Source organism: Thiobacillus denitrificans, from assembly GCF_001530125.1.
Classification (GTDB): domain Bacteria; phylum Pseudomonadota; class Gammaproteobacteria; order Burkholderiales; family Thiobacillaceae; genus Thiobacillus; species Thiobacillus denitrificans_C.
In genome coordinates this window covers 56,529-110,627 of record NZ_LDUG01000002.1, presented here as the reverse complement: position 1 = coordinate 110,627, position 54,099 = coordinate 56,529, and the positions used below count along the sequence as shown (strand labels likewise).

60 protein-coding genes (2 of these 60 running past the window's edge) are annotated in these 54,099 nt (G+C 64.1%); 29 read left to right on the top strand and 31 right to left on the bottom strand.

Features of this window, described 5'->3' with window-relative positions:
- Positions 1 to 13: the 3' portion of a type II toxin-antitoxin system Phd/YefM family antitoxin gene (locus tag ABW22_RS00615; protein WP_059750877.1), read on the top strand. It extends 242 nt beyond the left edge of the window; the window shows 13 of its 255 coding nt (coding positions 243-255); its start codon lies off the left edge, out of view; it ends in the stop codon at positions 11 to 13.
- Positions 13 to 429: a type II toxin-antitoxin system VapC family toxin gene (locus tag ABW22_RS00610; protein ID WP_059750875.1), complete on the top strand. Its 417-nt coding sequence runs from the start codon at positions 13 to 15 to the stop codon at positions 427 to 429. The genes ABW22_RS00615 and ABW22_RS00610 overlap by 1 nt, the downstream gene beginning before the upstream one ends.
- A 6-nt stretch (positions 430 to 435) precedes the next feature.
- Here ABW22_RS00610 and recX read toward each other — a convergent pair whose 3' ends face one another.
- On the bottom strand, positions 436 to 906 hold the full coding sequence (recX, locus tag ABW22_RS00605; protein ID WP_059750874.1) for a recombination regulator RecX: 471 nt from the start codon (positions 904 to 906) through the stop codon (positions 436 to 438).
- A complete protein-coding gene (gene recA, locus ABW22_RS00600; RefSeq protein WP_059750994.1) occupies positions 890 to 1,912 on the bottom strand; it encodes a recombinase RecA in 1,023 nt (340 codons plus the stop codon). The genes recX and recA overlap by 17 nt, the downstream gene beginning before the upstream one ends.
- A gap of 180 nt (positions 1,913 to 2,092) precedes the next feature.
- Between recA and ABW22_RS00595 the strand changes: the two genes are divergently transcribed.
- Entirely contained in the window at positions 2,093 to 2,983 is an 891-nt protein-coding gene (locus ABW22_RS00595; protein ID WP_059750992.1) for a helix-turn-helix transcriptional regulator, read from the top strand.
- 184 nt (positions 2,984 to 3,167) lie between these two features.
- Here ABW22_RS00595 and ABW22_RS00590 read toward each other — a convergent pair whose 3' ends face one another.
- The 7 genes from ABW22_RS00590 to ABW22_RS00560 all read right to left on the bottom strand — a co-directional run bounded on the left by ABW22_RS00590 (position 3,168) and on the right by ABW22_RS00560 (position 7,845).
- A complete protein-coding gene (locus ABW22_RS00590) occupies positions 3,168 to 3,665 on the bottom strand; it encodes a CinA family protein (protein WP_059750872.1) in 498 nt (165 codons plus the stop codon).
- Complete coding sequence (locus ABW22_RS00585; protein WP_059750870.1) at positions 3,653 to 4,159, bottom strand: phosphatidylglycerophosphatase A; 507 nt, start codon at positions 4,157 to 4,159, stop codon at positions 3,653 to 3,655. Before ABW22_RS00585 ends, ABW22_RS00590 begins: the two co-directional genes overlap by 13 nt.
- On the bottom strand, positions 4,140 to 5,093 hold the full coding sequence (thiL, locus tag ABW22_RS00580; protein WP_059750868.1) for a thiamine-phosphate kinase: 954 nt from the start codon (positions 5,091 to 5,093) through the stop codon (positions 4,140 to 4,142). The genes ABW22_RS00585 and thiL overlap by 20 nt, the downstream gene beginning before the upstream one ends.
- Positions 5,094 to 5,204: 111 nt before the next feature.
- The gene (nusB, locus tag ABW22_RS00575) at positions 5,205 to 5,651 is read right to left on the bottom strand and encodes a transcription antitermination factor NusB (RefSeq protein WP_059750867.1); all 447 of its coding nucleotides are present in this window, start codon (positions 5,649 to 5,651) and stop codon (positions 5,205 to 5,207) included.
- Position 5,652: 1 nt separating this feature from the next.
- Complete coding sequence (gene ribH / locus ABW22_RS00570) at positions 5,653 to 6,120, bottom strand: 6,7-dimethyl-8-ribityllumazine synthase (protein WP_059750865.1); 468 nt, start codon at positions 6,118 to 6,120, stop codon at positions 5,653 to 5,655.
- Positions 6,121 to 6,139: 19 nt separating this feature from the next.
- Complete coding sequence (gene ribBA / locus ABW22_RS00565; protein ID WP_059750864.1) at positions 6,140 to 7,240, bottom strand: bifunctional 3,4-dihydroxy-2-butanone-4-phosphate synthase/GTP cyclohydrolase II; 1,101 nt, start codon at positions 7,238 to 7,240, stop codon at positions 6,140 to 6,142.
- The gene (locus tag ABW22_RS00560) at positions 7,240 to 7,845 is read right to left on the bottom strand and encodes a riboflavin synthase (protein ID WP_059750862.1); all 606 of its coding nucleotides are present in this window, start codon (positions 7,843 to 7,845) and stop codon (positions 7,240 to 7,242) included. The genes ribBA and ABW22_RS00560 overlap by 1 nt, the downstream gene beginning before the upstream one ends.
- 173 nt (positions 7,846 to 8,018) lie before the next feature.
- Between ABW22_RS00560 and ABW22_RS00555 the strand changes: the two genes are divergently transcribed.
- Genes ABW22_RS00555 through ubiT form a run of 6 tightly spaced genes read left to right on the top strand, consistent with a single transcriptional unit; the run spans position 8,019 to position 12,980 of the window.
- Entirely contained in the window at positions 8,019 to 9,206 is a 1,188-nt protein-coding gene (locus ABW22_RS00555) for an NAD(P)H-dependent flavin oxidoreductase (RefSeq protein WP_059750860.1), read from the top strand.
- Entirely contained in the window at positions 9,203 to 10,153 is a 951-nt protein-coding gene (locus ABW22_RS00550; protein ID WP_082708330.1) for a TIGR01212 family radical SAM protein, read from the top strand. Before ABW22_RS00555 ends, ABW22_RS00550 begins: the two co-directional genes overlap by 4 nt.
- Entirely contained in the window at positions 10,143 to 11,144 is a 1,002-nt protein-coding gene (gene ubiU / locus ABW22_RS00545) for a ubiquinone anaerobic biosynthesis protein UbiU (RefSeq protein WP_059750859.1), read from the top strand. The genes ABW22_RS00550 and ubiU overlap by 11 nt, the downstream gene beginning before the upstream one ends.
- A complete protein-coding gene (locus ABW22_RS00540) occupies positions 11,141 to 12,034 on the top strand; it encodes a U32 family peptidase (protein ID WP_059750990.1) in 894 nt (297 codons plus the stop codon). Before ubiU ends, ABW22_RS00540 begins: the two co-directional genes overlap by 4 nt.
- A gap of 20 nt (positions 12,035 to 12,054) precedes the next feature.
- Complete coding sequence (gene queD, locus ABW22_RS00535) at positions 12,055 to 12,534, top strand: 6-carboxytetrahydropterin synthase QueD (RefSeq protein ID WP_059750857.1); 480 nt, start codon at positions 12,055 to 12,057, stop codon at positions 12,532 to 12,534.
- Complete coding sequence (ubiT, locus tag ABW22_RS00530; protein WP_059750855.1) at positions 12,528 to 12,980, top strand: ubiquinone anaerobic biosynthesis accessory factor UbiT; 453 nt, start codon at positions 12,528 to 12,530, stop codon at positions 12,978 to 12,980. Before queD ends, ubiT begins: the two co-directional genes overlap by 7 nt.
- 52 nt (positions 12,981 to 13,032) lie before the next feature.
- On the opposite strand, the gene ABW22_RS00525 is transcribed toward ubiT, so the two are convergent.
- Complete coding sequence (locus tag ABW22_RS00525; protein WP_059750853.1) at positions 13,033 to 13,449, bottom strand: AF1514 family protein; 417 nt, start codon at positions 13,447 to 13,449, stop codon at positions 13,033 to 13,035.
- A gap of 162 nt (positions 13,450 to 13,611) precedes the next feature.
- Positions 13,612 to 14,049 carry a MarR family winged helix-turn-helix transcriptional regulator gene (locus ABW22_RS00520; RefSeq protein ID WP_059750851.1) on the bottom strand — a complete coding sequence of 146 codons (438 nt, stop codon included), beginning with the start codon at positions 14,047 to 14,049 and terminating at the stop codon, positions 13,612 to 13,614.
- A 153-nt stretch (positions 14,050 to 14,202) separates the two neighbouring features.
- Between ABW22_RS00520 and ABW22_RS00515 the strand changes: the two genes are divergently transcribed.
- A complete protein-coding gene (locus ABW22_RS00515) occupies positions 14,203 to 14,772 on the top strand; it encodes a YIP1 family protein (RefSeq protein WP_059750849.1) in 570 nt (189 codons plus the stop codon).
- A 77-nt stretch (positions 14,773 to 14,849) separates the two neighbouring features.
- Complete coding sequence (locus ABW22_RS00510; RefSeq protein WP_059750847.1) at positions 14,850 to 15,176, top strand: TusE/DsrC/DsvC family sulfur relay protein; 327 nt, start codon at positions 14,850 to 14,852, stop codon at positions 15,174 to 15,176.
- Positions 15,177 to 15,236: 60 nt separating this feature from the next.
- On the opposite strand, the gene ABW22_RS00505 is transcribed toward ABW22_RS00510, so the two are convergent.
- From ABW22_RS00505 to ABW22_RS00495, 3 genes are read right to left on the bottom strand one after another with little or no spacing between them, the layout of a single operon-like run.
- Positions 15,237 to 15,851 carry an FmdE family protein gene (locus ABW22_RS00505; RefSeq protein WP_059750845.1) on the bottom strand — a complete coding sequence of 205 codons (615 nt, stop codon included), beginning with the start codon at positions 15,849 to 15,851 and terminating at the stop codon, positions 15,237 to 15,239.
- Positions 15,848 to 16,993, bottom strand: coding sequence for a hypothetical protein (locus tag ABW22_RS00500; RefSeq protein ID WP_059750843.1), 1,146 nt, complete (start codon positions 16,991 to 16,993; stop codon positions 15,848 to 15,850). Before ABW22_RS00500 ends, ABW22_RS00505 begins: the two co-directional genes overlap by 4 nt.
- Positions 16,994 to 17,248: a DUF2249 domain-containing protein gene (locus ABW22_RS00495; RefSeq protein WP_059750985.1), complete on the bottom strand. Its 255-nt coding sequence runs from the start codon at positions 17,246 to 17,248 to the stop codon at positions 16,994 to 16,996.
- A gap of 104 nt (positions 17,249 to 17,352) precedes the next feature.
- Here ABW22_RS00495 and ABW22_RS00490 point away from each other — a divergent pair, with 104 nt between their 5' ends.
- Entirely contained in the window at positions 17,353 to 17,760 is a 408-nt protein-coding gene (locus ABW22_RS00490; RefSeq protein WP_059750983.1) for an Rrf2 family transcriptional regulator, read from the top strand.
- Between the two features lie 45 nt (positions 17,761 to 17,805).
- Here ABW22_RS00490 and ABW22_RS00485 read toward each other — a convergent pair whose 3' ends face one another.
- A complete protein-coding gene (locus ABW22_RS00485) occupies positions 17,806 to 19,050 on the bottom strand; it encodes a nitronate monooxygenase (RefSeq protein WP_059750841.1) in 1,245 nt (414 codons plus the stop codon).
- A gap of 304 nt (positions 19,051 to 19,354) precedes the next feature.
- Between ABW22_RS00485 and ABW22_RS00480 the strand changes: the two genes are divergently transcribed.
- The 3 genes from ABW22_RS00480 (at position 19,355) to ABW22_RS00470 (ending at position 22,613) form a co-directional block, all read left to right on the top strand.
- Positions 19,355 to 20,026, top strand: a complete 672-nt coding sequence (locus ABW22_RS00480; RefSeq protein ID WP_202813884.1) for a methyltransferase domain-containing protein — start codon at positions 19,355 to 19,357, stop codon at positions 20,024 to 20,026.
- 242 nt (positions 20,027 to 20,268) lie between these two features.
- Entirely contained in the window at positions 20,269 to 21,747 is a 1,479-nt protein-coding gene (locus ABW22_RS00475; protein WP_059750839.1) for a SulP family inorganic anion transporter, read from the top strand.
- 14 nt (positions 21,748 to 21,761) lie between these two features.
- A complete protein-coding gene (locus ABW22_RS00470) occupies positions 21,762 to 22,613 on the top strand; it encodes a universal stress protein (protein ID WP_059750836.1) in 852 nt (283 codons plus the stop codon).
- A gap of 19 nt (positions 22,614 to 22,632) precedes the next feature.
- Here the strand turns inward: ABW22_RS00470 and ABW22_RS00465 are convergent, their stop codons facing one another.
- From ABW22_RS00465 to ABW22_RS00455, 3 genes are all read right to left on the bottom strand, one after another.
- Positions 22,633 to 23,913 carry a hypothetical protein gene (locus tag ABW22_RS00465; RefSeq protein WP_059750834.1) on the bottom strand — a complete coding sequence of 427 codons (1,281 nt, stop codon included), beginning with the start codon at positions 23,911 to 23,913 and terminating at the stop codon, positions 22,633 to 22,635.
- Positions 23,914 to 24,112: 199 nt separating this feature from the next.
- The gene (locus ABW22_RS00460) at positions 24,113 to 24,355 is read right to left on the bottom strand and encodes a DUF2249 domain-containing protein (RefSeq protein WP_059750833.1); all 243 of its coding nucleotides are present in this window, start codon (positions 24,353 to 24,355) and stop codon (positions 24,113 to 24,115) included.
- A 131-nt stretch (positions 24,356 to 24,486) separates the two neighbouring features.
- Positions 24,487 to 24,927 (bottom strand): hemerythrin domain-containing protein, encoded by a 441-nt coding sequence (locus ABW22_RS00455; RefSeq protein ID WP_059750831.1) that lies wholly within the window; start codon positions 24,925 to 24,927, stop codon positions 24,487 to 24,489.
- Positions 24,928 to 25,060: 133 nt separating this feature from the next.
- Between ABW22_RS00455 and ABW22_RS00450 the strand changes: the two genes are divergently transcribed.
- From ABW22_RS00450 to ABW22_RS00440, 3 genes are read left to right on the top strand one after another with little or no spacing between them, the layout of a single operon-like run.
- On the top strand, positions 25,061 to 27,106 hold the full coding sequence (locus ABW22_RS00450) for a ribonucleoside triphosphate reductase (protein ID WP_269083882.1): 2,046 nt from the start codon (positions 25,061 to 25,063) through the stop codon (positions 27,104 to 27,106).
- Between the two features lie 16 nt (positions 27,107 to 27,122).
- On the top strand, positions 27,123 to 27,311 hold the full coding sequence (gene nrdD / locus ABW22_RS18215) for an anaerobic ribonucleoside-triphosphate reductase (protein WP_082708329.1): 189 nt from the start codon (positions 27,123 to 27,125) through the stop codon (positions 27,309 to 27,311).
- A gap of 39 nt (positions 27,312 to 27,350) precedes the next feature.
- On the top strand, positions 27,351 to 28,043 hold the full coding sequence (locus ABW22_RS00440) for an anaerobic ribonucleoside-triphosphate reductase activating protein (protein WP_059750825.1): 693 nt from the start codon (positions 27,351 to 27,353) through the stop codon (positions 28,041 to 28,043).
- Between the two features lie 121 nt (positions 28,044 to 28,164).
- On the opposite strand, the gene ABW22_RS00435 is transcribed toward ABW22_RS00440, so the two are convergent.
- From ABW22_RS00435 to glyA, 4 genes are all read right to left on the bottom strand, one after another.
- A complete protein-coding gene (locus tag ABW22_RS00435; RefSeq protein ID WP_059750823.1) occupies positions 28,165 to 28,926 on the bottom strand; it encodes a class I SAM-dependent methyltransferase in 762 nt (253 codons plus the stop codon).
- On the bottom strand, positions 28,923 to 30,014 hold the full coding sequence (ribD, locus tag ABW22_RS00430) for a bifunctional diaminohydroxyphosphoribosylaminopyrimidine deaminase/5-amino-6-(5-phosphoribosylamino)uracil reductase RibD (RefSeq protein WP_059750822.1): 1,092 nt from the start codon (positions 30,012 to 30,014) through the stop codon (positions 28,923 to 28,925). Before ribD ends, ABW22_RS00435 begins: the two co-directional genes overlap by 4 nt.
- Positions 30,015 to 30,464, bottom strand: coding sequence for a transcriptional regulator NrdR (gene nrdR / locus ABW22_RS00425; RefSeq protein ID WP_059750820.1), 450 nt, complete (start codon positions 30,462 to 30,464; stop codon positions 30,015 to 30,017).
- A 117-nt stretch (positions 30,465 to 30,581) separates the two neighbouring features.
- Positions 30,582 to 31,826: a serine hydroxymethyltransferase gene (glyA, locus tag ABW22_RS00420; RefSeq protein WP_059750818.1), complete on the bottom strand. Its 1,245-nt coding sequence runs from the start codon at positions 31,824 to 31,826 to the stop codon at positions 30,582 to 30,584.
- A 90-nt stretch (positions 31,827 to 31,916) separates the two neighbouring features.
- On the opposite strand from glyA, the gene ABW22_RS00415 reads away from it, so the two are divergent.
- Together ABW22_RS00415 and coq7 are read left to right on the top strand one after the other, a co-directional pair.
- Positions 31,917 to 33,002 (top strand): TRAP transporter substrate-binding protein, encoded by a 1,086-nt coding sequence (locus ABW22_RS00415; RefSeq protein WP_059750817.1) that lies wholly within the window; start codon positions 31,917 to 31,919, stop codon positions 33,000 to 33,002.
- Positions 33,003 to 33,174: 172 nt separating this feature from the next.
- Positions 33,175 to 33,798, top strand: coding sequence for a 2-polyprenyl-3-methyl-6-methoxy-1,4-benzoquinone monooxygenase (gene coq7 / locus ABW22_RS00410; RefSeq protein WP_059750815.1), 624 nt, complete (start codon positions 33,175 to 33,177; stop codon positions 33,796 to 33,798).
- Between the two features lie 348 nt (positions 33,799 to 34,146).
- Here the strand turns inward: coq7 and ABW22_RS00405 are convergent, their stop codons facing one another.
- From ABW22_RS00405 to hflX, 3 genes are all read right to left on the bottom strand, one after another.
- The gene (locus tag ABW22_RS00405; RefSeq protein WP_059750813.1) at positions 34,147 to 34,542 is read right to left on the bottom strand and encodes a PIN domain-containing protein; all 396 of its coding nucleotides are present in this window, start codon (positions 34,540 to 34,542) and stop codon (positions 34,147 to 34,149) included.
- Positions 34,539 to 34,781 (bottom strand): AbrB/MazE/SpoVT family DNA-binding domain-containing protein, encoded by a 243-nt coding sequence (locus tag ABW22_RS00400; protein ID WP_059750812.1) that lies wholly within the window; start codon positions 34,779 to 34,781, stop codon positions 34,539 to 34,541. Before ABW22_RS00400 ends, ABW22_RS00405 begins: the two co-directional genes overlap by 4 nt.
- 298 nt (positions 34,782 to 35,079) lie before the next feature.
- Positions 35,080 to 36,471, bottom strand: coding sequence for a GTPase HflX (gene hflX / locus ABW22_RS00395; RefSeq protein WP_059750810.1), 1,392 nt, complete (start codon positions 36,469 to 36,471; stop codon positions 35,080 to 35,082).
- A gap of 312 nt (positions 36,472 to 36,783) precedes the next feature.
- Between hflX and glpK the strand changes: the two genes are divergently transcribed.
- The 6 genes from glpK (at position 36,784) to ABW22_RS00370 (ending at position 42,754) form a co-directional block, all read left to right on the top strand.
- Complete coding sequence (gene glpK / locus ABW22_RS00390) at positions 36,784 to 38,271, top strand: glycerol kinase GlpK (RefSeq protein ID WP_059750979.1); 1,488 nt, start codon at positions 36,784 to 36,786, stop codon at positions 38,269 to 38,271.
- A 577-nt stretch (positions 38,272 to 38,848) separates the two neighbouring features.
- Positions 38,849 to 40,477, top strand: coding sequence for a glycerol-3-phosphate dehydrogenase/oxidase (locus ABW22_RS00385; protein WP_082708328.1), 1,629 nt, complete (start codon positions 38,849 to 38,851; stop codon positions 40,475 to 40,477).
- 248 nt (positions 40,478 to 40,725) lie between these two features.
- Positions 40,726 to 40,854, top strand: coding sequence for a hypothetical protein (locus ABW22_RS18210; protein ID WP_269083881.1), 129 nt, complete (start codon positions 40,726 to 40,728; stop codon positions 40,852 to 40,854).
- Between the two features lie 124 nt (positions 40,855 to 40,978).
- A complete protein-coding gene (locus ABW22_RS00380) occupies positions 40,979 to 41,770 on the top strand; it encodes a Mut7-C RNAse domain-containing protein (protein ID WP_059750978.1) in 792 nt (263 codons plus the stop codon).
- A gap of 10 nt (positions 41,771 to 41,780) precedes the next feature.
- Positions 41,781 to 42,275, top strand: a complete 495-nt coding sequence (locus tag ABW22_RS00375; RefSeq protein WP_059750808.1) for a c-type cytochrome — start codon at positions 41,781 to 41,783, stop codon at positions 42,273 to 42,275.
- 83 nt (positions 42,276 to 42,358) lie between these two features.
- Positions 42,359 to 42,754, top strand: coding sequence for a DUF302 domain-containing protein (locus ABW22_RS00370; protein WP_059750807.1), 396 nt, complete (start codon positions 42,359 to 42,361; stop codon positions 42,752 to 42,754).
- 68 nt (positions 42,755 to 42,822) lie between these two features.
- Here the strand turns inward: ABW22_RS00370 and ABW22_RS17105 are convergent, their stop codons facing one another.
- Entirely contained in the window at positions 42,823 to 42,957 is a 135-nt protein-coding gene (locus tag ABW22_RS17105) for a DUF2288 family protein (RefSeq protein WP_157648485.1), read from the bottom strand.
- Between the two features lie 249 nt (positions 42,958 to 43,206).
- Between ABW22_RS17105 and ABW22_RS00365 the strand changes: the two genes are divergently transcribed.
- From ABW22_RS00365 to ABW22_RS16580, 3 genes are all read left to right on the top strand, one after another.
- Positions 43,207 to 44,787, top strand: coding sequence for an alkaline phosphatase (locus ABW22_RS00365; protein ID WP_059750805.1), 1,581 nt, complete (start codon positions 43,207 to 43,209; stop codon positions 44,785 to 44,787).
- A 152-nt stretch (positions 44,788 to 44,939) separates the two neighbouring features.
- Positions 44,940 to 45,656, top strand: a complete 717-nt coding sequence (locus ABW22_RS00360; RefSeq protein ID WP_059750803.1) for a hypothetical protein — start codon at positions 44,940 to 44,942, stop codon at positions 45,654 to 45,656.
- A 53-nt stretch (positions 45,657 to 45,709) separates the two neighbouring features.
- Positions 45,710 to 45,877: a DUF302 domain-containing protein gene (locus ABW22_RS16580; protein ID WP_330218731.1), complete on the top strand. Its 168-nt coding sequence runs from the start codon at positions 45,710 to 45,712 to the stop codon at positions 45,875 to 45,877.
- A gap of 225 nt (positions 45,878 to 46,102) precedes the next feature.
- Here the strand turns inward: ABW22_RS16580 and ABW22_RS00355 are convergent, their stop codons facing one another.
- The 5 genes from ABW22_RS00355 to pgm form a co-directional block, all read right to left on the bottom strand.
- Positions 46,103 to 48,487: a phosphoketolase gene (locus tag ABW22_RS00355; RefSeq protein WP_269083883.1), complete on the bottom strand. Its 2,385-nt coding sequence runs from the start codon at positions 48,485 to 48,487 to the stop codon at positions 46,103 to 46,105.
- A 100-nt stretch (positions 48,488 to 48,587) separates the two neighbouring features.
- Positions 48,588 to 49,256: a hypothetical protein gene (locus ABW22_RS18205; protein WP_269083880.1), complete on the bottom strand. Its 669-nt coding sequence runs from the start codon at positions 49,254 to 49,256 to the stop codon at positions 48,588 to 48,590.
- A complete protein-coding gene (locus ABW22_RS18200; RefSeq protein WP_269083879.1) occupies positions 49,204 to 49,836 on the bottom strand; it encodes a hypothetical protein in 633 nt (210 codons plus the stop codon). The genes ABW22_RS18205 and ABW22_RS18200 overlap by 53 nt, the downstream gene beginning before the upstream one ends.
- A gap of 31 nt (positions 49,837 to 49,867) precedes the next feature.
- A complete protein-coding gene (glgP, locus tag ABW22_RS00345; protein ID WP_059750802.1) occupies positions 49,868 to 52,414 on the bottom strand; it encodes an alpha-glucan family phosphorylase in 2,547 nt (848 codons plus the stop codon).
- Between the two features lie 10 nt (positions 52,415 to 52,424).
- Positions 52,425 to 54,099, bottom strand: the 3' portion of a protein-coding gene (pgm, locus tag ABW22_RS00340; protein ID WP_059750800.1) for a phosphoglucomutase (alpha-D-glucose-1,6-bisphosphate-dependent). It continues 5 nt past the right edge of the window; 1,675 of the gene's 1,680 nt are visible here — the last part of the coding sequence; its start codon lies beyond the right edge, outside the window — the gene reads right to left on this strand; its stop codon occupies positions 52,425 to 52,427.

The window sequence follows — 54,099 nt, the reverse complement described above, 5'->3', positions numbered from 1 at the left end:
TGGGCTGGACTAATGGCGTTTGTCGTCGACAATTCGGTGGTGTGCGGCTGGTTTATCGGTAACCAAACCACGGATTACACGGAGGCGGTCGCTTCGCGCTTGATGGATGAGAAGGCGCATGCGCCCGCCCTGTGGCAATTCGAATTTGCCAATGTGCTGAGATCGGCATGCAAGCGCGGCGCGCTTGACGCGCAGGGGGCGCATGAGGTCATCGAGCAGGTTGCCGCGTTGCCTATCATGGTCGACCGGGACACGCCGGGACCCGCAGCGATTCTGACCTTGGCGCTACGCTATGATTTGACGAGCTATGACGCGGTCTATCTTGAGCTTGCCCTGCGTTTGCAGCTTCCGATCGCGACGCAGGATGCGGCATTGATGGAGGCGGCGAGGGCGGCCGGGGTAGGACTATTCAAAGCGGCTGGTCACTGAGCCCCGTTACCCATTATCCCTGGCCCGTTCATCCCCGCTACTGATTGTGCGCCGGATCACCTCGGGCGTGAACCCGCGGCTTTGCAGGAAGCGCATCTGCCTGGCTTTTTCGGCCGCGTCGGCGGGCGCAGTTCCGAATTTCTTCTGCCACACTTCACGTGCGCGATCGAGTTCGCTGTCGCGGTTGTCGCCCAATACCGATTCGATGATGTTGTCGCTGACGCCGCGCTGGCGCAGGTCGTAGGCGAGCTTGACGCTGCCGGCGCGGGCACGGTGGTCGGCGACGTAGCTGTCGGCGAAGCGGCGGTCGGAGAGCCAGTTTTTCGTTTCGAAGGCGTCGAGCAGGGGGGCGATATCTTCTCGTGAAAAACCTGCGCGTTCGAGTTTGCGGACGAGTTCGGCGCGGCTGTGCTCGCGCCGCGCCAGCAGGCGCAGGGCGCGCTCACGCAGGTCGCCCGGTTCAGGCGACGGCTTCACTTTCGGCGGCCGGGTTGGGGACGCCGACGGCGTCGCGGACCTTGGCTTCGATTTCCTGCGCGATTTCCGGGTGTTCCTTCAGGTATTCGCGCGCGTTGTCCTTGCCCTGGCCGATCTTTTCGCCGTTGTAGGCGTACCAGGCGCCGGATTTGTCGATGAACTTGTGGACAACGCCGAGTTCGATGATTTCACCCTCGTGCGAGATGCCCTGGCCGTAGAGGATGTCGAAGAAGGCTTCCCTGAACGGCGGCGCGACCTTGTTCTTGACGACCTTGACCTTGGTTTCGTTGCCGATGATTTCGTCGCCTTTCTTGATCGCGCCGATGCGGCGGATGTCGAGGCGGACCGAGGCGTAGAACTTGAGCGCGTTGCCGCCGGTGGTGGTTTCGGGGCTGCCGAACATGACGCCGATTTTCATGCGGATCTGGTTGATGAAGATGACCAGGGTGTTGGTGCGCTTGATGTTGGCGGTGAGCTTGCGCAACGCCTGGCTCATCAATCGTGCCTGCAGGCCCATGTGCGAGTCGCCCATTTCGCCTTCGATTTCGGCCTTGGGCGTCAACGCGGCGACCGAGTCGATCACCACCACGTCGACCGAGCCGGAACGCACCAGCATGTCGGCGATTTCCAGCGCCTGCTCGCCGGTGTCGGGCTGCGAAACCAGCAGGTTGTCGACGTCGACGCCGAGCTTGCCGGCATAGTTGGGATCAAGCGCGTGTTCGGCGTCGATGAAGGCCGCGGTGCCACCCATTTTTTGCATTTCAGCGATCACCTGCAGGGTGAGCGTGGTTTTGCCGGACGATTCCGGGCCGTAGATTTCGACCACGCGGCCGCGCGGCAGGCCGCCGACGCCCAGCGCGATGTCGAGCCCCAGCGAACCGGTGGAAACGACCTGGATGTCGCGCGACACATCGTGGTCGCCCAGGCGCATGATCGAGCCCTTGCCGAACTGCTTGTCGATCTGGCTCAGCGCGGCGCTGAGCGCCTTCATCTTGTCTTCGGTCATGGTGCTGGGGGTGGCCATGGTGCGTCTCCTGAATGGGTTGGGATGGACGAACTTTAGGTTGTATATTTGTTTATGTCAATAAAAAATATCACCTGCATAAAATGTATGACGTAATTGTTTGTATTCAGCCAGCCCCGCCCCTATAATTTTCGCAACAACGGCCAGCCTGGAGCGAAGAATATGTTTTCAAAAGAAAAAATGCGCCTGGACGTGAAGTGGGCGACACGCCAGCGGTTGCAATATATCGAGGTCATGGCCTGGTACACCGGGGTGGTGACCCGCAGCGACGTCGCCCGTGCCTTTGGCCTGTCCGACCCGGCCGCGACCAAGGACCTCAAGCTCTACAGCGATCTGGCGCCGGGCAACCTCCTCTACAACCACAGCGTGTTCGGCTTCGTGCCGGGCGAGGGCTTCAGCGCTGTCTTTGCCGACCTCGCGCCCGCCATGGTGCTGCCGATCATCGCGGCCAATCTGGCGGTGGCGAATGGGCCGTATGGGGACGATCTGATCTATGGCCTGCCGGCCGCGTCGCTGCCGCTGCCCGCCCGCCTGCCCAGCCAGCAGACCCTGGCGCAGATCACCCGCGCGATTCACGGCCGGCGCAAACTGCGCGTTAGCTACCGTTCCCTGTCCCTGCGCGAGAGCGGCGCGGCGCGCGTGCTTGAACCGCATACCCTGGTCAATACCGGGCTGCGCTGGCACGTGCGGGCCTACAGCGAAGACACCTGCGACTTCCGCGACTTCGTGCTGTCGCGCATGACCGAGGCGCAATGCCTGGACGTGCCGGCCGAATCCGGCGAGCAATATGACGACGACTGGGTCGAGCAAGTGGGCCTGAAGCTTGCGCCGCACCGTGGCCTCGATGCGGCGAGGCGCGAAAGCTTGCTGCTGGACTATGGCGCGAGCGGGGAGACCATCGAGGTGAACGTGCGGCGCGCGCTGCTTGGCTACGTGCTGCAGCGACTGAGCGTCGACACCACGCCGGACCATACGCTGAATCCGAACGCCTTCCAATTGATGCTTTTGAACCGCGACGAGATCGAGCCGTTTGCGGCGTGGGCGTTTTATTGATGGTTGTTGTAGGAGGGCCGCCCCCGGCCCGATGCTGTGGTGATTGCATGGGCACGAAAATCGCGGCGAGGGCGCCGCTCCCACAGATCCGCGGGGGGCTGTAGGAGAACCGCCTCGGCCCGAAGCCGTAAGGAATGTACGGTGCGAAAAATCGGGGCGAGGGCGCCCCGCCTACAGGTGATATCTACCTGATCAGGTCGATCAACCCGCGTATGGCCGCGGCCACTGCGCGCGAGCGGATTTCCTCGCGGTCACCGTCGAGGCGGCAGGTGGACGACATGAGCGTGCCGTCCGCCAGCGCCCAGCCGTAGCAGACCAGGCCGACGGGCTTTTGCCGGGTGCCGCCGCCGGGGCCGGCGATGCCGGAAATGGCGAGCGTGGCCTGGGCGTGACTGTGCGCCAGCGCGCCGGCCGCCATCGCGCAGGCGGTTTCTTCGGAGACGGCGCCGTGGGCGTCCAGAATCGCTGCCGGCACGCCGAGCATCTCGATCTTGGCGGCGTTGGCATAGGTGATGAAGCCGCGTTCGTACCAATGCGAACTGCCAGGCAGCGAGGTGAGCAGTTGCCCGACCCAGCCACCGGTGCACGATTCGGCGGTGGCGAGCATCCAGCCGCGCGCACGCAACTTCTCGCCGAGTTCGGCAGCGAGTTGGTGCAGTTCTTCGTCGCTTACACGAGCCATTGCAGTCCCTTGATGATGGCGATTGCGTAGAGTGCCGCCAGCAGGTCGTCGAACATGACGCCGAAGCCATTTTTCAGGCGGGTGTCGGCGAGCCGGATCGGCCATGGTTTCAGGATATCGAACAGGCGGAATAGCGCAAATGCCAGCGCAAGCCATAGCCAGCCGACCGGGGTGAACAGCAGCGCCGGTGTAAACATGAGAACGAGCGCGAAGGCGACGATTTCGTCCCACACCATGCCGCCGTGGTCGGCGACGCCGAGCGCGCGGCCGGTGCGGCCGCAGGCCCAGACGCCGAGCAGGAAGGCGGCAATCAGCAGAATGATCTGGTTAGGCAGGTCAGGTGCGACGGCGACGATCAGCCAGTACAGCGGCAGCCCGAGCAGGGTGCCGACAGTGCCGGGCGCCTTCGGCGCAAGCCCGCTGCCGAAGCCGAACGCGATCAGGTGCGCCGGATGCGCGAACAAGAATTTGAAGTCAGGCTGCAAAGTGGTCATAGCCGGTGTGGTCGAAGGGCAAGGGCTGGCCGTCGGTGCCGATCACCGTCAGCTCGGGTTCGGCGGTGATGCGGCCGATGCGCGTCACTGCAACGCCTGCGGATTGCGCGACGGTGGCCACCGCATCACGCCGGTTGGCGGGTGCGGTGAAGCAGAGTTCGTAGTCGTCGCCGCCCGCCAGCACGCAGTCGCGCGCAACTTTTTCATGCAGATAGGCCTGCGTCACCGGCAGCGTCGGCAGTGCGGCGAATTCGAGGATGGCGCCGACCTGCGAACGCTGCAGGATGTGCCCGAGATCGCCCAGCAGTCCGTCTGAAATGTCGATCGCGCTGGCCGCAATGCCGCGCAGGGCGATACCAAGTTCGACCCGCGGGGTCGGCAGGTAAAGCGCGGGCAATACGCGGGCGGCGTCGATCTGTTCCATGAACAGGCGGCCCTGCCGATAGGCCAGCGCCAGCGCCGCCGAGCCGATCACGCCGGAGACCCAGACGTCGTCGCCGGCCTTTGCGCCGTCGCGCCGCAGCGCCTGGCCCGGCGGCACCTCGCCCATCACCGTGATGCTGATCGTCAAAGCGCCGCGCGTGGTGTCGCCGCCGACCAGCTCGATGCCGTGCATATCGGCCATGCGAAAAAAGCCGCGCGCGAAGGCGGTAAGCCAGGCATCGTCCGCTTCCGGCAGCGCGATCGACAGCGTCGCCCAGCGCGGCGTCGCCCCCATCGCGGCGAGATCGGACAGGTTCACCGCCAGCGACTTGTGGCCGATGCCGGCGGGGCTGTCTTGCGGCGAAAAATGGCGGCCTTCGAGCAGCATGTCGGACGACACCGCCAGTTGCATGCCCGGTGTGGGCGCCAGCAGCGCGCAGTCGTCGCCCACGCCCAGCACCGCGCCGGGGGTGGCGCGGGTGAAGTGGCGGGCGATGAGGTCGAATTCCATTTGGGGAGCGGAGAGTCGAGAGTGGAGAGTGGAGAGTGGAGAGTGGAGAGTGGAGAGTGGAGAGTGGAGAGTGGAGAGTGGGCGATGGCTTAGGCCGTCAGCGCTCTGCTCTTAGCTCTCGGCTCTCGGCTTTCTTGCGTGCGCGATCTCCACCGCGCGCACGTCCTGCGCCAGCTTGTCGAGCACGCCGTTGATGTATTTGTGGCCGTCGGTGCCGCCGAACTTCTTGGCGAGTTCGACGCCTTCGTTGATGGCGACGCGCCATGGCACGTCGGGGCAGTGCAGCAATTCATAGGCGCCGATGAGCAGGATGCCGCGCTCGATGGGGGAGAGCGCGGCGAGCGGGCGGTCGAGCAGGGGGCTGATTCGCGAGCTCAGCATGTCCTCTTCCTTGATCACGCCGTGGATCAGAGTGCGGAAAAAGGTTTCGTCGGCGCGCTTGAACTGCTCGTCGTCCTTGAGATTGGCGATGATCAGCGTGACATCGGCGCCGCCGACCAGCCAGGCGTACACGCCCTGCAGGGTGAATTCGCGGGCGATTTTGCGGGAGCCGGCCATTTCAGAGACGTTTCAGCAAGTTGGCCATTTCGATTGCCACGCGGGCGGCGTCGCGGCCTTTTTCGGCCATGCGCGCGTGGCCCTGCTCTTCGGTGTCGACGGTCAGGATCGCGTTGGCGATTGGCACGCCGGTTTCCAGTTGAACGTCGAGAATGCCGCGCGCAGATTCGTTCGAGACGATTTCAAAATGGTAGGTGTCGCCACGCACCACCGCACCGATGGCGATGAGCGCATCGTATTTTTCGGATTGCGCCATTTTCTGCAGCACCAGCGGATGTTCCAGCGCGCCGGGCACATCCACCAGCAGCACGTCGTCGGTGGCGACGCCGAGGCGGGCCAGTTCGATTTCGCAGGCCGACAGCAGGCCTTCGCAGATGTCCTTGTTGAAGCGGCTCATGACGATGCCGATTTTGAGCCCGGCGCCCTGATAGACGGGGTCGAGCTCGGAGATGTTGTCGGTGGTTCCCATGATGCGTTCCTTTATAGGGTCATGCTTTTTCAGAATAGCCGGTGACTTCGAGCCCGAAGCCGTCCATGGCCGGCATTTTGCGCGGGCTGGCCAGCAGCTTCATCTTGCCGACGCCGAGATCGCGCAGGATCTGCGCGCCGATGCCGTAGTCGCGCAGGTCGTATTTGCGGCTGGCACTCGCCACCGGGTTGATGCGTGCTGGATTAACACGAGCGAGCAGCGCCTCGGCGGTTTCCGGCCGATGCAATAAAACCAGCACGCCGGACTGCGATTCGGCGATGCGCTCCATCGCGCCCATGATCGGCCACGAATGGCCGCCGCCGGTGACATCGAGAAAATCCATCACCGAGAGCGGCTCGTGCACGCGCACCAGGGTTTCGTGGTCGGCATGGATATCGCCCTTGACCAGCGCCAGGTGGGTTTCGCCGGCGCACTTGTCGCGGTAGGCGATCAGGCGGAAGGCGCCGTAGACGGTCTGGATCAGGCGGTCGGCGGCGCGCTCGACCAGACTTTCGGTCTGGTTGCGGTAATGAATGAGGTCGGCGATGGCACCAATTTTCAGGCCGTGCTCCTGCGCGAACGGCACCAGGTCGGGCAGCCGCGCCATGGTGCCGTCGTCCTTGAGGATTTCGCAGATGACGGAAGCGGGCACGAGTCCTGCTAGTCCCGCCAGGTCGCAGCCCGCTTCGGTGTGCCCGGCGCGCACCAGCACGCCGCCGGGCTGCGCGCGCAGCGGAAAGATGTGGCCGGGCTGGATGATGTCGGTGGCTTTGGCGTCGCGCTTCACCGCGGCCAGAATGGTGACCGCGCGGTCGGCCGCCGAAATGCCGGTGGTCACGCCCTCGGCGGCCTCGATCGAGATGGTGAAGGCGGTGCCGTGTGGCGTCTGGTTGTCGGAGACCATCTGCTTCAAGCCAAGCTGGCGGCAGCGGTCGTCGGTCAGCGTCAGGCAGATCAGGCCGCGCCCGTACTTGGCCATGAAGTTGATCGCGTCCGGGGTGACGTGCTCGGCGGCCATCACCAGGTCGCCCTCGTTTTCGCGGTCTTCCTCGTCGACCAGCACGACCATGCGGCCGGCCTTGAGTTCTTCGATAATTTCCAGGGTGGGAGCGAGGCTCATCAGTCTTTGTCCGTTATGTTGGTGAATTGCATCATGCGCTCGACATAGCGCGCGATCATGTCGACTTCGAGGTTGACGCGGCTGCCGGCCCGCAGGTGCTTGAGCGTGGTCATGTCCAGCGTATGCGGGATGAGGTTCAAGGCGAAGCGCGCGCCATCGACCGCATTCACCGTCAGCGACACGCCATTCACCGTGATCGAGCCCTTGCGGATGATGTAGCGCGCGAGTTCGGCCGGGGCGTCGATTTCCAGCAGGTGCGATTCGCCCACCGGGACGAAGCGGTGAACCGTGCCGACGCCGTCGACATGTCCCGACACCAGATGGCCGCCGAGACGATCGGCGAGGCGCAGCGCCTTTTCCAGATTGACCTCGGCGCCCGGCGTGAAGCCTTCGGTGCAACGCAGGGTTTCGGCCGAGACGTCGACGCTGAAACTGTCCGGCGTCAGCGCCACCGCGGTGAGGCAGACGCCGTTGACCGCGATGCTGTCGCCGAGCGCGACGTCGGAAAAGTCCAGCCCGCCACCGAGGATGACCATGTGTGCGTCGGCGCCGCGGGCTTCGTATTCGTGGATGCGGCCGATGGATTGAATGATGCCGGTGAACATTGCAGATTAAAGGCCAGCCAGTCGGACCCGGCATTGTAGGCGTTTAGGCAGGGTGGGTGAACCCCGTTGACGCTCCTTTGCACTCGCAAGCAGGCATGGATCAATGCTTCCATCGGGATAAGCGGGTCTTCAAGTTGTTATAATGGTCGCTTTTCAAGGATTCCAGAACCGGCATGACAGCGCCTCCATCATTCGCCATTCGCGGCCGCCCCCTGTTGCCCATCGTGCAGGGCGGCATGGGGGTGGGCGTGTCGGCCCACCGGCTGGCCGGCGCGGTGGCGCGCGCCGGCGCGATGGGCACGATTGCGAGCATCGACCTGCGCCATCACCATGCCGATTTGACGGCGCAGGCGAAGCACTGCCGCGACCAGGACGAACTCAACCGGCTCAATCTGGTCGCGCTCGACCGCGAGATCAGGGCGGCGCTTGAGATCGCGGAAGGCCACGGGCTGGTCGCGGTCAATGTGATGAAGGCGGTGGCCACGTACCCGGACCTCGTGCGGCAAACCTGTGCCTCCGGTGCGCAGGCCATCGTGATGGGGGCGGGGTTGCCGCTCGACCTGCCGGAACTGACCGAGGGCTATCCCGATGTCGCGCTGATCCCGATCCTGTCGGATGCGCGCGGCGTCGCCATCGTGCTGAAGAAATGGGCGCGCCTGAAAAAAGATGGGAGCGGCGGGCGGTTGCCGGACGCCATCGTGATCGAGCATCCGCTGTATGCGGGCGGCCACCTTGGCGCACCGAACCCGGCCGAGCTGGCCAACACGCGCTTCGATTTCGCCGAAGTGCTGCCCGGCATTTTCAAGGTGTTTGACGACATGGACATCGCGCGCGGGCAGATTCCGGTCATCGTCGGCGGTGGCATCAACAGCCACGAGAAACTGCTGGCCGCGCTGGCGCTGGGGGCCGCCGCGGTGCAGGTCGGCACGCCGTTCGCCGTCACCGAGGAAGGCGACGCCCACCCCAACTTCAAACGCGTGCTACTTGATGCCAAGCCCGAGGACATCGTCACCTTCATGAGCGTCGCCGGGTTGCCCGCCCGCGCGGTGAACACCCCGTGGCTCGCCAACTATCTCAAACGCGAGTCCAAGCTACAATCCGTGGCCAAAGCCGACCCCAAGCGCTGCGCCATCGGCCTGCACTGTCTGACGCATTGTGGCCTCCGCGACGGCCTCAAAAAAGCGGGTCAGTTCTGCATCGACTCGCAATTGGTCGCCGCCCTCAAGGGCGACCTCAACAAGGGCCTGTTCTTCCGTGGCAGCGAGAGCCTGCCGTTCGGCCGCGCGATCCGCAGCGTGCAGGAACTGATCGATTATCTGCTCACCGGTGTGAAGCCTGATTTGGGGGGCGCGGCAGCGTGAGCATCCTCACCGACCGCATCCATACCTTTGGCCGCGCCATGCTGGAACGGCATGGCGAGCGGGTGCACAAGATCGCGCTCGATGCCGGCTTCACCTGCCCCAATCGCGATGGCAGCAAAGGCATCGGCGGCTGCACCTTCTGCAACAACAAGTCCTTTGCGCCCGGCACGCTAGATCCGGCGCCGCTGGCCGCGCAGTTCGACCGCGCGCGTGGCCGCATCGCGCGGGGCACCGGCGCGCGCCGCTTCATCGCCTATTTCCAGGCCTACACCAACACCTATGCCCACGTGGACGAGCTGCGCGCGCTGTACGACAGCGCGCTGGAAGCGCCCGACGTGATCGGGCTGTCGATCGGCACGCGGCCCGACTGTGTGCCGCCGCCGGTGCTGGACCTGCTGGCTGAATACCGCGACCGCGGCCACGAGGTGTGGCTGGAGCTCGGCCTGCAGTCGTCCTTCGACGCCACCCTGGTACGGGTCAACCGCGGCCACGGCTTCGCCGAATACCAGACCGCCACCCGGGCGGCGCGGGCGCGCGGCATTCCAGTGTGCTGCCATCTCATCGTCGGCCTGCCGGGCGAGGATGCCTCCCACAGCCATGTCAGCCTCGACCGCGTGCTCGACGTCGGCGTCGACGGCCTCAAACTGCACCCGCTGCACGTGGTGAAGCACACCCAACTGGCGATCGAATGGAAACGCGGAGAATACACGCCGCTGGCCGAGGCGGATTACGTGCGCATCGCCGCCGACCTGATCGAGCGCACGCCGTGGGAAGTGGTGTACCACCGCGTCACCGGCACCGCCTCGCCCGACATCCTCCTGGCGCCCGCATGGTGCGCGAAGAAGTGGGACGTGCTGAACGGCATCGCCGCCGAACTGACCCGGCGCGACAGCCGTCAGGGATCGCGCGCGGGCCAAATCTGGAAGGGGGAATTTCATGCCGCTTGACCTGATCTGCCCGGCGGGCAGCCTGGTGTCGTTGAAGGCCGCCATCGACCACGGCGCCGACGCCGTCTACATGGGATTCCGCGACAACACCAATGCGCGCGCCTTCCCCGGCCTCAACTTCGACGAGGCGCAGGCCGCCGAGGGGCTGCGCTATGCGCACGAGCGCGGCCGCCGCGTGCTGCTCGCGCTCAACACCTATCCGCAGCCCGACACCTGGAGCCGCTGGACCGGCGCGGTCGACCGCGCGGCCAAGCTTGGCATGGATGCGGTGATCCTCGCCGACGCCGGGCTGATGCGCTATGCGGTCAAGCAGCATCCGCAACTGCGCCTGCATCTGTCGGTGCAGGGCTCGGCCACCAGCTACGAGGCGGTGAATTTCTACCGTGAACACTTCGGCATCCAGCGCGCCGTGCTGCCGCGCGTGCTGTCGCTGCCGCAGGTGGAAAACGTGGTGCAGCACACCGACGTCGAGATCGAACTGTTCGGCTTCGGCGGCCTGTGCGTGATGGTCGAGGGTCGCTGCCTGCTGTCGTCGTACTGCACCGGCGAGTCGCCCAACACGGCGGGCGTCTGCTCGCCGGCGAAAGCGGTGCAGTGGACGGACACCCCGGCCGGGCTGGAGTCGCGCCTCAACGGCGTGCTGCTCGACCGCTACGGCCGCGACGAAAAAGCCGGCTACCCGACGCTGTGCAAGGGCCGCTTCGAGGTCGGCGGCGAAACCTATTACGCCATCGAGGAGCCGACCAGCCTCAACACGCTTGACCTGCTGCCGGAGATGCTGAAGATCGGCATTGCCGCCATCAAGATCGAAGGCCGCCAGCGCAGCCCGGCCTACGTCGCGCAGGTGACGAAAGTGTGGCGCGCCGCCATCGATTCGGTGAAGAAAAACGCCGACGGCTTCAAGCCCGCGCCCGCCTGGCAGGCCGAACTCAACAAGCTGTCGGAAGGGCAGAGCCATACGCTTGGCGCCTACCATAGGCCATGGAAATGAACCTGAGTCTGGGTCCCCTGCTGTATTACTGGTCGCGCGACGACGTCCTCGCCTTCTACGACGAAGCAAAAAACTGGGCCGTGGCGCGGGTGTATCTGGGCGAGAGCGTGTGTTCGCGCCGCCACCTGCTGCGCCTGTCCGACTGGCTGGCGCTGGCGGAACAGCTCGCCGCCGCCGGCAAGGAGGTGGTGCTCTCCAGCCAGACACTGATCGAGTCGGAATCCGACCTCAAGACGCTGCGCCGGATCGTGGGCGACGGCCGCTTCCGGGTCGAGGCCAACGAGTGGGGCGCGGTGCGGCTGCTGTCGGAGGCCGGCGTGCCCTTCGTCGCCGGCCCCACGCTCAATGTCTACAACCACGAGACCCTCGATGTTCTCGCCGGCTTAGGTGCACAACGCTGGCTGCCGCCAGTGGAAATGTCGCGCGCCACGCTGGCTGCATTGCTCGAACGCGCCCCGGCCGCAATCGAAACCGAGGTGTTCGCCTACGGAAAGCTGCCGCTGGCGTATTCGGCGCGCTGCTTCACCGCGCGCCATTACAACCTGCCCAAAGACGACTGCCAGTTCCGCTGCCTCGACCATCCGGACGGGCTGGCGCTGGCGACCCGCGAAGGCGCGCCTTTTCTCACCCTCAACGGCATCCAGACGCAGTCCGCCGGCGTCTATAGCCTGATCGGCGAACTGCCCGCCCTGCGCGAACTCGACGTTGCCAGCCTGCGCCTGTCGCCGCAGTCGCGCCACATGGTACGGGTGGTCGAGACCTTTCAGGCGGCGCTGGCGGGCGAAACAGGCGCCGCGGAAAAGCTGGTGCGCGTCATGCCCGGCCCGGCGGTCGACGGTTACTGGCACGGCCGCGCGGGTCTCGAACACAGCACGGAGAAACACGCCTGATATGCTGAGATATGCCTGATATGTTGATTACGCGCAGACTGGAATTCGACGCCGGTCACCGCATCCCCAACCACGCCAGCCAGTGCCGCCACCTGCACGGCCACCGCTATGCGCTCGAAATCACGCTGTCCGGCGAGATCATCCGCACCGAAGGCGCCGCGGAACAGGGCATGGTGATGGATTTTTCCGACGTGAAAACCATCGCCAATACGGTGCTGGTCGACCACTGGGACCATGCCTTCCTGGTGTACCAGGGCGACCGCGCTGTGGTGGAATTTCTGGCGTCCCTGCCCGAACACAAGACCGTGGTGCTGCCGCTGGTACCCACCGTGGAAAACCTGGCGGCCGAAGCATTCCGCATCCTCGACGCCGCCTATCGCGACACCTACGGCAACCAGCTTCGGCTGCAGCGGGTGCGCTTGTACGAAACCCCCAACAACTGGGCTGACGCCGTGCGCCAGGGGAGCGGCCCACCTTCAGGAATGGAGCCATCATGCTGAATCTTGCCTTCCCCCCGCAACTGGCCAACGTGGTCAGCCGGCTCCCCGCGGCACCGCCCAGCCTGGCGTTTTCAGTGATGGCCAACCGCTTGTTGTGGCCGGCCCTGAAAACGCTCGACTGGCAAGCGCTGGTCGGCCGGCGCTACGCCATCCGCGTCAAGGACCTCGGGCTCAGTCTGCGCTTCACCGTCACCCAGCGCGGCTTTGCACCGGACAGCGGTGCCCCCGACCTCACCATCAGCGCCAGCGCCCGCGACTTCCTGCTGCTGCTCAGCCGCCGCGAAGACCCCGACACCCTGTTTTTCAGCCGCCGTCTGGTGAGCGAAGGCGACACCGAACTCGGCCTCACCGTCAAAAATCTGCTTGATGCCCTTGACCCTGAACAGGTACTTGGCCGTTTACCCACACCGCTGGCGCGCGCGGCGCAGCGTTTGATGGCGACCTAATCAATCCGCATCACGCGTGGCCCCGCGATGCGGGCGTTTTTTGGGTGTGGATTCAGAACTGGTCGGCCGTCCATTCATCCAGATAGGTGCATGCTTCCGGGGTGGGGATTGTGGAAGTCTTGCCCAGAATGGGGGTGTAGCAGAGGTACTGATTGCCGGATTCATCCGACAGATTGCGCAGCGGCATCTCGCCCAGGGTTTCGTAGCCTTGCGTGTCCATCATGACGAACCCGTATTCGTCTCCCACATTGATTTCCAGCTTGCCACCGTTGCCTTCACCGTATTTTTCCCACCAGGTATCCGGGTTGGCACCCTCGTAGTTGGGGGACATGCTCTGATTGCTGCGTCTGTGCCAGGAAATGATGGTGGGTTCCTGTACCTCGTTCTGTTTGGCAATGCCTTTGGCCAGGATGCTCGCGCTCTGGAAATTGAGGGAGCCACCCGGATAATTGATCTGTAGGTTTTTCATGATGTTTCCTCCTGCAAAATGAATCACTCTGTGCGCAGAAGATTGCTGCACAGCCTAGTTTATTTGTAGGCGAATCCCTGACAAAAACAGTTAACTATTATCGATGCCGGCTTGATCCGTGATTAAACACATCTATGGCGGGCCGGACGCAGAACGGATAGATCAGCGCTCCCCCGCCTGTTTGCCGGCGTCCAGTTCATCGAGCCCCGGTACGCGGAAGATCCCCTGCAGCCGGAGCAGTTCGTCGCGGTGCTGACCCACGAGCGCATTCAGCACTTCGTTCCCCTTGGGTGTCAGATGCACTTCCACCGCCCGCCGGTCGTTACGCCCCACCTGGCGCTGCACCAGCCCCAGCTTCTCGCACCGCGAGATCAGTGAGACCACTCCGTGATGATGGGACTGAAGGCGCTCGGCCAGTTCGCTTACGGTGGCCCACTCGCGATCCGGAAACCCGCGTACGTGAAGCAGCAACTGGTACTGGAGGTGGGTGATGCCATGGCGGTGCGTTGCCGCTTCGCTGAACCGCAGGAAGCGCCGCAGCTGATAGCGGAAATCGGAAAGCGTCTCGAAATCCTTTTTGCTCAAAGGGGGTAGGGGCATTTTGATCCGTTCCTGATTGTTTTCCGCTGGCTTTTATATCATGTTGTGATATATATAAAATACGTTCGTCTGTTCAGGGGTGTTTTCGGCACTCCGGTTCAGGGGCCTGAAACCCACCCGGCCGGGCACCAACTTGATGAAAAGGAGATTCACATGAGCATCCTACAGATTCACAAATTGTTCGTTTCGTCGCATGAAGGGTGGGACGCGTTTGCGCGCATGCAAGCCTCCTCACTCAAGCTGTTCGTCTTTCTGGTGGTGCCGTTTTCACTGATCCCGCCCTTGATGCTGGAGTATGCCGGCCACCATATCGGCGCCGTCATGTTACCGGACACTTCCGCGCAGGCCTGGCGCACGGCGGCACTCTTTTTTCTCATTGCCGAACTGATCACCGTCCCGCTCATGGCCTGGGCGATCAAGTCGGTGGCCAACAGCAAGGGGGTCGCGTGTGATTACCATGATGCCTTCATGCTGGCTGCCGTAGCGCCCGTGCCCCTCTGGCTGTCGTCGCTGGCGCTCTTCTCCGGCCAGATCGCCCTGATCGTGGCCATCGCCCTATTGGGTTTGGCAGCCTCGGTCACGCTAATCTTCCGCGGGGCGGAGAGCATTCTGAAAGTCGAGGAAGGTCTGGAAGCCTTCGACATCGCCTATGTCGTCACCGCACTCGGACTCATCGCGTGGGCGCTGCTGGTCATGCTGGGACTCATCCCGGCCCTCGCCTGACCTGTCGCCCGGTTTTTGCCTCGCCTGGCCTATCGAGGGCAGGCACCATTCAGGAGGATAAACCAGGAGGATAAACAATGGATGCAAGCGTTAACCTGCCCAGCCTTGATGAGGAAGGCTATCTGATTGAGCCCGGCGAATGGAACGAAGACCTCGCCGTACACCTCGCTCGAATGGAGAACGTCAAGCTCACCGCCGCGCACTGGGATGTCATCCGTTTCATGCGCGAATACTACGAAGCGCACCAGGTCGCCCCGGATGCCCGCTACGTGATCAAGCACCTATCCCAGCATTTCGGGGCCGACGCCCGCAACGCCCTCTTCAAGATGTTCGCGTACGGTTACGTCAAGCAGGTTTGCAAGATCGCCGGGATGAAACGTCCGCGCGCCTGGAGTACCGGCTAGACGGTTCGCGCAGGGCCATGACAGTCCTGCGGCGCACGCCTGACCGCAGCCTGGAGGGGTCTACTGCGGGATTTCCCGGCACACGACCAGTTCCGAGTCGTCGAAGTGGTCGATCAGGATGCGTTTGACTCGCAACTGCCAGAGGCGGCCAAATTCCGTTTCTTCAGCAGCGTTTGCCGTGCCCGCAAGCAGTTTTGGCATCAATTCCTGCAGTTCAGGTGGGGCCGGTACGACTTCAGGATGGTAGGCGACCGCCACGCGCGCGCCCGTGTCGAGCCGGGTGAAGCAGAGTTCGGCGTCGATTGCGGTCGCAAATGCCAGCAGATTGCGGCGGCTGTAGCGCCCCCCCAATCCCTTGAAGCCGCCTTCGCCCGCGGCACCGGTGAGCAGGCCGGCCACGGCGGCGGTGACGCCGGCAACGCCGTCCGCCTGCGCGGCGCTCAGTTCGACCTGGATGCCGCCGCGCTCGGGGGGGCCATCCGGATAGAGCTTCGTGAGCGCCTTGAGGGTCATGAGGTAGGCGCCCGCGACGGTAGGACAGGAATGCCCGGCGAGCTTGACCGCGTCGGTGTAGCCGTATTCGATCAGGCCGTTTGCGGCAGCGCCAAGAAGCGCGGCCAGGGGGTCGTGCAGCGTGAGGCGGGGCACGGCGGCAAAAAATTCCGGATAACTCATGATGGATTCCTTTTTTGAATGACATAAGCCTGCAGCAGCGCGGCGCCGGCCTGCAGCAGAAACCAGATCAGCGTCGCCGCGCCCAGCAGCAGGCCCCATTTGTGGCCCATTCCGGCCGCAATCCCGCCGAGGCAGAACAGCACGGCACGGGCGCCGCCGTAGTGTCCCAGGCGGTCGCGCAGTTCGGTGTGCCAGCTGCTTTGCACGCCCGGATGCAGCCACACCGGCAACAGCTGACTGGCCGCGCCGGACACCAGGGGCAGCATGAATCCGCTGACGAAGGCCAACGCCGGTTCGGTGGCACGAAACGCGCCCGCCGCAGGAATAACGTTTATGGCGCCAAAAATCATGCTGAGGGCAAGTCCCCCCAGCGCGGCGGCGAGCAGTGGCGCCGCGCCGTGCCGCGCGAGGATCTCGGCGCGATAAAGCCGCAGCCAGCTTGCCCCCAGCCGCACCAGCGGGATCACCCACAAGGCGCCGCCGATCCAGGCAAGCGGGCCGAACCAGGCCGAGCCGACGGCGACCAGCAGGGTGCCGGCGATCGCCCACGGCAGGTCACGGCGCAGCCGCGGGCCGACTTGCGGGTCGGGCCTGCCGGCGACGGTCGGCAGCAGCACCGCGAGGGTGCTCACGGCGGTCAGCCCGACGAAGCCGAGCGTGTTGAGATGGAGATGGAGGTGGTGCAGGGCAATCGTCTGTTGCGGCCAGATCGCGCTGGCGAGAATGGCAAGCAGCGCCAGCACGAGGCAGGCCAGTGCAGCGTCGTACCAGGCCAGGCACGGGTGCGGCCGCCCCAGCATCCCGGCGCGGCGGCGCCGGCTCCAGGCCAGCAGCGCGCCGGCTGCGGTCAGCGCCAGCAGCGCGCCCGCATAACGTCCCCAGAACAGGCCGGGCAGGCTGAGTGCGCCCACCACCAGCGCGCCGCCGGCCAGGGCAAGAACGGGGATGCTGAGCAGTCCGGTGGAAGCGATGCGGGTGCGGGTGAGCACCGGAATGAAGTGGCTCATGGCGCCGAAGATCAGCGGCATGGCGCCTACCGCCAGAATCAGGTGCAGGGCGGCGGCGCGTCCGGCGTGGGGCGACCCCAGCAAGGCCGCGGCAAACGCGACCAGGGCAAGCAACACCAGCGCCGGCAACGCCATCTAGTTGCGGATGAAGTCGATCACGATTTCCCCTGCGTTGCGCTGCAGGTACTGGATTTCAACGGTGTCGGCATAGCGGGCGCGCAGCTGGTCGAGCAGCGGCAGCGGGTCGTGATCGTTGACGAAGCGCATGCGTTCGCCCGGATTCAGCGCGTCCAGCGCACCGAATATGGCCGCATGGCGAAAACGCTTGGCGATGCCGCGCGCGTCGAAGGGGTAGACATTGTCCTGGCGAAGGTGAAGGTGGGCACTCATGGCTGTCGTCCTATAGATGTAAATGTAATGCATATTATAAACACAGGATGTTGTTTCATCGAGTCTATAATTTATTTTTCAATTGCATCTAATTGCTCATCGCCATGCAGCTCACCCGCTTTACCGATTTCTCCCTGAGGATGCTGATTCACCTGGGCAGCCATCCCGACATACAAGCCACGGTGGCGGGGATGGCCGCCGAGCACGGCATTTCCCGCCACCATCTCACGCACGTGGTGCATCAGCTGGGTCTCAAGGGCTACATCGAAACGACGCGCGGCAAGGGCGGTGGTTTCCGCTTGGCGCGCCGTCCCGAACTGATCCGGGTCGGCGATGTGGTGCGCGACATGGAACCGGGGTTCGAGCTGGCCGAGTGCTTCCGGCCAGGCGAATCAGGATGCCGCCTGATGCCCGCCTGCGCGCTCAAGCCCGTCCTGGCGGAAGCCGGACGCGCCTTTCTGGCCAGTCTGGATCGCTACACCCTGGCGGATTTGCTGCCCACTCAGCCTTGACCGGGATGGCAGCGGAGCACCCGCTGCCGCGGGGGAAACGGCCGCTCAGTCCGGCAGCGCGATTTTCTGGTCGGTGCTGAACTGGTAGTCATGAAACACCTGCTCCGCGCTGAGAATCTGATAGCTGCCGTCCGGCAGGCGCCGGGTGGTGTCCTTGAGGCGGTAGGTGTAGTGGCCGCAGGTCCAGCAGTCGAAGTTGCGCATGTGCGTGCAGAGGCAGGTCTTGTCCTTGACCGAGACCTTCTTGGCGCCCGGGTGCAGTTCCACCTCGCGGTTGTAGGCGTCGATGTAGGCGCAGTTGCCCTTGGCGTCGAGCAGGTAGCCGTAGGCCTCGCAGTTGGGGCGGATGCCGGCGCCGATCGCCGGGCTGCTCTTGAGCATGCGCATCGGGTAGCCGGTTGGCGAGATGGTGTTGACCTCGATGTCGTCCTCGCTCGCCTTGAAGTATTCCTGCTTGATCTTGTCCGGCAGACCGCATTCCTTGGTGACGGTGAAGCGTGTGGCCACCTGCACCGCGGCCACCCCCTGTTCGAGGAAGGCGGCGGCATCGCTGCCGGTGAAAATGCCGCCAGCGGCGATCACCGGAATGTCGAGGTGTTCGGCTTTGAGAAACGCCAGCACTTCGGTAACGAGGGTGGCGAGGTCGTACTTCGCCCAGTCCATGCCGAAGCCGAGGTGGCCGCCTGCGAGCGGCCCTTCCACCACGACATAGTCCGGCAGGCGTTGCAGCCGCGCGCTCTTGCGCAGGAACATCGCGAGCGCGCGCGACGAGGAAACGATAATGCCGAGCTTGGCGTCGCGAAAGCGCGGATGGTCTTCCATCAGCGCGAACGAGCCGAGGTGCAGGCCGGCGGAGAGCGTGATGCCGTCGATGCCGGCGTCGAGCGCGGCACTGAGGCGCATGCGCAGCGTTTCCCGCGGCAGGTTCATGGTGAGCTTCTCCATGCAGTTGATGAAGATCATGCCGTCGCCGCGCTTGGCCTCCATGGTCCTGCCCACATGGTTGCGCGTGGCCTCTTCGAGCACGGCGAGGTTGAAGTGCACGTCGGACTTGTCGCTGCTGGCGACGTTGGCCTTGTATTTCTTCAGCTTCTCGCTGACAAATTTGGTGTCGTAGCGCCGGTCGGATACGGTCTGCACCATGGCGTCGGAAATGTGGCCGATGCCGCCGAGCCGTGCCACTTCGAGCGCCAGTTCGGCGGTCGAGATGTCCACCCCCATGCCGCCGATGACGATCGGCACCAGTTCTCGTTTGCCGAAGCGCAGGCGGAAATCATCCACTCGTTTCATACTGATCCTTGCGATTGCTGTAAGCGGTCTTGACCGGTGCGGCATGCCCTTGATGCCGTGGTGCGGCGGAACGATCTTGGATACGCGCTTCAGGCCTGCGGTGTGGCGACAAGGCTTGGAGTCACTCACCCACGCGCACCGTGTCGTAAGAACCGGATTGTACCCAATCGCCCCATGGTGTCGGTAAGATTCGGGTCGTGAGCGACCTCAGAATCAGGAGACGAATCATGCTGACAGTGAATCAGAATCAAACCTGCCGGGCGCGTGCCGCGAACAACTGCGGCCTGGCGCGTCGCCCGGCGCATTGAAGCCCGCATTCGATTCCGCGCCGTGGGTGGCCGACCACGGTGATGCCGCCGGCTTGCCGACGCCCTTGCATGAGGCACGCCTGGCCGCGATCACCCATGCCCTGCTCGCCAGCGGTGCGCGCAGCGTGCTCGACCTGGGCTGCGGCGAGGGGGTGTTGATGGCCAAACTTGCCGCTCAGGCGCAATTTGGCCGCATCGTCGGCATCGACATTTCGGTTGCTGCGCTTCACGCGGCACGCGATGCGTTGCGCCTGGACCCGCTCGCCCCAGCGGGGCGCGTCCAGGTGGTGCACGCATCATTCACCGACGTCGACCCCCAACTGCGCGGATTCGACGCGGCCGTCATGCTCGAGACGATCGAGCACGTTGACCCGGGCCGGCTCAGCCTGGTTGAACGTGCGGTGTTCGGCTGCTATCGGCCCCGCACCGTGTTGATCACGACCCCGAACCAGGAATACAACGTGGTGCACGGCATGAATCCGGGGGCATTCCGCCACCCGGATCATCGCTTCGAGTGGGACCGCCCCAAATTCCGCCGCTGGGCCTGTGGTGTTGCGGCGCGCCATGCTTATGCCGTTGCGTTCCACGATATCGGTGAGTGCCACCCGACACGCGGTGCCTCGACCCAGATGGCCAGCTTCACACTTGATGCTGATTCGATGGCCTAGCTCGGTTGGGTAGATCATTGCTGGACAGGGAATGGTTGATGACGGGATAATTGTGGGCTGTCAACGCCAATATCGAGCGACCCGGCCGTCCAATGTAATTCCCTTCACGCAGCCCCGCCTGTCGTTTTTTCGTGCCGATGCGCTGCATCGGCACGGTTCGTCGCACCCCACAACTTTCTGTATGGCCACGCCCGTCTTCTGGCTGGAGATGGCCAGCATTGCGTTTTTTGACTGGCAGCAGAATGATCAACTCAATCCGACAAAACTGGTTCTCCAACATTCGCGGCGATCTCCTGGCCGGCATCGTGGTCGCCCTCGCCCTGATCCCCGAAGCGATCGCCTTTTCGGTCATCGCCGGGGTCGACCCCAAGGTGGGGCTGTATGCCTCGTTCTGCATCGCGGTGGTGATCGCCTTCGTCGGCGGCCGCGCCGGCATGATCTCGGCCGCCACCGGCGCCATGGCGCTCTTGATGGTCACCCTGGTCAAGGACCACGGCCTGCAATACCTGCTGGCGGCCACGCTGCTGACCGGCGTGCTGCAGATCGGTGCCGGTTACCTCAAGCTGGGCTCGCTGATGCGTTTCGTCTCGCGCTCGGTGGTCACCGGTTTCGTCAACGCGCTGGCGATCCTGATCTTCATGGCACAGCTGCCCGAGCTGACCAACGTGACCTGGCACGTCTACGCCATGACCGCAGGCGGCCTAGCGATCATCTATCTGTTCCCGTATGTCACCCGGGCGATTCCCTCGCCGCTGGTGACCATCGTCGTGCTGACCGGGCTGGCGATGTTCCTGAACCTGGACATCCGCACCGTGAGCGACATGGGCGAGCTGCCGGACACCCTGCCGATCTTCCTCTGGCCCGAAGTGCCGCTCACCTTCGAGACCCTGGCGATCATCTTCCCGTACTCGCTATCGCTGGCGGTGGTGGGCCTGCTCGAGTCGATGATGACCGCCACCATCATCGACGACCTCACCGACACGACCAGCGACAAGAACCGCGAATGCAAGGGCCAGGGCATCGCCAACATCGCCTCCGGCCTGATCGGCGGCATGGCGGGATGCGCGATGATTGGCCAGTCGGTGATCAACGTGAAGTCCGGCGGCCGCACTCGCCTGTCCACCTTCGCAGCGGGCGCGTTTCTGCTGCTGATGGTGGTGTTCCTCGGCGAATGGGTCGCGCAGATCCCGATGGCGGCGCTGGTGGCGGTGATGATCATGGTCTCCATCGGCACCTTCAGCTGGGTTTCGCTGACCAACCTGAAAAAGCATCCCACCAGCACCAGTGTCGTGATGGTCACCACGGTGGTCGTGGTGGTCGCCACGCACAACCTGGCCTATGGCGTCTTCGTCGGCGTGCTGCTGGCGGCGATATTCTTCGCCAACAAGGTGGCGCAGTACAAGCACGTCAACTCGACCCTGAGCGAGGACGGCCTCAGCCGCACCTACAAGGTGGTGGGCCAGGTGTTCTTCGCCTCGGCCGACAAGTTCGTCGACTTCTTCGATTTCAGGGAAGCCATCGACAAGGTGACGATCGACCTGTGCCAGGCGCATTTCTGGGACATCACCGCCGTCGCTGGACTGGACAAGGTGGTGCTGAAGTTCCGCCGCGAAGGCACCGAGGTCGAGGTCATCGGCCTCAACGAGGCCAGCAGCACGATCGTCGACCGCTTTGCCGTGCACGATAAGCCGGGTGCTGTCGATAATCTGATGGGTCACTAAGGGAGACAACGACGATGACACACGTAATCGCATGTATTGACGGTTCCAGCATTACCCTCGCGGTGTGCGACTACGCCGCCTGGGCCAGCCGGAAAATGGACGCCCCGCTGGAGTTCCTGCACGTGCTGGGCAAATCGGAATACCCCGTCCCCGCCGACCTCAGCGGCAATATCGGGCTGGGCAGCCGCGAACACCTGCTGCAGGAGTTGGCCGAACTCGACGAAAAGCGCGGCAAGCTGGCGCTGGAACAGGGCTGGCTCATGCTCAACGAGGCCAAAGCGCGTGCCATGGCCGATGGCGTAGTCAGCCCGACCAGCCGCCAGCGTCACGGCGAACTGGTCGACACCCTGATCGAGTTCGAACACGACATCCGCCTGCTGGTGATGGGGCGCCAGGGCGAACACGGCGACAGTGCCGGCGAGCATATCGGCAGCCACCTGGAAAACGTGGTGCGCACCCTGCACCGTCCCATCCTGGTCATCCCCACCGACTACAGCGAGCCGCAGCGCATCCTGGTCGCCTTCGATGACAGCGCCACCACCCGCAAGGCGGTTGAGATGGTTGCGCGCAGCCCGCTGTTTCGCGGCCTGCCCTGCCATGTGGTGATGGTCGGCGCCGACAAGGCAGAGGCCCGCGAGCAGCTGGACTGGGCGCGAACGACGCTGGAAGAGTCCGGATTCGAGGTGACCGCAAGCATTCATGCCGGCCAGGTCGAAGAAGTGCTGTGCGGCTACCGCACCGAGCACGCCATCGACCTGATCGTGATGGGTGCCTACGGTCATTCCAAGATTCGCGAGTTTCTGGTCGGCAGCACCACCACCCAACTGATCCGCCAGGCCAAACTGCCGTTGCTGCTGTTGCGTTAAGTCGGCGCCGGAATGGCAGTCAGGAAAAGCGCCCGCCATGACGGGAAAAACGCCGCACCGCCGACAGCAGATTGACCCACAGCAGCAGTGCGGACAGCGCTAGCACACTGCCTGCCGTAATCGCCAGTTGCGGCCACAGCGTGGCGCCAGTGAGCAGCGCGCAGGCGGCGAGGTGGAGGCGGAACTGCCAGCGTGTCCAGCGTTCCGCAATCATGTCCTTCATGGTGGGGATGCTGCCCGCGCGCGCCTGCAGCTGTGCCTGCAGATGAAACCAGGCGAGGAAGGGCACGATCTTGTAGAGCATGCCGCTCACTACGCTCACCGCGAAGCCGCCGATGAACAGCACCCCCAGCAGCAAGGGATAGGCGTTGCTGCCTGCCCACGTCGACCAGAGCTGCGCCACCAGCCAGACCGCCACGCAGGCGATCAGGCTGGCCATGCCGAGGCGCCAATAATCGAGGGTGACGTCGGGCAGCTTTCTGCGGCGGCGCGCTTGCAGGCGCAGGGTGGCGAGGGCAAACAGCAGGATGCCGCCGGCGAGGCCGGCATCGACGATGGGTGCGGCGGCCGGGAACAATAGCAGCACGGCGGCGTGGAGCAGCAGCAGCGTGAACAGCGCGCCGGCCAGCCAGCGGCTCATCCGCGGCGGATAGGGCGGCGTGATCTGGAACATCGGCACCACCTGGTAGGCCACGCCGATCACCAGCAGCAGCACCCAGCCGAGCAGGCCGAAGGTGGCGTGTGCGGCGATCGCGGTCTCGACCGCGGGCGGCATCCACCAGCCGGCGCGCAGCAGCGCAAGCGCCAGGCCGAGCAGCAGGGTGACGGCCAGGCTCAACACCGCGAACCGAATGCCGTTGACCGTGACGCCGGCCACGGCGTGCGCGAGGCTGATCGATGCCGCCGCGAGAAAGACCGCGAAACCGCCACCGAGCAGGGCGATGCCGATGCCGTAAGCGGCCGGCGCGGCCGTCAGGAAACCCGCCATCAAGGCGACACTTCCCAGCGTGAGTGAAACGTGACTGAACCAAGCAACGAAGCGGGGCGCAGGCAGGGACGCACCCGCCACCACCGGCAGCATCTGCAGCAATGCACCCAGCATCACCATGGCGAGGAAGCCCAGCGTCAGCGCGTGGGTAACGGCGAGTGCCGGCGGCGTCCAGCGCGAGGCCAGCGCCTCGGGGTCCCACACGATCAGGCCCGCGGCGGCCAGCAGAAACAGCGGGGCGGTGAGAAAGAACCGCAGCGGCAGCGCAAATGGCGGCGCCTGTTCGAAGGAGAGACCGGCTTGCTGGCTCATTGCGCGGCCCGCTTTATCTTGCAACCACAGTGCATTCACCACAGAGGCACAGAGGCACAGAGGCACAGAGGCACAGAGAAACAATCGGTTGCAGGAAGGCGTGCCATCGCCAAACCGGTGCATGATGCGTACAGGACTTTCCGGGACTTTTTCCTTGCTTTTCAACTCTGTGCCTCTGTGTCTCTGTGGTTAATTGCTTTTATTGGTCTTCGCCTGACGGGCGGATCAGGATGACGTGGCTGCCGTCGGCTTCCATCCGCGTGGCGTGGCGATAGCCCCATTCGGCGAGGATGGCGTAGAGCGGAAACGGTTCGCGGTGCAGCAGCAGCCGGATCGACTGGCCGGGGCGCAGCAGGGCCAGCGTCTGCAAGACCTTTTCCATCGGCTCCGGCGGTTCCAGCCCGCGCGCGTCGACGAGGATTTCGTTAGTCGGTTTGGGCATCACGTTTGCCCCCTCTCCCGCAAGCGGGGGATAACCAGCGACTTGCCCGCTTGCGGGCTTAGTCGAATGGCTAGTAGTTCCATCAGGGTTGGGGTGGGGGAGCGAAGCCATCGGTTTGGGCATGCGAATCGCTACGGGGAAACGGCTTCCATTGCGCGGATCAGGTCGTCGCGCTCGCCGCCCAGCACCTGGTCGGACATGGGATAGAGCATGTTCTCCTCCTTCAGGTTGTGCTGCTGCATCAGCATGTTGAGCGTTTCCGACAGGCCGAGATAGCGGCCGTGATTGGCATCGGCCACGGCGTTGGCCATTTCCTGCAGCAGGCCGCGAATCTGCTCGTGCTCCATGCGCATGACCTGGGTCGGCCCCATGCTGTTGCCGGTGCGGGCTTCGAAGGCAGGGAACAGCACCTTTTCCTCCATCGCCAGGTGGTGCGCCATCGCCGCCTGAAAACGCTCGAACAGGCTGCGCGCGCTGTCCCAGTTATTTTGCGCCACGGCGTCTTCGGCGGAGGCGAACAAATCGTCGCATGCGCGGTGATCGCCGCCCAGAAAATCCACAATCGTGCTCATCGCTTTCCACCGTGTTTGCTGAGATCAGAGTGTATCAGGACAAGCGAACCTTAAAATCACCTTGATATTTTATCTACATGTTGTATGGTTGATTGGCGGTCAGCACAAAATGTAGATAAACGAGGAGATGACGATGGCAGACGTGGGGATGGGGTGTGTGGTGTCGATGTTGCCGCGCGAGGTGGTCAAGCGCGACGGCCAGCGGGCGGATTTCGATGCGGGGAAGATCCGCTCGGCGCTGTTGCGCGCGGGGCAGGCCACAGGAGAATTTGGTGAGGCCGAATTCGGCGAAGCCGAGGCGGATCGTCTGACCGTCCAGGTGACGAAGGTGCTGATCCACAGCTTCCGCGGTTCGCCCCCGGACATCGAGCGCATCCAGGATGTGGTCGAGCAGAGCCTGATCGCGGCCAACCACCTCGCCACCGCGCGCGCCTATATCGTTTATCGCGAGACGCACAAAAAGCTGCGCCAGGACCGCAAGACGGTGGTGGATGTGGAAGCGTCGATCAACGAATACCTGTCGCGCCAGGACTGGCGGGTTAACGCCAACGCCAACCAGGGCTATTCGCTGGGCGGGCTGATTCTCAACGTCTCGGGCAAGGTGGTGGCCAACTACTGGCTCAACCACGTCTATGCGCCCGAACTGGGCGAAGCGCATCGCGAGGGCGCGCTCCACGTCCACGATCTCGACATGCTGGCGGGCTACTGCGCCGGCTGGTCGCTGCGCACCCTGCTGCACGAAGGCTTGAACGGCGTGCCGGGCAAGGTCGAGGCGGGCCCGCCCAAGCACATGTCCTCCGCGGTCGGCCAGATCGTCAACTTCCTCGGCACGCTGCAGAACGAATGGGCCGGCGCGCAGGCCTTCTCCTCGTTCGACACCTACATGGCGCCTTTCATCCGCAACGACGGCATGCGCTACGAAGAGGTGCGCCAGTGCATCCAGGAACTGATCTACAACCTCAACGTGCCGTCGCGCTGGGGCACCCAGACGCCGTTCACCAACCTCACCTTCGACTGGACCTGTCCGGAAGACCTGCGCGAACAGGTGCCGGTGATCGGCGGCAAGGAAATGCCCTTCACCTACAGCGATCTGCAGGTCGAGATGGACATGATCAACCGCGCCTACATCGAGGTGATGACCGCCGGCGACGCCAAGGGACGGGTGTTCACTTTCCCCATCCCCACCTACAACATGACGCCGGATTTCCCCTGGGAATCGGAAAACGCCGAGCGGCTATTCGCCATGACCGCGCGCTACGGGTTGCCGTACTTCCAGAACTTCATCAATTCCGAGATGAAGCCGAACCACATCCGCTCGATGTGCTGCCGCCTGCAGCTCGATCTGCGCGAATTGCTGAAGCGCGGCAACGGCCTGTTCGGCTCGGCCGAGCAGACCGGTTCGGTCGGCGTGGTGACGGTCAATTGCGCGCGCCTGGGCTATGAGTACGAGGGCGACGAAGCCGGCCTGCTGCGCCGCCTCGATGCGCTGCTCGACATGGCGAAGAACGGCCTCGAGATCAAGCGCAAGGAAATCCAGCGGCTGATGGATAACGGCCTGTTCCCCTACACCAAGCGCTATCTCGGCACGCTGCGCAATCACTTCTCGACCATCGGCGTCAACGGCGTCAACGAGATGATCCGCAACTTCACCGATGACGAGCACGACATCACCTCCGAGTGGGGCCACGCCTTCGCGGTGCGGCTGCTCGACCACATCCGCGGCCGCATCGCCGCGTTCCAGGAAGAAACGGGCCACATGTACAACCTGGAAGCCACCCCGGCCGAGGGCACCACCTACCGCTTCGCCAAGGAGGACGTCAAGCGCTACCCGGACATCCTGCAGGCGGGCACCGAGGACGCGCCGTACTACACCAACTCGACACAGCTGCCGGTGGGCTTTACCGACGACGCCTTTGAAGCGCTGGAGTTGCAGGACGACCTGCAGCGCAAGTACACCGGCGGCACCGTGCTGCACCTCTACATGTCGGAGAATATTTCCTCGACCGAGGCCTGCCGCAATCTGGTGCGCCGCGCGCTGGAACGTTTCCACCTGCCCTACATCACCATCACGCCGACCTTTTCAATTTGCCCCAAACACGGCTACCTCGCCGGCGAGCACGAATTCTGCCCCACGTGCGACGAGGAAGCCCTGTCCCGTAAACGCGCTGTTAACGCCTGACCCCAAGGAGACTGAAATGAATGACATGACTGTTCCGACCCAAGCCCTGACCGCTGCTGCGCTGAAGGACGAGGAGCGCACCCGCTGCGAAGTGTGGACCCGCGTGATGGGCTATCACCGTCCGGTGACGAGCTTCAACAAGGGCAAGAAGAGCGAGCATCGCGAGCGGCGTCACTTCGTCGAGAGCCGCTGCTGCATGGGCTGACCCTGCTGCGCCCACGACCATGACGCCCCACCAATTCCCATGACGCTACGCGTGGGCGGCCTGACGCCGCTTTCCACCACCGACTGGCCCGGCATGCTGGCCGCGGTGGTGTTCTGCCAGGGCTGTCCCTGGCGCTGCGGCTATTGCCACAATCCCGGCCTGATTCCCGCGCGCGGCGACAACGAAACCCCCTGGGAAGAAGTGCTGGCCTTCCTGCGCCGCCGCCAGGGACTGCTCGACGGCGTGGTGTTTTCCGGTGGCGAGCCGACCGCGCAGGCGGGCCTGCTGGACGCGATGCGCGAGGTGCGCGCGCTCGGATTCAAGATCGGCCTGCATAGCGGCGGCATGGTTCCGCAGCGGCTGGCGGCGGTGCTGCCGCTGGTCGACTGGGTGGGGCTGGACGTGAAGGCGCCGTTTGCGGATTACCCGCGCGTCACCGGCGTGGCCGGCAGCGGCGAGCGAGCACACGCCGGTCTGCTGGAAGTGCTGGCGTCAGGCGTTGCGCATGAAGTTCGCACCACGGTGCATCCGGCGCTCTTGGCCGATGCGGAAGTGGTCGGTCTCGCGCACGATCTGGCCGCGCGCGGGGTGAAGCATTACGTTATCCAGGCTTTCCGCAGCCAGGGGTGTCAGGATGCGGCCTTGTGTCAGAACGCGACACGCGAGCGGCCCCTGCAGGACATGGGCGGGGAACTGGCCGGGTTGTTCGGGGGATTTTCGGTGCGCGCGTAAGCTACTGGAAACGCAAATAAATTCAAATTCTGTGTGCCTGTCATTGCGAGCGCAGCGCGGCAATCCAGAAATGCCGCTTGACCAATACGCTGGATTGCCGCGCTGCGCTCGCAATGACGAATTAATCAGCATTTCCCTGGCGCCTGCCGACGCGCAGGAACAGCGGCCACTGCAGTTTTCGCGCCGTTTCGGGATCGCCCCAACCGGGCGAAAGTTCGGCCATCAGCGCCGGCAAGGGATCGCCTCCCCGCGCGACCCGGTAGCGCTTCACCGCCGACCAGGTGGAGAGATAGTCCATCAGCCGCGGCAGGGTCCACTCGACCTCGATCGCAAAAGCCTGCGGCTGGATTTCGACAAACGGGAAATCCAGGCTGCGGTAGGCGCCGTCGATCAGCGCGCGCTCGGGCGGCCAGTACGGGCCGACGGTTTCGGCATAGAAACGCTGGAGCAGCGCATCCATCTCACCCGGCAGAACCATGCGTCCGTAGCCCCACAGGGCGATCGCGCCGCCCGGCTTCAGTACGCGCGCGGCTTCGGCATAAAAACGCGGCAGCTCGAACCAGTGCGCCGCCTGCGCGACGGTGACGAGGTCGGCGCTGCAGTCGGCGAGGCCGCTGGCTTCGGCAGGCGCGACCCGATAATCAATGAGCGGATGCGGCTCGGCGTGACGGACCTGCTCGGCGGAAGCATCGGTGGCGACGACGCGGTGGAAATGCGGCGCCAGTCCCAGCGCCGCCTGGCCGCTGCCGGTGGCGCAATCCCAGGCGAGGTCCCGTTCGGCGCACCGGCCGGCAAGCCAGGTGAACAGCGCGGCGGGATAGTCGGGGCGATAGGCGGCATAGCGGTCGGACGCCGACGAGAAGTGATCCTTGAATTCGCTCAAGTGGGCAGCAGCGTCAGCCGCAGGTCGCCGCCGATCTGGCGCACGTCGGCCAATTTGAATCGTGCAGCGTCGGCCAGCGTCGTAAGCGGCGGTTGCGTGAACAGCCCGCGCGCGTCGTCGCCCACCGCCAGCGGCGCCATGTAGGCCACCCATTCGTCGACCAGCCCGGCGGCGAGCAACGCGCCGTTCAGCGCAGCGCCGGCTTCGACGTGCAGTTCGTTGACGCCGCGCTGCGCCAGCAGCGCCAGCAGGGCGGCGAGGTCGACCCGGCCATCTGCGCCGGGCAGTTCGATCACCTCGGCCCCCGCCTGTTCGAGTTCGGCACGAAGGTGAGGGTCGGCGTGGTGGCAGGCGATGAGCGCGGGCAGGATCGCCGCGTCCACAGGCGTGCGCAATGCGGAATCGACGATGACTCTGAGCGGCGGGCGGCCGATGTCGAAATCGCGCACGTTCATCCGCGGGTTGTCGGCCAGTACGGTGCCGCTGCCGGTGAGGAGGGCGCAGGCGCGCGCGCGCAGCGTCTGCACGTCGGCGCGCGCCGCCTCGCCGGTGATCCACTGCGAGGCGCCGTTGGCGAGCGCGGTCTTGCCGTCCAGCGTCGACGCGGTCTTGAGCCGCAGCCACGGGCGTTGGCGCGTCATGCGCGAGATAAAGCCGGGATTGAGCGCGCGCGCCTCGGCCTCCATCAGCCCGACTTCGGCCTCGATGCCGGCCAGCGTCAGCATGGAAATGCCGCCGCCTGCGACCAAAGGATTGGGGTCGGTCATCGCCGCCACCACGCGACCCACGCCGGCCTGAATCAGCGCCTCGGCACACGGTGGGGTGCGGCCATGGTGCGAGCAGGGCTCCAGCGTGACGTACACCGTCGCGCCGCGTGCGGCGTCACCCGCGGCTTTCAGCGCATGGACTTCAGCGTGCGGGGTGCCGGCCCGCGCATGCCAGCCTTCGCCGACGACGCGGCCGTCCCTGACGATGACGCAGCCGACGCGCGGATTGGGGCTGGTGGTGTAAAGCCCGCGCGCCGCAAGCTGCAGCGCACGCGCCATGTGGGCATGGTCGGCGGCGCTGAAGCGGGCGGCGCTGGACATTTATTGGTCGATGTCGCGGATGACGTCGCGGAAGTCCTCGACGTCCTGGAAACTGCGGTAGACCGAGGCGAAGCGGATGTAGGCGACCTTGTCGAGCTTCTTCAGTTCGGTCATCACCAGTTCGCCCACTTCGCGCGCGGGCACTTCGCGCTCGCCCAGCGTCAGCAGACGCTGGCGGATGCGGTCGACCGCGGCGTCGACCAGCTCGGTCGAAACCGGTCGCTTGTGCAGCGCGCGGCGAAATCCTTCGCGCAGCTTGAGCTCTGAAAAATCTTCGCGGGTGCCGTTGGTCTTGACGATCTGCGGCGGCCGCAGCTCGGCGGTTTCCCAAGTGGTGAAGCGCTTGTCGCATTGCGCGCAGCGGCGGCGGCGGCGAATCGCATCGCCCGCCTCATTGACGCGCGAGTCGATGACCTGGGTGTCCATGGAACCGCAGAAGGGACACTTCATTGGGGGGCGGAGAGTCGAGAGCGGAGAGTCGAGAGTGCGGGGTGGATAGCGATGAGCCGAAAGTCGTGAGCCTCGTGATGAAAAGCTCTCGACTCTCGACTCTCGGCTCTCAGCACCTCACCCATACACCGGAAACTTCGCCGTCAGCTTCGCCACTGCGCCCTTGACCCGTTCGATCACCGCCTCATCGGTCGGCGCGTCGAGGACGTCGGCGATCAGGTGCGCGAGCTGTTCGGCTTCGAGTTCCTTGAAGCCGCGCGTGGTCATCGCCGGGGTGCCGATACGGATGCCGCTGGTGACGAAAGGCTTTTGCGGGTCGTTGGGGATGGAATTCTTGTTGGCCGTGATGTGGGCGCGGCCGAGCAGGGCTTCGGCTTCCTTGCCGGTGAGCTTTTTGGGCTGCAGGTCGACCAGGAACATGTGGCTTTCGGTGCGGCCGGAGATGATGCGCAGGCCGCGTTCGACCAGCACCTTGCACATCACCAGCGCGTTGGCGATCACCTGTTCCTGGTAGTGTTTGAATTCCTTGGTCGACGCTTCCTTGAATGCCACCGCCTTGCCGGCGATGACATGCATCAGCGGGCCGCCCTGCAGGCCGGGGAAGATCGCCGAGTTGATCGCCTTTTCGTGCTCGGCGCGCATCAGGATGATGCCGCCGCGCGGGCCGCGCAGGGTCTTGTGAGTGGTCGAGGTCACCACGTCGGCGTGCGGCACCGGGTTGGGGTAGACGCCCGCGGCGATGAGGCCGGCGTAGTGCGCCATGTCGACCATGAAGATGGCGCCGATTTCCTTGGCGATCCTGGCGAAGCGTTCGAAGTCGATGCGCAGCGCGTAGGCCGAGGCGCCGGCGATGATCAGCTTGGGCTTGTGCTCGCGCGCAAGCGCTTCCATCTTGTCGTAGTCGATTTCTTCTTTTTCATTGAGGCCGTAGGCGACCGCGTTGAACCACTTGCCGGACATGTTGAGTGCCATGCCGTGGGTGAGGTGGCCGCCTTCGGCGAGGCTCATGCCCATGATGGTGTCGCCGGGCTTGAGGAAAGCCATGAACACCGCCTGGTTGGCCTGCGAGCCGGAGTTGGCCTGCACGTTGGCGGCTTCGGCGCCGAACAGCGCCTTGACGCGGTCAATGGCCAATTGTTCGACGATATCCACGTATTCGCAGCCGCCGTAGTAGCGCTTGCCGGGGTAGCCTTCGGCGTACTTGTTGGTGAGCTGCGAGCCCTGCGCTTCCATCACCGCCGGGCTGGTGTAGTTTTCCGATGCGATCAGCTCGATGTGATCCTGCTGGCGCAGGTCTTCTTTCTGGATCGCTGCCCACAGGTCGGGATCGGTCTTGGCGAGGGTGTCTTGGCGGTTGAACATGGCTGTCGGCAGGGCTGGAAAAGGCAGAATTTTAACACGCGGCGCTTTGCTCTTGCGGCTCGTATAATCGGGCAAAACCGGAGCAAATCCATGCAAAGACGTGATTTCCTGGCGGGCGCAGGCGTCGCCGCCATGCTGCCGCTGGCGGCGCAGGCAGCGCCCCCGGAATTGAACCAGTTGCCCGCCATCCGCTGGCGGCTGGCGTCAAGCTTCCCGAAAAGCCTCGACATCATCTACGGCGCAGCCGAAACCCTGTCCAAACGGGTGGCGGCGCTCACCGGCGGCAAATTCAAGATCCGCGTCTTCGCCGGCGGCGAATTGGTGCCCGGCTTGCAGGTGCTCGACGCGGTCGGCAACGGCACCGCCGAATGCGGCCACTCGGCGGGCTACTACTACGTCGGCAAGAACCTCGCGCTGGCCTTCGACACCGCCATGCCGTTCGGCTTGACGGCGCGCCAGCAGAATGCGTGGATGTACGCCGGCGGCGGCATCGAGGCGCTGCGCGCGCTCTACGCCAAATACAACGTGTTGCAGTTTCCCGGCGGCAACACCGGCACCCAGATGGGCGGCTGGTTCAGAAAACCGATCAAGTCGATGGCCGATTTGCGCGGCCTGAAAATGCGCATCCCCGGCATCGGCGGCCAGATCATGGCCAAGCTCGGCGCGGTGCCGCAGACCCTACCCGGCGGCGACATCTACCCCGCGCTGGAACGCGGCGCGCTCGACGCTGCCGAATGGGTCGGGCCCTACGACGACGAGAAGCTCGGCTTCCACAAGATCGCCAAGCACTACTACTATCCCGGCTGGTGGGAAGGCGGGCCGCAGCTGAGTTTCTACGTCAACCAGGTCAGCTGGAAAGCGCTGCCCGAGCAGTATCGCCAGGCCTTCGAAGTCGCCACCGCCGAGGCCAACCAGTTGATGCTGGCGCAATACGACGCCAAGAATCCCCCCGCGCTGCTGCGCCTGGCCGGGCAGGGCGTCAAGCTGCATCCCTTCCCCAAGGATGTGATGCTCGCCGCGCGCCGCGCCACCTTCGAGCTGTACGAGGCAGAAGCCAAGACCAACCCCGACTTCGCCGCCATCTACCGCCCCTGGAAGCTGTTCCGCGACACCCAGTTCCAGTGGTTCAAGGTCGCCGAAGCGGCGTATAGCAACTTCAATTACTACGTAAAATGATTGGCACCAAGCTCGTCAATCAGGATCGACCCATGCCCGTCATTGCGAGGCACAGCCGAAGCAATCCAGTTACGCACGTTCGCACAGGCTGGATTGCCGCGTCGCTACGCTCCTCGCAACGACAGACCATGGATTGCCTGTGTGGCACTCTAAATAACGAAAGACCGACACCATGAATCGACTCGACCAGCTGATCACCACTTTCGATCTGGGCCTGCGCACCGTCTTCGCCACCCCGCACGCCGGCCGCCCCTATCCCGGCACCGGGCCGGAAGCAGAGCTGAGCGAAGCCGAACGCGCCCAGGCCGCCGCGCTGATGCGCGTCAACCACGTCGGCGAAGTCTGCGCGCAGGCGCTGTATGCCGGCCAGGCGCTCACCGCGAAGAATGAAACCGTGCGCGCCGAACTCGAACAGGCCGCGCGCGAGGAAACCGACCACCTCGCCTGGTGCGAAACCCGCATCAACGAACTCGGCGGCCGCAAGAGCCTGCTCAATCCGCTGTGGTTCGGCGGCGCCTTCGGCATGGGCGTCGTCGCCGGGATGCTGGGCGACAAATGGAATCTCGGCTTTCTCGCTGAAACCGAACGTCAGGTCGAAGCGCATCTCGACGGCCACCTGCAAAAATTGCCGGAAGCCGACGCCAGGAGCCGCGCCGTGGTCGAGCAGATGAAGATCGACGAAGCCCAGCACGCGCAAACCGCAGTCGACCACGGCGGTGCGCCGCTGCCGCCGCCGGTGAAATGGGCGATGCGCTTTGCGGCGAATGTGATGCGGCAGACGGCTAGCCGGATTTGATGCTGGTGAATGGGAACTGCTTGAAGCGTTAGAGCAATATTTGTCCTGCCGCTTACGGCACGACAGGTTTATCTACGGGTTAGGCATCACCTTCAATTGGGATATCTACACCGTCATGCGATCGACTTCATCGCGCCTGGCCGAGCTGCTCACGCAGGCTGTTCAAGGCCACCTGTTCGCCGCGCATAATTTAAAGTGGCCAGGCTCACATTATTCTCATCACCCAGAATCATAACCCCAGCCCTCCTCGCCCCGCACCGTGCGCAGGGGATACGTCGCGTTGCAACGCGGCCTGCCGCGCAGCCTGGCTTCCCGCCTTTGTCCGGTCGCCGACCATGTTGCATCCGGTTAACCGATCAACCGCATGCCGCCGTCAATCGCGGCATTGCGGTCGAAGGTTGCCGTGTGGCTGCATCCGGCTTCGGCGGCTGACCGTTCGATCAGGCAGTCGGCAAAGTCGGCTTTGCCGTCCTTGAATAAGCGTATCGCCTTCCAAACGGTGTCGGACTGCGCCACGACAATTTCCCGGGTGCGCAGCAGCGTTTCCAGTACGTCGCAAACCTCTTTTTTCGTGGAGGCGTAGCACCCGGTCAACACCCACACCAACTCAACAACGGATACGACGCCTACATAGCCTGGCGCGTCCGTCGTCAGGGACTCGATCAGCTTGGTTGCCTTTGCTGACTGTTTCGGGTCGTCCTGTGCGATGTAGCGGACGAGGACGTTGGTATCCAGGCCAATCATCGTGCCTTTGCCCCTTGGGCCGCGATCGCCTTGTTCATGTCCTCGACCGTTACCGGCGAGGCGGGCTTGCGTACAAGCCCCTTGAGCGCCGTGACCGGGCTCGTTGCAGGCACCAGCTCGAAGCGCCCCGGCTCAACCTGGACAAACTCGACGCGATCCCCGGCTTCAACGCCGAGCGCGGCCCGTACAGCGGCGGGAATGGTGATCTGCCCTTTGGTGGTCATGGTTGCGGTTGACATAGCGCCCTCCTTTTTATGTGTCCTTACTTTATTGTAAGGAAGATGAGGCGTCAAGCGAGGCCTGTCACAAGGTCTGGCCGAGAGGGGGTTTAGCCCGCGTAGGTTGGGCTGAATGGAATGAAACCCAACGTGCAAACCCTCTTGCGTGCGCCGACAATCGCCAAAGACGTTGGGCTTTGTAGCCCAACCTACATGATCTGCATCAAATCGCCCCATTGCTTCGGTCTTCTCACAGAGAAGCGAACCGACCTGGCGTCCTTCCCAGGAGCAACTGGGGGCTATAAGTGATCCGACTTCATCACGCTTGGCCCAACTGCTCGCGCAGGCTGTTCAAGGTTTCCTGCTCGCCGCGGACGCGGAAGAACGCACCTTCCTCGTCGGCGCGCTCGTCCAGCACCTCGCAGCGCGCGAATATTTCCCCGCGCAGTTGCTGGGCAGACCAGGGCAGAAAAAGCTCGGCCTCGACGAGATCCTGCTGGAAAAACGCAACGATCGCCTTGTGCAGTTTCGCGACGTCGTCGGGGCGGCGCGCGCTCATCACGATGCAACCGGGGTATTCGGCGCGCAGCGCGGCTTCGCGTTCGGCTTGCGCCGCGGCGTCGCCGACGTGGTCGATCTTGTTGAAGATGCGGAAGCGCGGCACGTCCTGCGCATCGATCTCTTTCAGGACTTCTTCGGTGGTTTCGATCTGCCGCTCAAAGCCGGGATCGCTCGCGTCGATGACGTGGAGCAGCAGCGACGCATCAAGCGCCTCTTCGAGCGTTGACTTGAACGACGCGACCAGCCCGTGAGGCAGGTTCTTGATGAAGCCGACGGTGTCGCTGACCAGGACGCGCGGGATGCTTTCGGGGTGAAGGCTGCGCACGGTGGTGTCGAGCGTAGCGAAGAGTTTGTTGGCGACCAGCACCTCGCTTCCCGTGAGTGCGCGCATCAGGGTGGATTTGCCCGCGTTGGTGTAGCCGACGAGCGCCACGCTGGCGAGCCCCTGGTGCGCCTGACGCCGGGCGCGCTGCGTCTTGCGCTCGACGTCCATCGCAGTGATCTCCTTCTGCAGTTCGGCGATGCGGTCGCGGATCTTGCGCTTGTCCAGCTCGGTGTGCGACTCGCCGGCGCCGCGGCCGCCGACGCCGCTGCGCTGCCGCCCCTGCGGCCCCGCGAGCTTTGCCGCCTCGCGCAGGCGCGGCGCCAGGTAGCCCAGGCGCGCGATCTCGACCTGCGCGCGCGCGGCGGGGGAGCGTGCATTGCGGTGGAAGATTTCGAGGATAACCATGGTGCGATCCATCACCTGGCAGCCGACCTCTTTTTCAAGGTGGCGCGCCTGCGACGGGGAAATTTCGTGGTCGACGAAGATGACGTCGATCGGGTCGGGCGAGACATCGTCGACCAACCCCTCGACGAACGTGGAAAGTCGATGCAGGGAATTCTGCGGCGCGTGGTCGGACTCGGTTTCGTCGCCCGCTTCGCTGTTGACGAAGCGGCGGATCTCCTGCCGTTTCCCCACGCCCAGATACGCTGTCGAGTCGAAGCCGGACCGTTTTTGCGTGAAAGTGCGGGTAACCGTGAACCCCAGTGTCTTTGCCAGCTCGCGCAGCTCGGTCAGCGACGCCTCGAACTCGACGTCGTTCACGCCCGGCAACTGCACCGCCGCCACGACGGCGTACTGGGGCTTTTCTTTGACTTCGTTTTGCATTCGGCGTTTGCTTCTGTTGAGTAGGTTAAGCCGGATAGTATCAATTGCAGGATAGCTCAGGCAGTCGGCACCAAGGGGCCTGAAGCGATTACGCTGCACGCCTGATAAGGCCGTGCCCGTGGCCTGGCAACCGGGGTGATGGCAAAACCCCACGTGTTAGCATGACCTCAAGACGACTGTTGCCACGCAGCGGCATATCCACGGGTCTCCGCAGACGCTAAATCAATCGGAACTTGCCTGAAGTCACGGTAAGCACACGCACATTGCTTGATTGAAATCAGGGTCGCTCACGGCTCACAACCGGAGATGAACATGAAATACGTGCTCGCTCTCGACCAGGGCACCACCAGTTCGCGCGCGATCGTGTTTGATCACGCAGGGCAGATCAAATCCATCGCGCAAAAAGAGTTTCGGCAGATATTCCCGCAGCTGGGTTGGGTCGAACACGACCCCAACGAGATCTGGTCGTCGCAGATCGGTGTCGCCGCCGAGGCGATCACCCGCGCCGGTCTGTCGGGGCGCGACATCGCCGCCATCGGCATCACCAACCAGCGCGAGACCACAGTGGTGTGGGACCGCCGCAGCGGGCAGCCGGTGTACAACGCCATCGTGTGGCAGGACCGGCGCACCGCGGGCCTGTGCGACGAACTGCGCGCGGCGGGCCATGAAGCGCTGTTCCAGCGCAAGACGGGCCTGGTGCTCGATGCCTACCTGGCGGGCACCAAGCTGCGCTGGATCCTCGACAACGTGCCCGATGCGCGGCGCCGCGCCGAGGCGGGCGAACTGGCGTTCGGCACCATCGACTGCTGGCTGTTGTGGAAGCTCAGCGGCGGGGCGCTGCACGCCACCGACGCGACCAACGCGTCGCGCACGCTGCTGTTCGACATCACGCAGCAGGCGTGGGACGACGAACTGCTGGAGATCATGCAGGTCCCGCGCGCGATGCTGCCCGAGGTGCGCGACTCCAGCGCCGTGTATGGCGACACCGACCTGTTGGGCGGCGGGCGCATCCCGATCGCGGGGGTGGCGGGCGACCAGCACGCCGCCCTGCTCGGCCAGGCCTGCACCCAGCGCGGCATGGTCAAGAACACTTACGGCACCGGCTGCTTCATGCTGATGAACACCGGCGACACGCCGATTCCGTCGCAGAACCGCCTGATCACCACCACGGCGTGGCGCATCGCGGGGCGCCCGAGCTATGCCCTGGAAGGCAGCATTTTCATCGCCGGCGCGGTGGTGCAATGGCTGCGCGACGGGCTGGGCATCATTAGTAGCTCGTCCGAGGTGGAAAGCCTGGCGGCGAGCGTGCCGGACAACGGCGGGGTCTATCTGGTGCCTGCGTTTGTGGGCCTCGGCGCACCGCACTGGGACCCGTATGCGCGCGGTGCCATCCACGGCATCACGCGCGGCACCACTTCGGGCCATCTGGCGCGCGCCGCGCTGGAGTCCATCGCCTACCAGGTGACCGACCTCATCGGCGCGATGCAAGGCGACGCCGGCCTCACGCTGAACGAACTGCGCGTGGACGGCGGCGCCACCGCCAATGACACGCTGATGCAGTTCCAGGCCGACCTGCTGGGGGTGCCGGTGCTGCGCCCCAAGGTGACCGAAACCACCGCACTGGGGGCCGCCTATCTTGCCGGCCTGGCGGTGGGTTACTGGAGCGGTCTGGATGAAATCGCTGCGCAATGGCAGGTGGAGCGTGTGTTCGAGCCCGCCATGGGACGCGACCAGGTCGACGCCCTGCGCGGCGGCTGGGACCGCGCGGTGGGACGCTCCAAGGGCTGGACGCAGCCATGACAGGACAAATCAATAAACCTGAATTCCTCACCACAGAGGCACAGAGATATGTCCCGCAGGGACGGTATCCCTTGGGGCACAGAGGAAAAACAAGGCGCTTTCATCGTTATTTGTTGGTGTTGGCCAGCGCTGTGGGAAGGGCGCCCTCGCCCCGATTTGCGCACCGTCGCAACCGCCACGGCATCGGCCCGGGGGCGGGCGTGCGTGGTTGTTGCCGACGCGTCGGCTTTTACAACCACGGCCTCCTCCTTGCGGGGGCTCCTACAACACACCGCCCTGGCGGCGAGGCCTTGTCGCCTTTGCGCCTTGCGGCGCATCGAGGCTGAAGCCGTTCCTACGGCGGCGCCTGCGGGATGCCAAAGGACAGGGGCTTCATCAGGGGGCAAGACATGACCTCAACAACCAACAGTGACATAGCCGAAAACAATGGGTTGTCGTGGACTGATGCCACACTCTTTGGGCGAATACCCGTCCACAGACAAGCTATTGTTTTCTCGCCTTTTTCTGTGTCCCAAGGGATACCGTCCCTGCGGGACATATCTCTGTGCCTCTGTGGTTCCAACTGAGGTTATCCAGAATGAATAGAGACGAGGCAATCGAGCGCCTGAACGCCCGGCGCACCCCCTGGGACATGATCGTGATCGGCGGCGGCGCCACCGGCCTGGGCGTCGCACTCGACGCCGCCACGCGCGGCTACGCCACGCTGCTGCTGGAACGCGACGACTTCGCCCAGGCCACCTCCAGCCGCAGCACCAAGCTGCTGCACGGCGGGGTGCGCTATCTGCGCCAGGGCAACCTGAAACTGGTGATGGGCGCGCTGCGCGAGCGCGGGCGCGTGCTGGCCAACGCCCCGCACCTGGCCAGCGAGCAGCCCTTCATCATCCCCACCTACAAGCGCGGCGAAAGCCTGTACTACGGCTTTGGCCTGGGGGTCTACGAACGCCTGGCCGGGCGCGCCAGCCTGGGGCGCTCGCGCCGGCTCGACGCGGCCGAAACCTGCCGCGAGCTGCCGGGGCTGCGCAGCGATAATCTGCGCGGCGGCGTGCTGTATCACGACGGCCAGTTCGACGACGCCCGCCTCGCGGTCAGCCTGGCCGCCAGCGCCTGGGACCATGGCGCCACCTTGATTAACTATTGCCAGGTGGCAGGACTGCTGCGCGCCGGCGGCGCGGGCGCGCCGGTGAGCGGGGTGGTGGCGCGCGACCGCGAAACCGGCGCGGAACACGAGATTGCCGCGCGCGTGGTGGTCAACGCCACCGGGGTGTTCTGCGACTCGATCCGGCGCATGGCCGAACCCGGAACCGCCGCCTGGGTGGCGCCCAGCCAGGGCGTGCACATCGTGCTGGATCGGCGCTTTTTGCCCGGCCGCAACGCGCTCATGGTGCCGAAGACCGACGACGGCCGCGTGCTGTTCATCATTCCCTGGCAGGACCGGCTGCTGGTCGGCACCACTGACACGCCGGTCGAGGACGCCGAGGCCGAGTCGCGCGCGCAACCGGCGGAGATCGATTTCCTGCTCGAACACGCCGGGCGCTATCTGCAGGAAGCGCCGCGCCCGCAGGATGTGCTGAGCGTATTCGCCGGACTGCGCCCGCTGGTGCGCGCCGGCAGCGGGCGCGCGACCGCCGCGCTGGCGCGCGACCATCTGCTGCGCGAGGAGTCCGGCCTGGTCAGCATCACCGGCGGCAAGTGGACGACCTATCGCGAAATGGCCGAGCAGACCGTTGACGTCGCCGCGCGCGTCGCGCAACTGCCCAGCCATCCCTGCCGCACCGCGGACCTGCCCCTGCACGGCGCCACCCCCGACGCCTTGCCGACCCCGCTGCGATCCTACGGCTCGGACGCCGCTGCGGTGCTGGCGCTGGCGGAGACTCGTCCGGAGTGGGCCGCGCGCCTGCATCCGCGGCTGCCCTACATCGGCGCCGAAGTGGTGTGGGCGGCACAGCACGAAATGGCGCGCAGTGTGCAGGATGTGCTCGCGCGGCGCACCCGCGCGTTGCTGCTCGACGCGCGTGCCAGCATCGAGGCTGCGCCCCGGGTGGCGGCCTTGCTGGCCGGGGCATTGGGCCGTGACGCCGCCTGGCAGACGCGCGAGGTGGCGGCGTTTACCGAGTTCGCCCTCGGCCATCTGACGCACGAGGCCCTGGCGGCGGATTTTCCGCAGACGCCGGCGGTGCGCGCACAGATCAAGCGCCACACGAAGTAGGGGGCTGGTGCTGCATGGCAACGTCACCGACGCGAGTTGATGTCACGGCTGCCCGCGCAAGGCCGGCACCGCTTTTCCGACCAGGAGAAAGGTCGGCGATACGGACGACCGTCAGACGGGTTGTTCGTTCACGATCGGGCCTGAATATAAAGCTACGCATTCTCGCGTAAGGGTCTATGATCATTTTGTGTTGCGTTTGCTTCTGCAAACCCAGCCGTATTTCTGAAGTCGTTGCAAGGAGAATCCCCATGGCTAAAGGCCAGGTACGTGGAAACAAGGAAGCAAAAAAACCCAAGAAGCCGAAGCAGGTTGTTGTTCCGGTCGGATCGTTCATTACCCCTCCCAAAGCAGACAAGCCGACAAAAGGCCAACACTGATTTTTGCTGGAGCCCCAGGCAAACGCCACCGTCGAGGTGGCGTTTGCACGTCCGGGGCCAATGTCGCAGCCGGCCTGCAGCGCCCGGGTTTTCCGGACGGATTTTATTGGCGACAATGGCCAGCATGGTTACCGCCACCTTCCGCTTTTATGAAGAACTGAACGACTTCCTCGCGCCGGTCCGGCGCAAGCGGGAATTCACCGTGCCGTGCGCGCGGGCGGCGACCACCAAGCACATGATCGAGGCGCTCGGCGTGCCGCACACCGAGGTGGAATTGATCCTGGTCAACGGCGAGTCGGTGGACTTCAACCGGCAGCTCGAGGACGGCGACCGGGTGGCGGTGTATCCCCGCTTCGTGGCGATGGATGTCACGCCCTTGCTGCGGCTGCGCGAGAAGCCCTTGCGCGAGCTGCGCTTCGTGGCCGATGCGCACTTGGGCGGACTCGCCCACATGCTGCGCATGCTGGGGTTCGACACCCTGTACGACAATCACTTTCAAGACGACGCCATCGTGGCGATTGCCGAGCAGGATGGCCGCATCGTGCTGACGCGCGACCGCGAGTTGCTGAAGCGCCGCCCGGTCACGCATGGCTGCTATGTGCATGCGCTGAAATCGGAGGCGCAACTGCGCGAGATCGTCGAGCGGCTCGACCTGGCGCGTAGCGCGCGGCCGTTCACGTTGTGCCTGCATTGCAATACGCTGCTGCACCCGGTCGACAAGGCCAGCGTGCTGGATCGACTGCCGCCCAGGGTGCAGGTGCTCTATGAGCATTTCAGCACCTGCGATGCGTGCGGGCGGGTGTACTGGGAAGGCTCGCACTGGCGCAACATGCGTCGTCTGCTGGACGAGCTGGTGTGCCCAACGAACAAACAGGCGGAACCGAATGAGCCACGCCATGGTCATCCCGCTTCATGAAAGGATTTGAATGAAAAAAACTTACACTTCCATCCTGGCCGTTTTGTTGGCGGGGCTGCTAGTGAGCGCTTGCGATAAAGCGCCCGAACCCACTGTGGGCCAGTCGCCATTAGTTGAAGATAACAGCGCCGATGCCGCTCCACTGGACCGCAATCTGGACACGTCTCAGATCGCGCGAGGCCGCGCCATATATGAAAAGAACTGTTTGGAATGTCATGGTGCCGATGGCAAGGGGCAGCCCGGCGACTGGCGCATCCGCGATGCTGAAGGCAAGTATCCGCCGCCGCCGCTGGACGACAGTGCCCACGCTTGGCATCACCCCACTGCGGTGTTGATGGAGGCCATTCGCGATGGCAGCCCGGGGGGCGAGGGCAACATGCCTGCCTGGAAGGGCAAGCTCTCCGAGCAGGAGATGCAGGACACGGTGGTTTATATCAAGTCGCTGTGGACCGACCCGGTGTATCGGCTCTGGATGAAAATGGAGCAACAATCGCTGGAACCTTGAAACTTAAGGGCAGATTTTTACTGCCTGATTAGCCTGGGCGGGTAAAATACCGCCATTGAAATCACCCAATCAGGAGTAAACCCATGAGCGAATACGGATTTGACACCAAGATCAGCGGCCCCTTTAACGAGGCTGTTGATAAAGTGACCAACGCACTGAAAACCGAAGGCTTCGGCGTGCTGACCGACATCGACGTGCAGGCAACCATGAAGGCGAAACTCAACGTCGACGGCCGCCCCTACCGCATCCTCGGCGCCTGCAACCCGCCGCTCGCGCATCAGGCCATCACGGCCGAGCCCGATGTCGGCATGCTGCTGCCTTGCAACGTGGTGGTGCGCGAAGAAGAGGATGGCGGCGTGACGGTGTCTTTCCTCGACCCCGGCATTATGGTGAAGCTGGTGAGCAACACGGCCGTGCATAACGTTGCGAACGAAGCCCGTGCGCGCCTGATGCGGGTGAAGGACAGCCTGGCCGCCTGAGTGGTTTGACGACCCATAAAGAAAGCCCGCTTCGGCGGGCTTTCTTTATGGGTATTTCTCGGGGCGAATCACGATTCCAGTTCCTTCGGCACTTCCTGCACCACTACCCATGGCGCCACCACCACTGCCCAGAACATCGGCTGGCGCGCGTGCCAGTCCTCGGCGTCGTGCAGCTCGGCGAGGGCGATGCGGCCGTTGGTCAGCCGATCCGGGTGGTTTCGAGGTTGAGCTTGGCGCGGGCGTCGGGCCGATGGTTGTGGTGAATGCGATGGGGGATGGAATCAAAACGGGGCGGAGATCCAGGTTGCGTCCCAGCTTGAAAGGGATGCCAACCTCGCTTTCGGCCAGGACCATCTCCGTCGTCATGATGCTGCCACAGTCGCCAAATACAGTTGCATGCGTCCCGACGGTGTCACCCTGACGGCCTCTTCCAAACTCAAGGAGAACTTCACATGCGTCCCTATGCCATCAAGCTGCTTTGCGCCGCCGTAACGGCGACATTCGCCACCGCGGCCGTGCCCGCATTTGCCGCGGAAGACGCGGCGTTCTGGTATCAGGATGGCCAGGCCGCGCTCGCGGAAGCCAAGCGCCTGCATCCCAACATGCGCCGCGCCAAAAACGTGATTTTTTTCGTGGGCGACGGCATGGGCGTGTCGACCGTCACCGCCGCACGCATCCTGGAAGGCCAATTGCAGAACCGCGACGGCGAACGTAATCAACTCGCCTTCGAGCGCCTGCCGTACCTGGCGCTGTCCAAGACTTATTCCGTCAACCAGCAGACGCCCGACTCCGCCCCGACCATGACTGCCATGGTGTCCGGCATCAAGACCAACGACGGCATGTTCGGCATCGCCCCGGCGGTACAGCGTGGCGAAAAAGACGGTGCCGTCATCGACGCCAACAAGGTCGCTTCGTTGCTCCAACTCGCCGAGCGGGCCGGCCGCGCCACCGGCGTGGTCACCACCGCCCGCGTTACCCATGCCACGCCGGGCGCCACCTATGCCCACACTTCCGAGCGCAACTGGGAGCGCGACACCCAGGTGCCGGCCGGCGCGACGGCCAGGGACATTGCGTCCCAGCTGATCGACAATTTCGGCGCCGGCAAAGTCGGCGACGGCATCGAAGTGGTGCTCGGCGGTGGCCGCCGCGAGTTTCTGCCCAACACGCTGAACGACCCGGAAGACGCAGGCGCCAAGGGCCGGCGCGGCGACGGCCGCAATCTGGCCGCCGAATTCGAGAGAAAATTCAATGGCCAGTTCGTCTGGGACAAGGCCGGTTTCGATAATTTCGACCCAGCCTCCGGCAAGCGTCTGCTGGGCCTCTTCGCGCAGTCCCACATGGAGTATGAACACGACCGCGCCAACGATACCGGCGGCGAGCCATCGATTGCGGAAATGACCGGAAAGGCCATCGAAGTCCTCAAGCATAACGACAAAGGCTTCTTCCTGATGGTGGAAGGCGGCCGCATCGACCACGCCCACCACGCCGGCAACGCCTACCGCGCGCTGACCGACACCATTGCGTTGTCGGACGCGGTCAGGAAGGCGATGGAAATGACCGATCCGGAAGACACCCTGATCGTCGTGTCGGCCGACCACAGTCACGTGTTCACCATCGCCGGCTATCCCAAGCGAGGGAACCCCATCCTCGGAAAAGTGGTGACCCCAGGCAAGAACGCACCCGATTACGCCCTGGCGCAGGACGGCAACCCCTACACCACCGTTTCCTATGCGAACGGCCGGGGTTACCACGTCGACGTGCCGGGCGATGATGTCTACGGCGCGCCGGTTGCTGCCGGCCGCGTGGCGGACATGCGCAGCGTGGATACGACCGATCCGGACTTCCATCAGGAAGCCCTGGTGCCGCTCAGCGCCGAGACCCATGCGGGCGAGGATGTCGCGATCTACGCCGGTGGCCCGAAGGCGCACCTGTTCCATGGCACGCGCGAACAGAACTATATTTTCCACGTGATGCAGGACGCATTCCGTGGCAAACACGGTGGCAAAGATGACGGTGCCAATGAACACGACTGATACCGGCACAGGCACGATAGACAGGCCTGACTGATCCTGCAGCCGGGGTGGCGCCAGACGCCACGCCGGCTGAAGCCATTTTTAAAGGCTCTTTAACCGTTAGCTGTTAAAGAGCCTTTTTAAACCACCAATCCAATCATCCGGAAAACGCAATGCGCCACGCGATTTTGCTTCTGCTCCTGTTGTGTTGCGGCCCGGCCCGGGCTGCCGCAGTTTCTCCCACTTTAGCGCCCACCGCCCCGCCGGCGGTTGCCGCCCGTTTCGAAACCACCCATTGCGCGATTCCGTGCAAGAAGCCGATATCGAGGCAATGGCATCTGCTGCGCGACAGCCAGACCATCGAACTGCGCGGGGACGGCGCACCCTTCAGCGAACTGTGGCGGCGTCTCGGCGATGGCCGCGCCGACTATGTCTATGTCATGCACGACGAGCGCCGGGCTATCGAATATTCGCCGGTCGACCTGGTGCTCATCGGACGCCAGCCCGACTGGACACGCATCGGCGCGCTTCTGTCGCCTGCTGATCTGGAACGCCTCAAGCGTGGGGCAGCAGGGCGCCACGCCGGTTTGGCAACCCGCCGCTATACCGGCACCCTGGGACCCGCCAGAATCGATGTCGCGTGGATTCCCAATCTGGCCCTGCCGGCCCGGCTGCAGTACCGCTATCCCGACCAGACCGTCACCATTCGGCTGCTGCGCCGCTACGAAGGCGCTTCCCCCGTGGCGTCCACCACCGCGGGTACGCTGGCCGGATACCAGCTGGTCGATTACGCCGATATTGGCGACATGGAGGAGGATGCGCAGGCCCAGGCATGGATACGCAAGGCCGCGGCCGCGCCCGGCCACCTGCATCAGGGACATGGTCACTGAGTGGGGCGGTGAATCGTCCCGGTTATGGCCGCCGCCCTCGCTGCTGAAGTAGGCTGCTGCCCTGCAACGTCGTCGTGCGCGAAGAGGAAGACGGCAAGGTGACCGTGTCCTTCCTCGATCCCGGCATCATGGTGAAGCTGGTCCCCAACACCGCCGTGCACAACGTCGCGAACGAAGCGCGTGCGCGCCTGCTGCGGGTGAAGGACAGCCTGACCGCCTGAGCGGCTTTAATAGCCAGGGCGTTACTGCGCAAACGACCCATTCGATTTTGCGTCAATGGGTTAGACGCGTTTGAAGGTTGAAAAACGAAAGTATTCAAGGTGTGCGCCTGCGGGTGCATGCTGAAGGCGGCCGATCGAAAGATCGGTCGCCTTTTTGTGGCCGGTTGAAGCTGTGGCGGGCGAGTCCCCGCAGGACAAAGACACGCAGCGCCATCGCGGTGTCCGTTAGGCTTTCCATTTCCAGTCGCGTATCTCCGGCATGTCTTCACCATGTTTCTCGATGTAGGCCTTGTGATCGAGCAGCTTGTCGCGCAGCAACTGTTTGGCGTAGGCAGCGCGTGAACCCAGGCTCGGCACGCGGTCGATCACATCGCCGGCCAGATGGAAACGGTCGATATCGTTCAATACGGCCATGTCGAACGGGGTGGTGGTGGTGCCGTTTTCCTTGTATCCGCGAACGTGCAACTGTTGATGGTTGGTGCGGCGGTAGGTCAGGCGGTGGATCAACCAGGGATAGCCGTGGAAGGCAAAAATGATGGGCTTGTCCCTGGTGAAGAGGACGTCGAAGTCCTTGTCGGAGATGCCGTGCGGGTGCTCGCTCTGCGGCTGCAGGGCCATCAGGTCGACGACATTGATGACGCGGATCTTCAGGTCCGGAAAATGCTGCCGCAGAATCTTCACCGCAGCCAGTGTCTCCAGCGTCGGCACGTCGCCACAGCAGGCCATGACCACATCGGGATCCCCCCCTTCATCGTTGCTGGCCCATTTCCAGATCCCCAGACCGGCAGTGCAGTGTTTGATCGCCGCATCCATGTCCAGCCATTGCAGTTCCGGCTGCTTACCGGCGACGATGACATTGACGTTATTGTGGCTGCGCAGGCAATGGTCGGTCACCGACAGCAGGGTGTTGGCATCGGGCGGCAGATAGACGCGGATGATCTCGGCCTTCTTGTTCACCACCAGGTCGATGAACCCCGGGTCCTGATGGCTGAAGCCATTGTGATCCTGCCGCCACACGTGCGAAGACAGCAAATAGTTCAACGAGGCAATGGGCCGGCGCCACGGAATGTCGCGCGCCACATCGAGCCACTTGGCGTGCTGGTTGAACATCGAATCGACAATATGGATGAAGGCTTCGTAACACGAGAAAAAGCCATGGCGTCCGGTCAGCAGATAGCCTTCGAGCCAGCCCTGGCACTGGTGCTCGCTCAGCATTTCCATGACCCGGCCATCGGGCGCGACATGTTCGTCGCCGGGAAGAATCTCGGCCGTCGAACAGCGGTTGGTGACCTCGAACAGCGCAGCCCAGCGGTTCGACGCGGTTTCGTCCGGGCTGAAAATGCGGAAGTTGCGTGCTTCGGCATTGAGCTTCATCACGTCGCGCAGGAACTCGCCCTGGGTGCGTGTCGCTTCGGCAATGACTACGCCGGGTTGCGGCACCTTCACCGCATAGTCGCGGAAGTCCGGTATTCTCAGGTCGCGCAGCAGCATGCCGCCATTGGCGTGCGGGTTTGCGCCCATGCGCCGTTCGCCTGTCGGTGCCAGTTCGGCCAGTTCCGCTATCAGGCGGCCATGCTCGTCGAATAATTCTTCTGGCCGGTAGCTTTTCATCCACTGCTCGAGAATCTTCAAATGCTTGGGCGTCTCGACGAAAGCGGTCACCGGCACCTGATGCGCGCGAAAGCTGCCTTCGATCAATTTGCCATCCACGGATTCAGGCCCGGTCCAGCCCTTCGGCGAGCGCAGGATGATCATCGGCCAGCGCGGGCGCTCGCCAAACCCGTTGGCGCGCGCGTCGCGCTGGATGTGCTGGATCTCGGCAACCACGGTATCGAGCGTGGCAGCCATCAATTGATGCATCGCCTCGGGATCGTCGCCCTCGACGAAATACGGCGTGTAGCCATAACCACGAAACAGCGCGTCCAGTTCGTCGCGGGGAATGCGCGCCAGCACGGTGGGGCCGGCGATCTTGTAGCCGTTCAAATGCAGAATGGGCAGCACGGCGCCGTCGTGAACCGGGTTGAGGAATTTGTTCGAGTGCCAGCTGGTCGCCATCGGGCCGGTTTCCGCTTCGCCGTCGCCCACCACGCAGGCCACCAGCAAGTAGGGATTGTCGAACGCTGCGCCATAGGCATGCGACAGGGCATAGCCGAGCTCGCCGCCTTCGTTGATGGAACCCGGCGTTTCCGGTGCGACGTGGCTGGGGATGCCGCCCGGGAAGGAAAATTGGGTGAACAGCTTCTTCATCCCCGGCTCATCCTGCGACACGTTCGGATACACCTCGCTGTACGTGCCCTCCAGATACGTATTGGCCACCAGGCCCGGACCGCCATGTCCGGGACCGGTGACATTGATGATGCTCAGGTCGTATTGCCGGATGATCCGGTTGAGGTGGACATAAATGAAGTTCAGGCCCGGCGTGGTGCCCCAATGCCCCAGCAAGCGCGGCTTGACGTGTTCCAGCTTCAGGGGTTTTTTGAGCAGCGGATTGTCGTACAAATAAATTTGGCCGACCGACAGATAGTTGGCGGCCCGCCAGTAGGCGTCCATCCTGCGCAGAAGATCGGGCGACAAGGACTTGTCCGCAGGCTTGGGAAAACGCTGAACAATTCCGTCATCGCGAGGCGCGGAGCGACGCGGCGATCCAGGGGTCTTTGATTTGGCCGGGACGCTGGATCGCTTCGCTTTGCTCGCAATGACAGCTTTTGGATTAATCGTGGCTTCTTTGGGCGTTTTCGTCTTGCTGACCATGTGGATTTTCCTTTCCCGTTGGGAGGTTTAAAACGCGGCAGACCGATTTCGCGATCATCACTTCCTCATCCGTATGCATGACACGGACTGCGACCCGGCTGCGCGCCGTTGAAATCACGCCCGCATTCGTTGCATTGCGAGCGTCCGCGATCTCGATGCCAAGAAACTGCAGTCCCGCGCAGACTCGCGCACAAACAAGCGGCGCGTTCTCGCCGATGCCGCCCGCGAACACCAGCGTATCCAATCCGCCCAGCGCCGCCGCGAAGGCGCCGATCCATTTCTTGACCTGGTAGCAGAACAGCTCGACCGCTTCGGCGGCGTGCACGTCGGTTGCCTCGTCCCTGATCAGGTCGCGCATGTCGGAGCTGGTTTCCGACACGCCGAGCAGTCCGGATTCGTGATTGATGAGGCGGTTGAACTGTTCGGGTGTCAGATGCTCGCTCTGCATCAAATGCCAGGCCACGCCGGGGTCCAGGTCGCCCGTCCGGGTTCCCATCGGCACACCGCCGGCCGGGGTAAAACCCATGCTGGTATCGATGCTCCGGCCACCGCGCACGGCGGCCAGGCTCGCACCATTACCCAGGTGCGGCAGGATCACCCGGTCCTGGGCCGGCTTGTGTTCCCGCAAGCTGCGCGAGTTCCTGCATCAGGTAAGCATAGGACAAGCCGTGGAAGCCATAGCGCTGGATTTCCGCTGCGTCGAAACGGCGCGGGATCGGCAATAGCCGTGCCACGCGCGGCAAGCTGTGATGAAACGCCGTGTCAAAACAGGCCACCTGGGGCAGATTCGGATAGCGCCTGCGAAACGCCTCGATCAGCTCGATCTCGCGCGGCAGATGATCCGGGTCGTATGAACGGATGCGATGCAGTTCATCCAGCAATGCCTGTGAAACACGCTCGGGCTGGCTATGTTTCATGCCGTGGCCCACGCGGTGGCCCACGCCGCTGACGTGCTTGAAACCGACCTGCCGTTCAAGCCAGTCGAGCAGAAAATCGACAACCAAAGCGTGACCGGCAGCGTCGATGTTGTGGCTTTCCTGCGGGTCCCGGGACGCATCGCTGTAAGTCAGATGCGTTCCGGATGAGCCGATGTGGTCAACGATGCCTGTCAGGCTTCGTTGCATCGGCGGGCCGGTCTGGTACAGCGCAAACTTGATGCTGGACGAGCCGCCGTTGATGGTCAGTACGCTATCCGCCGTTGAGCTCATGTTCCATTCCCTTGCCATTTTTTCCGCGTGATCACTGCTGCCACAGGATGTGCGCGTCTTCCAGAGGAACCGCCGCGCCATCGTGGCGCGGTATGAGCCGCGCTGTATAGTCGGTTGCCGGGCGGGCTGCCGGCACTTCTGCACGGTAGGCAAAGCCGTTTGCTGCGCCTACCAGTTGCCGCACGCGCTGCATCTCCACGCGCTCCGCTGCGGCACCGCCAACGCCGTTGGCATAGAGTTCGACCTGTACCGATTCCGGGTCGAGGTCATCGAGATACACCTGTATTTCAAATACCTGCTGCTCGCTCGCGGTCTCAAGCTTGACCTCACCGAAACGCAGCGCGGCCCATTTTTGCGCCAGCGCGTGCCGCCAATCCACCAGCGCCACGCCGAGTGCGCCATTGTCGGCGGCCCGCTCGCGGTAGGCTGCGGCGGCCGGAAGGTAGTATTGCCCGGTGTATTCGCGCACCGCGCGGTTGCTGGAAAAGCGCGGCGTCAACTGCGCCATGCTTTCCCGCATCCGCGCCACCCAGGCAGTGGGAATGCCCTGCTCGTCACGGGTATAGAACTCGGGGATCACCTCGCGTTCGAGCAGGTCATAGAGGGCTTCGGCTTCAATGGCGTCCCACGCGGGATCGTCATCATGTTCCTGGCCATCGCCCAGCGCCCAGCCCACTTCCGGCGTGTAGGCTTCCGCCCACCAGCCGTCCAGTTCCGACAGATTGATGCCGCCATTGACCAGTACCTTCATGCCGCTGGTTCCGCACGCTTCCCAGGGACGTCGCGGCGTGTTGAGCCAGACATCCACGCTCTGCACCAACTGCTCGGTCAGATGCATGTCGTAGTCGCTGAGGAAGATCGCATGGGAGCGCACCTCGGGCCGCTGGATGAAATGCATCCATTGCTGGATGAGCGCCTGGCCTGCCTGGTCTGCGGGATGAGCCTTGCCGGCCAGGATGAGTTGCACCGGGCGTTGCGGATTCGTCAGCAGGCGCAGCAGCCGCTCCGGGTCGTGCAGCAGCAGGTTCGGTCGTTTGTAGCTTGCAAAACGGCGTGCAAAGCCCAGCGTCAACGTGTTGCAATCGCACACCTGCTTCGCATCGTCAACGACCTCCGGCGACGCACCTGACGCTGCCAGTTGCCTGGACAAGCGTTCGCGGGCGAATGCAACGAGCGTCAGGCTGGCGTCGGTGCGAAATTGCCACAGCCTGGCGTCGGAGACCCGGCGAATATCCTGCTCCAGCGTCTCCACCGTTCCCAGCCAGCGGTCCTTGCCGCAGGCCTCCGTCCAGAGATCGTCGGCCGGGGCCGAGTCCCAGGTCGGCATGTGAACGCCGTTGGTCACGTGTCCGACCGGGACTTCTTCCGTCGGCCAGCGGGGGAAGAGCGGTTCAAACAAGCGCCGGCTCACCTTGCCATGCAAACTGCTTACGCCGTTCACAGCCCCGCTGCCGCGAATCGCCAGATAGGCCATGTTGAAGGGTTCCGAAGAATCGTTCGGGTTCTGGCGGCCCAGGGCCAGCAGCTCGTGGCGCGTCATGCCTAGATGCTGCTCGGCATATCCACCGAGGTACGTATCGATCAGTGAAGGCGCAAAACGATCGAAGCCCGCGGCTATCGCCGTGTGTATGGTGAAGAGGTTGCCCGCACGGGTGACGGCCAGCGCGGCCTCGAAGCTCAGCCCGGTTTCCTGCATGAAGTCGCGCGCGCGTTCCAGCACCGCGAAGGCGGCATGCCCCTCATTCAGGTGGCAAACTTCCGGCTGAATGCCGAGCGCCGCGAGCAGCCGCCATCCGCCGATGCCGAGCACCACCTCCTGTTTGAGGCGCAACTCCGGCCCGCCGCCGTACAGTTCGCTGGTAATGCCGCGATGCGCCGGGTAATTCGCAACGTCATTGCTGTCCAGCAGGAACAGCTTCACGCGACCGACCTGAACCTGCCAGGCGCGCAGCCAGACCGAGTAGCCAGGCAGGGCGATCTCCAGACGCAACCACTCGCCATTCGGTTTGCGCAGCGGTGTGATCGGCAACTGTCCGGGGTCGTTGTAGGGGTAAAGAACCTGTTGCGCGCCATCCTTGTCGATCACCTGGCGAAAATAGCCTTGCTGATAGAGCAGCCCCACGCCGACGACCGGAACGCCCAGATCGCCGGCGGCCTTGAGCTGATCGCCGGCCACGTTGCCCAGTCCACCCGAGTAGATGGGCAAGGCCTCGCTCAGCATGAATTCCATGCTGAAATACGCGACACAGCGCAACGGGGATTGCGGGTGGGCTTGCTGGAACCACGCAGGCGCCTCCGCCGCACCGCGCCTGGCGTGCACCAGATCATCAACGCTTTTGCGGAAAGCGGGATCGGCCAACGCAAGCTGGAGCGTCTCCCGCGACACCGTCTGCAGCACGACCCAGGGATTTTGGGTCAGCTCCCACAGAATCGGATCCAGCCGTCGCCACACCTGGTCGGTGGCGTGGTTCCACGACGAACGCATATCCAGGGCCAGTTCGGCCAGCGCATCGAATCCCTCGACGTCCGTTGATACGTAACGCTGCTTGGGGTGACTAACGGGGGCTTGTTCACTCATGGGGTTTTCTTCATTTGCTGCTGGATGACAGCTCTGGCGACTGCGGGGATGCCGTCAAAGCATCGGTAACGATAGCCTGGGCTTCCTCCTGAATGCGGCGCAGATGATCCGCATCCCGAAAGCTCTCGGCATAGATCTTGTAGATGTCTTCGGTGCCGGACGGCCGCGCCGCAAACCAGCCGCTCTCCGTCACCACCTTCAAGCCGCCGAGGGATGCGCCGTTGCCGGGCGCCTGGGTGAGGATGCTCTGGATTTTTTCGCCTGCCAGCTCGGCAGACAGCACCTGCCGAAGCGAAAGCTGTGCCAGCCTTTGTTTTTGCTCCAGGGTCGCCGGCGCCTCGATACGATCGTAAACCGGTTCGCCGAACGCGCGCGCAAGCTCGCGGTAGCGTTCGCCGGGGTCGCGGCCCATGCGCGCGGTGATCTCCGCCGACAGCAACGCCGGGACCATGCCGTCCTTGTCCGTTGTCCAGACGCTGCCATCCATCCGCACAAACGAGGCACCCGCACTTTCTTCCCCGCCGAAGCCCAGCGAGCCGTCGTGCAGGCCATCCACAAACCATTTGAAACCGACCGGCACCTCGTAGAGCGTGCGGCCAAGCCTCGCTGCGACGCGATCGATCATCTGGCTGCTGACCATGGTCTTGCCAATCGCCGCATTCTTGCGCCATTTCGGCCGATGCTGGAACAGGTAGTCAATGGCGACTGCAAGGTAATGGTTGGGCGGCAGCAAGCCCGCGTTTTTGGTGACGATGCCATGCCGGTCATGGTCGGTATCGCAGGCGAAGGCGATGTCGAAGCGGTCCTTGAGGCTGATCAGGCTCTGCATGGCGTAGGACGAAGAGGGGTCCATGCGGATCTGGCCGTCCCAATCGAGCGTCATGAAGCGGAAGGTCGGATCGACGGCCGCGTTCACCACCGTGAGATTCAAGCCATAGCGCTCGGCAATCGGGCCCCAATAGTGAACGCCGGCGCCACCCAGCGGATCCACGCCCATGCGGATGTCCGCGCCACGAATCGCCTCCATGTCGAGCACGCTGCCGAGATCGGCAACGTAAGTATTGAGAAAGTCGTGCCGGTGCGTGGTCGCGGCGCGCCGGGCCTGTTCGAGCGACATTCTTCGCACCCCCTTCAGGCCGCTTTCCAGAAGCGCATTGGCGCGGGCTTCGATCCATCCGGTGACGTCCTTGTCCGCCGGTCCGCCATTGGGCGGGTTGTACTTGAAGCCGCCGCTGTCGGGCGGATTGTGCGAAGGCGTGATGACAACGCCGTCCGCCAGTCCGGCAACGCGGCCGCGGTTGTAAACCAGTATTGCGTGGGAAATCGCAGGGGTCGGCGTGTATTCGTCCTTGTCCGCGAGCATGACGTCCACCCCGTTGGCCGCCAGCACTTCGAGCGCACTGGCATACGCCGGTTTCGAAAGCGCGTGCGTGTCGATCCCCACAAACAGCGGCCCATCGATTCCCCGCTGCGTGCGGTAATCGCAAATGGCCTGAGTGATGGCCAGCACATGCCATTCGTTGAAGCTGTTTTCGAACGCCGAACCCCGATGCCCCGAGGTGCCGAACGCGACGCGTTGCCCGGGCACCGAAGGGTCGGGCATGTTGCTGTAGTAGGCCGTGACGAGTCTGGGCACATTGACCAGAATGGCCGGCGGGGCGGGCTTCCCCGCTAATGGACTTGTT

Excerpts from the sequence above, each read along its gene's own strand:
- ABW22_RS00490 (WP_059750983.1), top strand. The coding sequence starts at position 17,353 with ATGCAGCTCACCCGCTTTACCGATTTCTCCCTGAGGATGCTGATTCAC.
- ABW22_RS00555 (WP_059750860.1), top strand. The coding sequence starts at position 8,019 with ATGACAGCGCCTCCATCATTCGCCATTCGCGGCCGCCCCCTGTTGCCC.
- ABW22_RS00595 (WP_059750992.1), top strand. The coding sequence starts at position 2,093 with ATGTTTTCAAAAGAAAAAATGCGCCTGGACGTGAAGTGGGCGACACGC.
- ABW22_RS00470 (WP_059750836.1), top strand. The coding sequence starts at position 21,762 with ATGACACACGTAATCGCATGTATTGACGGTTCCAGCATTACCCTCGCG.
- nrdR (WP_059750820.1), bottom strand. The coding sequence starts at position 30,464 with ATGAAGTGTCCCTTCTGCGGTTCCATGGACACCCAGGTCATCGACTCG.
- coq7 (WP_059750815.1), top strand. The coding sequence starts at position 33,175 with ATGAATCGACTCGACCAGCTGATCACCACTTTCGATCTGGGCCTGCGC.
- ABW22_RS00585 (WP_059750870.1), bottom strand. The coding sequence starts at position 4,159 with ATGACCACTTTGCAGCCTGACTTCAAATTCTTGTTCGCGCATCCGGCG.
- ABW22_RS00515 (WP_059750849.1), top strand. The coding sequence starts at position 14,203 with ATGAGCATCCTACAGATTCACAAATTGTTCGTTTCGTCGCATGAAGGG.
- ribD (WP_059750822.1), bottom strand. The coding sequence starts at position 30,014 with ATGTCCAGCGCCGCCCGCTTCAGCGCCGCCGACCATGCCCACATGGCG.
- nusB (WP_059750867.1), bottom strand. The coding sequence starts at position 5,651 with ATGGCCGGCTCCCGCAAAATCGCCCGCGAATTCACCCTGCAGGGCGTG.
- ABW22_RS00500 (WP_059750843.1), bottom strand. The coding sequence starts at position 16,993 with ATGGCGTTGCCGGCGCTGGTGTTGCTTGCCCTGGTCGCGTTTGCCGCG.
- ABW22_RS00370 (WP_059750807.1), top strand. The coding sequence starts at position 42,359 with ATGAGCGAATACGGATTTGACACCAAGATCAGCGGCCCCTTTAACGAG.
- ABW22_RS00440 (WP_059750825.1), top strand. The coding sequence starts at position 27,351 with ATGACGCTACGCGTGGGCGGCCTGACGCCGCTTTCCACCACCGACTGG.
- glyA (WP_059750818.1), bottom strand. The coding sequence starts at position 31,826 with ATGTTCAACCGCCAAGACACCCTCGCCAAGACCGATCCCGACCTGTGG.
- ABW22_RS00375 (WP_059750808.1), top strand. The coding sequence starts at position 41,781 with ATGAAAAAAACTTACACTTCCATCCTGGCCGTTTTGTTGGCGGGGCTG.
- ABW22_RS00560 (WP_059750862.1), bottom strand. The coding sequence starts at position 7,845 with ATGTTCACCGGCATCATTCAATCCATCGGCCGCATCCACGAATACGAA.
- ABW22_RS18200 (WP_269083879.1), bottom strand. The coding sequence starts at position 49,836 with ATGAGCTCAACGGCGGATAGCGTACTGACCATCAACGGCGGCTCGTCC.
- ABW22_RS00520 (WP_059750851.1), bottom strand. The coding sequence starts at position 14,049 with ATGCCCCTACCCCCTTTGAGCAAAAAGGATTTCGAGACGCTTTCCGAT.
- ABW22_RS00450 (WP_269083882.1), top strand. The coding sequence starts at position 25,061 with ATGGCAGACGTGGGGATGGGGTGTGTGGTGTCGATGTTGCCGCGCGAG.
- ABW22_RS18210 (WP_269083881.1), top strand. The coding sequence starts at position 40,726 with ATGGCTAAAGGCCAGGTACGTGGAAACAAGGAAGCAAAAAAACCCAAG.
- ABW22_RS00525 (WP_059750853.1), bottom strand. The coding sequence starts at position 13,449 with ATGAAAAACCTACAGATCAATTATCCGGGTGGCTCCCTCAATTTCCAG.
- ABW22_RS00455 (WP_059750831.1), bottom strand. The coding sequence starts at position 24,927 with ATGAGCACGATTGTGGATTTTCTGGGCGGCGATCACCGCGCATGCGAC.
- ribBA (WP_059750864.1), bottom strand. The coding sequence starts at position 7,240 with ATGAGCCTCGCTCCCACCCTGGAAATTATCGAAGAACTCAAGGCCGGC.
- glpK (WP_059750979.1), top strand. The coding sequence starts at position 36,784 with ATGAAATACGTGCTCGCTCTCGACCAGGGCACCACCAGTTCGCGCGCG.
- ABW22_RS00495 (WP_059750985.1), bottom strand. The coding sequence starts at position 17,248 with ATGAGTGCCCACCTTCACCTTCGCCAGGACAATGTCTACCCCTTCGAC.
- ABW22_RS00465 (WP_059750834.1), bottom strand. The coding sequence starts at position 23,913 with ATGAGCCAGCAAGCCGGTCTCTCCTTCGAACAGGCGCCGCCATTTGCG.
- ABW22_RS00405 (WP_059750813.1), bottom strand. The coding sequence starts at position 34,542 with ATGATTGGCCTGGATACCAACGTCCTCGTCCGCTACATCGCACAGGAC.
- queD (WP_059750857.1), top strand. The coding sequence starts at position 12,055 with ATGTTGATTACGCGCAGACTGGAATTCGACGCCGGTCACCGCATCCCC.
- hflX (WP_059750810.1), bottom strand. The coding sequence starts at position 36,471 with ATGCAAAACGAAGTCAAAGAAAAGCCCCAGTACGCCGTCGTGGCGGCG.
- ABW22_RS00590 (WP_059750872.1), bottom strand. The coding sequence starts at position 3,665 with ATGGCTCGTGTAAGCGACGAAGAACTGCACCAACTCGCTGCCGAACTC.
- ABW22_RS00360 (WP_059750803.1), top strand. The coding sequence starts at position 44,940 with ATGCGCCACGCGATTTTGCTTCTGCTCCTGTTGTGTTGCGGCCCGGCC.
- ABW22_RS00610 (WP_059750875.1), top strand. The coding sequence starts at position 13 with ATGGCGTTTGTCGTCGACAATTCGGTGGTGTGCGGCTGGTTTATCGGT.
- recA (WP_059750994.1), bottom strand. The coding sequence starts at position 1,912 with ATGACCGAAGACAAGATGAAGGCGCTCAGCGCCGCGCTGAGCCAGATC.
- ABW22_RS00460 (WP_059750833.1), bottom strand. The coding sequence starts at position 24,355 with ATGCCCAAACCGACTAACGAAATCCTCGTCGACGCGCGCGGGCTGGAA.
- ABW22_RS00475 (WP_059750839.1), top strand. The coding sequence starts at position 20,269 with ATGATCAACTCAATCCGACAAAACTGGTTCTCCAACATTCGCGGCGAT.
- ABW22_RS00505 (WP_059750845.1), bottom strand. The coding sequence starts at position 15,851 with ATGAGTTATCCGGAATTTTTTGCCGCCGTGCCCCGCCTCACGCTGCAC.
- ABW22_RS00415 (WP_059750817.1), top strand. The coding sequence starts at position 31,917 with ATGCAAAGACGTGATTTCCTGGCGGGCGCAGGCGTCGCCGCCATGCTG.
- ABW22_RS00540 (WP_059750990.1), top strand. The coding sequence starts at position 11,141 with ATGAACCTGAGTCTGGGTCCCCTGCTGTATTACTGGTCGCGCGACGAC.
- ABW22_RS00380 (WP_059750978.1), top strand. The coding sequence starts at position 40,979 with ATGGTTACCGCCACCTTCCGCTTTTATGAAGAACTGAACGACTTCCTC.
- ABW22_RS00400 (WP_059750812.1), bottom strand. The coding sequence starts at position 34,781 with ATGTCAACCGCAACCATGACCACCAAAGGGCAGATCACCATTCCCGCC.
- ribH (WP_059750865.1), bottom strand. The coding sequence starts at position 6,120 with ATGGGAACCACCGACAACATCTCCGAGCTCGACCCCGTCTATCAGGGC.
- ubiU (WP_059750859.1), top strand. The coding sequence starts at position 10,143 with ATGCCGCTTGACCTGATCTGCCCGGCGGGCAGCCTGGTGTCGTTGAAG.
- nrdD (WP_082708329.1), top strand. The coding sequence starts at position 27,123 with ATGAATGACATGACTGTTCCGACCCAAGCCCTGACCGCTGCTGCGCTG.
- ubiT (WP_059750855.1), top strand. The coding sequence starts at position 12,528 with ATGCTGAATCTTGCCTTCCCCCCGCAACTGGCCAACGTGGTCAGCCGG.
- ABW22_RS00385 (WP_082708328.1), top strand. The coding sequence starts at position 38,849 with ATGAATAGAGACGAGGCAATCGAGCGCCTGAACGCCCGGCGCACCCCC.
- ABW22_RS00510 (WP_059750847.1), top strand. The coding sequence starts at position 14,850 with ATGGATGCAAGCGTTAACCTGCCCAGCCTTGATGAGGAAGGCTATCTG.
- glgP (WP_059750802.1), bottom strand. The coding sequence starts at position 52,414 with ATGAGTGAACAAGCCCCCGTTAGTCACCCCAAGCAGCGTTACGTATCA.
- ABW22_RS00485 (WP_059750841.1), bottom strand. The coding sequence starts at position 19,050 with ATGAAACGAGTGGATGATTTCCGCCTGCGCTTCGGCAAACGAGAACTG.
- ABW22_RS00365 (WP_059750805.1), top strand. The coding sequence starts at position 43,207 with ATGCGTCCCTATGCCATCAAGCTGCTTTGCGCCGCCGTAACGGCGACA.
- thiL (WP_059750868.1), bottom strand. The coding sequence starts at position 5,093 with ATGGAATTCGACCTCATCGCCCGCCACTTCACCCGCGCCACCCCCGGC.